This is a genomic window from Cypionkella sp., from assembly GCF_034376685.1.
In the GTDB taxonomy this organism is placed as follows: Bacteria; Pseudomonadota; Alphaproteobacteria; order Rhodobacterales; family Rhodobacteraceae; genus Cypionkella.
Genome location: NZ_JAXMJJ010000076.1, coordinates 1 through 41909 on the forward strand (window position 1 = coordinate 1; position 41909 = coordinate 41909).

Below are 41909 nucleotides of genomic sequence, written 5' to 3' on the forward strand. Positions count from 1 at the left end.
GCTCTTTTTGAAATACTCCCGCCGGTGGCTCCCGGCGTTCAGCAACGCGCCTTCTCAAACCCCTCCCTCGGCAGCGCCGCCGAGCGGCCCCTCGATGGGGCCCGAGGTGGCCCCACTTTCCAGGTCAAACCGGCGGAATAACCTTGCCCGGATTCATCCGCCCCTCTGGGTCCAGCGCCGCCTTCAAGCTGCGCATCACATCCAGCGCCAGCGGGTCTTTGCGCCGCCGCATCGAGGCCAGTTTCGACAGTCCCACGCCATGCTCAGCCGAGAAACTGCCGCCCAAGGCCTGCACCTCATCCTCCACTGCCTCGACCACTGTGTCATACAGCGCCGCAGAATCGTCCGAGCCGAACACGGTGAAATGGATATTGCCATCGCCCAGATGCGCCACCGAAAGCGTCTCCGCCCCCGGATCAAGGCTGGGAAGGCGCGCATGGATACGCTCAAAGAACACAGCCACCGCATCGACGGGCAGGCAAATATCGGTGTCAATCGCGGGCTGCCGCGCCACGGTGATCTCTGCCGCCAACTCACGCCGCTGCCACATCGCGCGGCGCTGCGCCTCGGATGCTGCAATCTCGGCGTCCAGAACCATCCCCTCGGCCAGCATCTCGCCCAACGTCGTTTCCAGCATCGCGGCCAGCGGCAAAACCCCCTCCGCATCGACCAAAGCATCGGCAGGCCGGGTGCTGCCCAACTCCACCAGAATGTTTACCTCCTGCCGGGGCGCAAACGGCTGGCGAATGTCAGGTCGCGCCTCAGCCAAGCGCCGCATATAGGTTTCTGGCATATATTCAAAGGCTTCCACCAAGCCACCCGACACCACCTGCAAACGGTTCAGCAGCACCAAAGCATCCGGCAACGACCGCGCTGACAAGGTAGCCGTGGCATAGGCGCGGGGCCGTGGCACCAGCTTCATCACCGCCGCCGTGATCACCCCCAACGTCCCCTCCGCGCCGATGAACAGGTTCTTCAGATCATAGCCGGAGTTATCCTTGTGCAACTGGCTCATCAGATTGAGCACGCGGCCATCCGGCAAAACCACCTCCAACCCCAGACACAAAGCCCGGGTCGAGCCATAGCGCAGCACGTTCGAGCCACCCGCATTGGTCGACAGCACGCCGCCGATCATCGCCGACCCCCGCGCGCCGAACCACAGCGGGAAATACAGCCCCTCGGCCTCGGCGGCTTCATGCAGACGGTCCAGCACCACACCCGCCTCAACCACTGCAATCCGCGCGCCAGCCTTGATCTCGCGGATCCGGTTCAACCGCTCCACCGACAGCATCAGCCCACCGGTGGTCATCGCCCCGCCGACCAGCCCGGTGCGCCCCGACACCGGCACCACGGACACGCCATGCTTGGCGGCAATTTGCATCACCAAAGCCACTTCGGCCGTTGATCCGGGACGCACCGCAGCCACCGGATCGGCGGTGTAATGCGTGGTCCAATCGGCGCGATAACGCTCCAGATCGGTGCCAGTGATCACATGGCTTGCTCCAAGGGCGGCGGTCAGGTCGGTCAGAAGGCTCATGCGCGGCTCCGGTATTTTCAGCGCAGTTTCACCGAAGCGAGACCGGGCGCAAGGGGGTTAGGAAGCCACCCGTGCCAGCAGTTCCTGCACCTTCGGCCCCACCGCCTCCAAAATCTTCGCCACCCCCTTGGCATTGGGATGAATACCATCCGCCTGCATATACGCCGGGTCGAGCAGGCGGGTTTGCTGGTTGATCACCGGAAAGAAGAAGTTATCTGCCAACACCGCGCCATATTTCGCCGCCAGATCGGGATACATCGCGTCAAACGCCGTCTTGAAATCCGCGCCATAATTCCCCGGCGCGCGCAACGACACCAACATCACCGGCAGCCCCCGCGCCTTTACCTTGGCCAAAATTGCATCCAGATTGGCGCGACTTGTCCCCGGATCAATGCCGCGCAGCATGTCATTGCCGCCCAGATTGACGATCACCGCATCGACATCAGGGCTCAGCGACCAATCGGTGCGCGACAGCCCGCCCGCCGTGGTATCCCCCGACACCCCGGCGTTCACAATCTTGACGTCAGACCCCTTCGCCGCCAGCCATGCCTGTAATTGAGGCACAAACCCCTGATCGCTGGGCAAACCATAGCCCGCCGTCAGGCTATCCCCCAGCGCCAACACCGTGGTTTCGGCGTAAGCGGGCGAAATCAGCAGAAAAATCGCCGCCGTGACATTGCGAAACGCCGCAAGCGGCGCATATGTCAAGCGAGGCAGCAGGAAGTGAAACATGACTGAACCCGTTCTGGCGTTGCAAGACGCGTGGCTGACCTTGGCCGGCAATGCAGGCAGCGTCGATATCCTCAAGGGCATAACCCTCAGCGTTGCGCGTGGCGAGAGCTTAGGTCTGGTTGGCCCCTCCGGTTCAGGCAAATCTTCGTTACTGATGCTGATGGGGGGGCTGGAGCGGGTCTCCAAAGGCAGTGTTCAGGCTCTGGGGCAGGACATCACGGGCCTTGATGAGGACGGTCTGGCCAAGTTTCGCCGTGGTCGCATGGGGGTGGTGTTTCAATCCTTTCACCTGATCCCCACCATGACCGCGCTGGAAAACGTCGCCCTGCCGATGGAGATTGCCGGGGTCAAAGACGCCTTCCCCCGCGCGAAGGATGAACTCGATGCCGTGGGGCTTGGCGCGCGGATGCAGCATTACCCCGCCCAGCTTTCCGGCGGCGAACAGCAACGCGTCGCCTTGGCGCGTGCCGCCGCCCCGCGTCCGGCGATCCTGCTGGCGGATGAGCCGACCGGCAATCTCGACAGCGTCAACGGTGCCGCGATCATGGAGCTGATCTTCGGTCTGCGCGACCGCCACGGCGCGACTTTGGTGCTGGTCACCCATGCGCCGGAACTGGCCGAGCGGTGCAGCCGCATCGTGCGTTTGGTTGATGGCCGCATTGATGGGGCAGGGGCATGAGGGGCGGTGCGTGTAAACACCCACCCTGCACTCGGCATCTTGGGGAACCGGCATGAGCTTGGCGTGGCGCATCGCGCGGGCTGAACTGCGCGGCGGCTTGCGCGGCTTTTGGGTGTTCCTCGCCTGTCTTGCCTTGGGCGTGGCGGCCATCGCGGGCGTTGGCATGGTGCGATCAGCGATTGAGGCAGGCTTGCAGGATCAGGGCGCAGTCTTGCTTGGCGGCGATGCGCAGGTCGAATTCACCTATCGCTTCGCCACCCCGGAAGAACGCGCGTTTCTGGATCAGATCGCGGTCAAAACCTCCGAGATTGTCGACTTCCGCTCGATGGTGGTGGCGGGTGACGCGCATGTGCTGACGCAAGTGAAAGCGGTGGATGACAACTACCCGCTGCTCGGCGCGGTGCAGCTGGAATCCGGCGATCTGGCCACCGCATTGACGCCCACCGACACCCCCGGCGCGGTGATGGACGGCGTTCTTGCCGACCAGATTGGCCTGCGTATCGGCGACCGTTTCAAGCTCGGATCGCAAGACTTTACCCTGCAAGGTCGGATCCTGCGCGAACCCGACTCTGCCACCGGCGGTTTCGCCCTCGCTCCCCGCACTATCGTAAAAACCCAAGCCTTGGCGCAATCTGGCCTGCTGGAACCCGGCACATTGTTCGATTCCTCCTACCGTCTGCTGCTACCGCTCAACGCCGACCTCGCCGCCCTGCAAGTAGAAGCTGAGGCAAAGTTCCGCGACAGCGGCCTGCGGTGGAGTGATCGCCGCCAAGCCGCCCCCGGCGTGGCGCGCTTTGTCGAACGTATCAGCGCGTTCCTGATCCTCGTCGGTCTCGCGGGCCTCGCCGTCGGCGGTGTCGGCGTCGCCGCCGCCGTGCGATCCTATCTCGAGGTCAAAATCGCCACCATCGCCACCCTGCGCACCTTGGGTGCCACCGGGGGCCTGATCTTCCAGACCTACCTGATCCAGATCGCCGTCCTCGTCGGCTTCGGCGTCGCCCTTGGCCTGATATTGGGCATCGCCGTCCCGCTCGCCCTCGCTGGCCCGATCCAATCCGCCCTGCCTTTCCCCGCTCAAATCGCCCTCTACCCCCGCCCAATCATCGAGGCCGCCTTCTACGGCACCACCTCGGCCTTCCTGTTCGCGCTCTGGCCGCTTGCCCGCAGCGAACAAATCCGCGCGGCGGCGCTTTATCGTGGTGGCCTTGCTGGCGGCTGGCCGCGTGCCCGCTACGCCCTCGCCATGCTGGCATTGGCCGCGCTTCTGGTCGGTGGCGCGGTCTGGCTGTCTGGCACCGCCAATCTGGCCCTCGGCACAGCGGGCGGCGTCATCGGCGCGTTGATCGTGCTGGCGCTGGCGGCTTGGGGCCTTGCGCGTCTCGCCCGCCGCCTCGCGCGCGGCAGCAGATCAGTGGCGATGCGCCTTGCCCTCGCCTCGATTGGTGCGCCCCGCGCTGAAACCATGCAAGTCGTGCTCGCCCTCGGCCTTGGTCTGACCGTTCTGGCGGCGGTCGGCCAGATCGACAGCAACCTGCGCGCCGCGATCAGCCGCGATCTGCCCACCCGCGCGCCCTCGTTCTTCTTCGTCGACATTCAACCCGACCAGATCGACGGCTTCCGTGCCAAACTTGCCGCCAATCCTGCCGTCACCAAAGTCGAATCCGCCCCGATGCTGCGGGGCATCGTCACCAAGATCAACGGTCAGGATGCGCGCAAGGTTGCCGGTGAACACTGGGTGCTCGCAGGCGACCGCGGCATCACCTACGCCGCAACCCAGCCCGCCAACACCAAACTGACCGCAGGCGCGTGGTGGCCCGCCGATTATCAAGGCCCGCCGCAAGTCGCCTTCGCGGCAGAGGAAGCCGAGGAGCTCGGCCTGAAACTTGGCGACCAACTCACCATCAACATCCTTGGCCGCGACATCACCGCGACGATCGCCAGCCTGCGCGTGGTCGATTTCTCCAACGCCGGGATGGGCTTTGTGATGACGCTGGACCCCGCCGCCGTTGCAGGGGCCCCGCATACCGAAATCGCCACGGTTTACGCCGATCCGGGGGCCGAGGCCGCCATCCTGCGCGAAATCGCCACCGCCTATCCCAATATCACCGCGATCAGCGTCAAAGCCGCGATTGGCCGCGTGACCGAAGCGCTCACCGCCATCGCCCAAGCCACCACCATCGCCGCAATGGCCACCCTGCTGACCGGCTTTGTCGTGCTGATCGGGGCCGCTGCCTCGGGCGAACGCGCCCGTGTCTACGAGGCCGCCGTGCTGAAAGTCCTCGGTGCCTCCCGCGCCCGCATCCTGCTCAGCTTTGCCCTACGCGCCGCATTGATGGGGGCCGCCGCTGGCATCGTCGCAATCATCGCGGGTGGCATCGCCGGATGGGCGGTGATGTATTTCGTCATGGACAGCCCCTACAGCTTCGAGCCCGCCTCAGCGCTCAGCATCGTTCTAGGTGGAATCGGTGCGACCCTGCTCGCCAGCCTGATCTTCGTGCTGCGCCCGCTTGCCACCCGCCCGGCACAGGTGTTGCGCGCGCAGGAATGATCCGTGTGGAATATATGTTCCATAGCACGCGCCATTTCCTGCCGAATTCTGCCGAGATTTGCTGCTGCTTGCTGGCTTATCGGCAAAATCAGATTGATCTTGGCTGCGAATGGAATATCAGTTCCGCAAACGCAAACCCGCCGGACCACCCGTAGCTGGGGCTGCCGCATGAGGAGGACGACATGACAGTGAAATTCGGGCTTTTGGGCGCTGGCCGCATCGGCAAAGTCCACGCCAAAGCCGTCACCGGCGATGCAGGCGCGCAGCTCGTCGCGGTGGCAGATGCCTTCCCGGCTGCGGCGCAGGCGATTGCCGATCAATATGGCTGCGAAGTCCGCTCCATCGACGCGATTCTGACGTCAAAAGACATCGACGCCGTGGTGATCTGCACGCCCACCGACACCCATGCCGACCTGATCGAGCAATTCGTCAAAGCCGGCAAAGCGGTGTTCTGCGAAAAGCCGATTGACCTGTCGCTCGCCCGCGTCAAAGCCTGCCTTGAGGTGGTGCGCGCCCATAAAGGCACGCTGATGGTCGGCTTCAACCGCCGGTTTGACCCGCATTTCAAAGCTGTGCGCGCCGAGATCGACAAAGGCACCATTGGCACCCCGGAAATGGTGGTGATCACCTCGCGCGATCCCGGTGCACCGCCAGTTGACTATATCAAACGCTCGGGCGGTATCTTCCGCGATATGACGATCCATGATTTCGACATGGCGCGCTTCCTGTTGGGTGAAGAAATCACCGAAATCGTCGCCACCGCCGCCGTTCTGGTTGATCCGGCGATTGGCGTGGCTGGCGATTTTGACTCTGTTCAGGTGATGCTGAAAACCAAATCTGGCCGTCAGGCGATGATCTCGAATTCGCGCCGGGCCACCTATGGCTATGACCAGCGCATCGAAGTGCATGGCTCACTCGGAGCCGTCAGCGCTGAAAACCAGCGCCCGGTCTCAATCGAAGTCGCCACCGCCGCAGGCTACACCCGCCCGCCGCTGCACGATTTCTTCATGACCCGCTACACCGAAGCCTATGCCGCCGAAATCGCGACCTTCATCGCGGCGCTGGCGGGCAAGGGCAAGGCTGAACCCTCAGGCGAAGATGGTCTGATCGCTCTGGCCTTGGCCGATGCCGCCGTGAAATCCGTGGCCGAGGGCCGCGTGGTGAAAATGTCGGAAATTCTGTAACCTCCACCAATCAAAACAATGCGCGGCAGGGGAAACTCTGCCGCGCTTTGCATTTCACATTGGCCCAAATACTCCCGCCAACCCCGTGCGCAGTTCCAACGCGATCATCCCCGGCGCCGGGCCTTCGGTATCATCCTCCAGCGCCGTCGCACTCCGGGTGGTCTGACCGAACCCGGCCTCGCTCAATGCCACCGAAAGGCTTGAGCCACCAAGGCTGCGGGTGGTGTCCAGCGCGTCTTGCGCGAGGAAACTCAGATCCTCGACAGGCGATTGCGGCAGGGCAGGGGTCATCACCACGATCATCCGCTCATCGCCCAACACATCCGCACCGATCTTGAACAGGCCTTTCTTCAGCACATCCCCCGGCTGCAAGCGGCCCGAGAACCAATGGCTGATCGCATAGTCGGCGGCGATATAAAGCACATTGATGTCAACAGGTTGATCCATATTGTTGCGTGCCAGAATATGCACCTGATCATCCGGCACCAAGCGCGGCACTTCCGCCGCCTTTGCCACCTGCAGGCTGCTCTTGTCCTTGCCGGTTAGCAGCTCGACCTCCACATTCAGACTGCCCGATCCCACCGCCGCGCCCAGTTTTTGCAGGTTGATCGCGCGGGCCATCGTGGTCAGCGTATCGGCCAAAACCTCCCCCAACTCTGCCGCATCCTTGTCAGCGGTCGATACCGAAGGCGTGGTGGCAAAATCCGCCAGCAGCCCCGTGCTGGGCAGTACCCAGATCGCATCCGGCCTTGGGCTGTCCATGATCACCGCCAACCGCAGATCAGCTTCCTCGCCCGCCGCGACATAGGCTAGCCGAGGGCCAGAGGCCGCCTGCAACGCCGTCAATGCCGCCTCCAGCGCGGGCGCGGTTCCAGCCTTCGGCAGCGCCACCGTCAACGTGAAATCCACATCAGTGCCGATCTTGCGCAGCAAAAATCCTTTCGGCAATTCTGCGGGCAGCACTTTGTCAACCGCCACGCCCTTCGCCGAAAATGTCTCGACAGCCGTAAGTTTCAAAAACCCCAAGGCCGCCGCATCCGCATCGGTCGCCTTAGCCATCACCGCCAACACCGCGCCCTCGGCCAGCCCATGTAAAGACCCAGCGGGAATCGAAAACCCTGTGCCTTCAACCACCCCCGTCCACTGCGCCACCCGGTCTTGCGCCTGCCCAGAAAACGCCACCCGGTCCAGATCGCCCTCAAACATCGGCGTGGTCGTGGCCAGCCTTTTGGTGGCGTAAGACCGCAGCACCTCTTGCCCGATCTGGCCGTAACTCGCCCCCGGATTCTGCGCCAGCACCTCGAACAACGTGTAGGTGAACACCCCCTGCGGCACCCGCCCCGGTTTGCCCTTCGGCAGGTTCTTTTCGGGTGTCACCTCGTTGGTTTGCGCTGCAAAAAACGCCACGAAACTGCCCATGCCGGGCTGTGATCCTTCATCGAACGGCGCTTCCGCCGCAGGCAAAGCCCGCGTTGACACCTGCATCAACTCCGCCGGAATCCCCAAAGCATCGGGCGACAATTCGCGCAGCCGCACGTCGTCTTCCTCCACCCCGCGCGTCACCGTGCCGGAATGGCAGCTGTCAAACACCGCCCAGACATCCGCCCCTTTGGCGCGCAGCCCGTCGATCATGCTGCCTATCTCATCATCGACCAACGCGTTCTGCACCGTGCCAATCTCATCCTGCCACGGGCCGATATCCGAGGGCAGGAAGGTCTCATCCAGCCCGTCCAACTCGGTCTCGGGGTTCAGCGCGGGCGATTGCGAGCCGTGGCCCGAGAAATGCAGATAGACGAAATCCCCCGGTTGCACCCGCGCCGTCAGATCCGCCACCGCGGCTCGGATCGCGGCCAAAGTCGGGGCCTGCGCGCCGTCGATGCCATCGGCCAGCACGATCACGCCGCTGGGCTTGAACGGCACCGGGCTGGCGGTGGTAAGGTAAGTCTGCACCAGCCGCACATCATTGGCAGGCCCCCGCAGCCAGTATTTGGGGTTAAGGTTCTGATACTCCGCCGCCCCGATCAGCAGCGCGTAATTCTCGCGGGCCAGTGCCGGAAATGCCGCCAGCCCCAGACCGATTGCCACAATCCCCGCGCGCAGTTTTGCTTTCAATGTCATGGCATCAGTTCGTCATCAGCGCATAGCCCGTGTCTTGCGGGCCCGCGTTTTCTATCTGCATCACCACATCTCCCCCACCCGCTGCCATCCAGCCGCAATAAGCAATCGGGCTGGGATCGGTATCAGCACAAACCAACCGACCATCGCCGTCAAATACTTGCAGATTCATATCGGTCTCAGCCTGCGCTTCGACATAAACCTCGGCATAATCCCCCGCCGCAAAGCCGATGCCGGTGAATTTATCCCCCCCACCACTGGCCAGCGCGCCAATCCGGTACATCGGCCCTGCGGCGACGCCCTTGCGCGTCTCCGCCCGCACATCGCCGATCAGCCCCAGCAGCGCATCGTCGCCTGCAGCCATCTCTTCCGCCCGCGCCAGCATCGCCTCCCAGCCGAGCGGCGCTTGCCCCTCACCGCGAAACGCCAGCGGCTTGCGCAGCTTCGCCGCCGCAATCAACAACAGCGGATCACCCGCCTCCAGCCCCGCCGCATAAAGCTGCGCCGAAAGCTCAGCGGTTTTCACCCCTGAAAGCGGGGCTGCCAGCGCAGGCAGCGCGCAACACATCAGCAAAAGCGACAGGCGCAGCATGGCAAAACCTTGGGCTAAGCACGGCGCAAGCGGGCCGTCTCACGCAAAGATGCGGTGCGGCGTAGCCCCTGTAAAGTTGAGAAATCGTGGTGACAGCATTTGTCATCCGGGCTCAAGTCACCCGCACTTCCGTCATCATCCCCGTCGCCATATGGTAAAGATGGTGGCAATGCAGGAACCAACTGCCGGGCTTGTCCAGATCCACCGCCACCGTCACCATGCCGCCCGGCGGCACCACCACCACATCGCGACGCGGCCCGCTAAACCGCCCCATCCCGACATCCACCACCTGAAAATGATGCCCGTGCAGATGCATCGGATGCATCATCATGCCGGTGTTCATGAACATCAGCTCCAACCGCTCGCCCAATTTGGCTGCAATCGGCGTATCCTCACCATGCACGCGGCCGTTGATGGTAAAGCGATAGCCCGCCTCTTCGCCCAACATCAGATGCGCCATCTGGCCCGCACGCTCTGGTAGCGCCTCTACCGCCCGCAGCCCGGCGTCAAACTCCGTGTCCAGATGCGGGGCCTCGATCTCGGCCATATCGCTCAGCCGCGCCACCTGTGCCCCCGCCGTCGCCAGCACAATCCCGGTGCGCATCCGCGCCGCCTCGACCTGCGCAAAGATCGGAAACGCCCCGCCCTCCGCCGGGATCGTCACCACCAGATCCAGCCGTTGCCCCTGCGCCATCGGATAGGCTTTGGCGGCCAAGGGCGCGCAAGCGCTGCCATCCACCGCAATCGCCACCGACTGCAACACCCCCGGATCAATCCAGAACGCCGTCGCCGTGCCGCCGTTGATCACCCGCAACCGCACCCGAGCACCCGCCTCGACCTGCACCACCTCGGGATCGGCCAGCGTGCGGTCATTGGCAAGGAACGCATCATATTTCACGTCATTGGCATGGACCATGCCGGCCATATCCATCCCCGCCATAGCGCCGCCCGCGTGATCCATGCCCGCCATGTCGCCCGCCGCAGCGCCATGCGCATGCATGTCCGATCCGCCCAAACCCGCCAAAATCTCCTCCGGCGCGGTAAAGCTGAAATCATGCAGCATGATCACATGCTCTTGAATATCCTCAGCATCTGCCTCTCGGCAGATCATCGGCGCTGCCATCAGCAGCTGTTCGCTTAATTGATGGGAATGCATCCAATGCGTGCCGGGGGTCAGTTCAAAATCCACCTGATCCACCGCGCCCGCAGCCAGCTCCCCGCCCCCGGTATAAGACCGATCCTGCCCCTCCGCCGCCATCACCTGACCATGCCAATGCGTGATGATTCCGGTGTCGGTGTCATTCTGCACCCCCAGGCGAAACCGCTCCCCGGCGCGACCATGAAAGCCCGAGCGCCCGTCAGGCCCGGTCATGCCGTAAACCGTCGCCGCCCGCCCCAGCACCTCGATCTGCCGGGTGGCGATGCGCATCTCCGCCGCCTGCGCCCAAGCCGGAACGGCCATCCCAGCCAAGGGCAAGGCTGCGGCAGAGGCCAGAAAACGGCGACGTGTCGGGCGGATCAGCATCGGCAAAACTCCTTTATTTGCCCAAAGCATAGCCCGGAACCCAGCCACGCGCCTTGTGGAAAATGTCGCAGCCCCAGTCACAACTTCGCGCGTCACATCTTCGCGCGCGGCATCTTCACCGGCCCCCAACCGCGCGGGAGGCCCTCATTCGATCCGCAGGCAATGCCGAAGCGTCTCTTGCGCCCATAAGCCGCCTTGCCCCATCGCAGGATGCCCAAAATACCCCTCCATGCCGCGCGCGCCCACCCATCCAGCGCTCCTCCCCTCTTAACCCATCCTCTGCGCCCAAATATCCCGGGGGTGAGTCCGCAAGGGCGAGGGGGCTGGCCCCCTTCATCGCCCCCCCCCCGCCCAATGACAGCCTTTGTCACGGGCACCGCATCCCCAGTCACGCTAACCTCACCCCAAGACATAACCCGAGGATATCCATGCCCGTTTCCCTCCCCAGCCTCAGCCGCGCCCTCGTCGCAGCCCTCCTGCTCGTCACCCCCGCCCAAGCCACCCAAACACACTCCGCCGATGCCCCGATGTTGGAAACCGCGATGGCATCGGTGTTCACCGTCCACAGCGCCGATGCCGAAGACCGCTTCCTCGGTTCAGCCTTCCTGTGGGGCGATGGCGCGGTCGCCGTCAGCAACGCCCATGTTGTGGGCCAAGCCGGCGAAGTCCGCCTGACCGACGCCGCGGGCCACCAACAAATCGGCCAGATCATCGCCTCTGACGCCAGCCGCGATGTGGCGGTGATCGCGGTGAAGCCGGGGCAGGGCGGTCTGGTCCCCGCTGCAACCCCACCGCAACTCGGGGCAGAGGTCTGGGCGCTGGGTGCCCCGCTCGACATCGAATTCACCGTCACAGCAGGCCGCATCTCGGCGTTGGACCGCCAAACCGATCCCGCCACCCCGATCCGAATGATCCAGCACGACGCCGCCCTCAACCCCGGCTCCTCTGGCGGTCCGCTGATCGACAGCACAGGCGCGCTGGTCGGCATGAACGCCCAGATCGCCGACGGCAGCCGCATGTTCGTCGGCATCGCCTACGCCATCCCGGCCACCGACCTCAGCCGCATCGTGCAAGGCCTGATCGACGAAACCCTACAGCCGATCCCGAAACTCGGCCTCACCGCCCGCCCCGTCAGCCGCCAACTGGCCGAGACGCTGAACATCGCCGCCACCGGCCTGCTGGTCGATGCCGTAACCCCCGCCAGCCTTGCCGAACGGGCGGGTCTGCACCCCGGCGATGTCATCCTTGCCGTCAACGCCGCTCCCCTCACCACCCCCGGCGACCTCGCCTTCGCACTCGAGTCCTCTCAAAGCCAAAACCGCTTCGACCTCACCATCCTGCGCGCAGGCTCCGTGCTGATCCTGATGGCCGATCTTGCCGCCGCCGACTCCCCCCTCACCCTGCGCGACCTCGCATCCCCGCAACGCCGCACCGAATACACCCTGCAAGACCTCGGCCTGACCCTGACCGACACCGAAATCACCGCCATCACCCCGAACTCCCCCGCCCTCGCCGCAGGCCTCACCGCCACCGAGATTCTCCTGCAAATCGACGGCCAACCTGCCGCCAGCCACCTCAGCCAAAGCTTCACCCGCCCCATCCTCCTGCTGATCCAAGGCACAACTGGCACCCGCCACGTCCTGATCGACCCTTGGGCCACCACCAAGACGCTGCATCCCGTCGGCGGCGCGAATGTGCTTGACCGCGACGTGGTGGTGTTCTGACATCTGCCAAAGCGAAGGAACCGCCATGCCCACCGCAACCGACCGCATCCTGATCATCGAGGATGATCCCGAAACCGCAGCAGCCATCGCCGCAGAGGTCCGCGCCCTCGGCTGCACCGCCACCATCGCGGCCACCTTGCCCGAGGGCATCGCCCTCTCCGCCGAAGACTTCCGCGTCATCGTGCTGGATCGGATGCTGCCCGGCGGCGACGGGGTCGAGGCCATCGCCAAAATGCGCAGCAGTGGCGCGCAAGCGATGATCCTCGTGCTCTCTGCCTTGGGTCGCGCCGCCAACCGCGTCGAGGGGCTGGAGAAAGGTGCCGACGATTACCTCCCGAAACCCTTCGAGCCGGAAGAACTCCGCGCCCGTCTGCGCGCCCTGTTGCGCCGCGCCACCATGCAGGGCCAAGACAATGACCTGCTGGTGTTTGGCGAATTGGAAATCCGCATGAAAGCCCGCACCGTCCACATCAACCGCGCGCATGTGGCTGTTTCGCCAAAGGAATTTGAACTGATCACCTATTTTGCCCAGAACGCGGGTCAAATCGTCACCCGGATGCAGCTACTGGAAAACGTCTGGCACCTGCATTTCGACCCCGGCACCAATGTGGTCGATGTCCACGTCGGCCGCCTGCGCCGCAAGCTGGAGGAAGCCGGATCGCAAGCCATCCAGACCGCCCGCGGCGAAGGCTATATCTTCGCCCCGCTTCCGTCCCCATGATCGCCCGTTCCACCCTGAAACTGGCCGCCACCATGGCCCTTGCGATCAGCATCCTGTCGCTGCTGGCGATGGGCCTGCAATACCGCCTTGTAGAATCCCGACTGACCGAGGCCACAAAGGCCGCCCTCAGCGCCGATCTCGCGGGCTATTCTGCACTTTACCAACAACGCCGCATCATCGCGCTGCGCCAAGCCATCGACTTTCGCAGCGCCAGTGCCACCGACGAGTTGCTGCTGCTGCAAGACCGTAACCAAAAGCGTTTGGCGGGCACTGAAACCGTCTGGCCGCAGGCGATCACCCCGCGCGACCCCACCGCCAGCTATGCCGATTTCTCCAGCGATGCCGCGCAACGCTTCACCCATCAGGGCCGCGACTGGCTGGGCGTCGCGCGCATCCTGCCGGGTGATTTTTCGCTGCTGGTCGCACGCTCCCTGACCCCGGTGGACGCTACCCTTGCCAGCTTGCGCAAAGGCATGGCCGCGCTCAGCCTGATCCTTCTCGCCGCAGGCGCGCTGATCGGCACCTTGGCGGCCAAATCCGTGATGACCCGCATCACCCGCCTCAACGGCCTTGCCGATCAGGTCGCCACAGGCGATCTCACCGCCCGCCTCCCCGGTCCACGCAGCCCGGATGAATTTGGCCTGCTCGAAACCCATGTCCACGCCATGCTCGACCGCATCGAAAACCTCAACCGCGCCACGCACCGCCTGTCCGACACCATCGCGCATGAGTTGCGCACCCCGCTCAACCGCATGATGCAAAAACTGGCGCAGATCGAAGGCCAACCCGCCCTCGCCGCCGATCTGCGGGCCGAGATGCGCAACGCCATCCGCGTCTTCGACTCGCTCCTCGATATCTCCCGCGCCGAGGCCGATCAGGGCAGCGGCGGCGGCCTGCTTCCGGTCGATCTGTCCGCCGTGATAGCCGAGGTTTGGGATCTTTACGAACCCCTCGCCGAAGACAAAGGCCTGCGCTGCACCCTGCAAACCACGCCCGATCTGCACATCCTGGGCGACCGCAACCTGATCGCGCAAATGCTCGCCAACCTGATCGACAACGCCATCAAATACTGCGCCCCCGGTGACAGCCTCAGCCTCACCCTGCAAACCACCCCAGACCACCACCGTCTAACCCTCACCGACACCGGCCCCGGCCTCCCCCCCGACCTGCGCGACGCCGCATTCGAGCGCTTCACCCGCGCCCCCCGCGACAAGGATCGCGGCATCCAAGGTCACGGATTGGGCCTCGCCCTCGTCCGCGCCATCGCCGCACGGCACGGTGCGAAACTGACGCTGCCAGAGGTCGCGCAGGGGCTGACAGTGGAGCTGCTGTGGCCAAAGCTGACCACCTAACCCCTTAACGCGGAACGAAATGTTCCAGCCCTAAACTCACCTCACCCGGCGCATTACCCGCCCATTGCAACAAGGCATCCAGCGCCGGGCACAACGATTGCCCCCACGCCGTCAGGCCATATTCCACCTTCGGCGGCACCTGATGATGCACCAACCGGGTGACAATGCCGTCCGTCTCCATCTGTCGCAACTGCTGGATCAGCATCTTCTGCGAGATCGACGGGATCGCCCGCTCCAGCTCGGAAAACCGCAGCAGCTTGCCGCCGAACAACTGGAACAGGATCACCAGCTTCCAGCGGCCTTCCAACATCCGAATAACGCTTTCGACCCCCACCGCCGCCGACAGCGCGTCAGGCGATTTGGTCGTGCTATCCGATAGCTTACCTTCAGGTAAGTACCCTACTTTTTCGTGTGTTCTTTCCATAATCGACAGCTAATGCGATAACGCTTTCATTGCAACAACCGCGTCACCTGTGACGCAAAGGATGCCAAAATGATCGCACTCCCCCCCGCCCTTGTCACCTATTTTGCCGCCCTCTCCGACACCACGCGGCACTCGTTTGACACCTGCTTTGCCCCCAATGCCATCGTGCAGGATGAGGCCAAAACCCATCGCGGCCTTGCCGAAATCAAGGCTTGGCACATCGCCGCAAATGCGCCCGTGAACGAAACCCTCCCGTTGTCTTTGCGCGAAGACGCAGGCCGCACCATCGTCACAGCCAAGGTCTCCGGCGGCTTCAAAGGCAGCCCGCTGACGCTCGATTTCAGCTTTGCGATGAACGCTGGCCTGATCACAGAATTGGAGATCAACTGATGTCGGGATGGATTGATCTGACAGGCCAAAGGGCCTTGGTGACGGGCGGCAGCAAAGGCGTAGGCCAAGCGGTTGTTGCCGCCTTGCGCGCAGCCGGGGCCAAAGTGATGACCAGCGCGCGTACCCGGCCCGATGATTTGCCCGCAGATGTGGCGTTCTGCGCCGCCGATCTGATCACCGCCGAGGGCTGCGCGCACCTGGCCAAAACCGCGCTGCAAACCTTGGGCGGCGTCGATATTCTGGTGAACGTGGTGGGTGGCTCTGCCGCACCGGGCGGCGGTTTTGGCGTGCTGACCGATGATCTATGGTCGCGCGAAATCAACCAGAACCTGATGGCGGCGGTGCGGTTGGACCGGGCTTTGGTCCCCGGCATGGTCGAACGCGGCGCGGGCGTGGTGATCCACGTTACCTCGATCCAACACCAACTGCCGCTGCCCGAATCGACCATCGCCTATGCCGCAGCCAAAGGCGCGCTGGCGACCTACAGCAAGGCGCTGTCGAAAGAGGTCACCCCCAAAGGCGTCCGCGTCGTCCGCGTCTCACCCGGTTGGGTCGAAACCGAAGCCTCGGTGGCACTGGCCGAGCGTTTGGCCGATCAGGCGGGCACCGATTATGCGGGCGGCAAGAAGATCATCATGGACAGTCTGGGGGGCATTCCGCTGGGTCGCCCTGCCAAGCCGCAGGAGGTCGCCGATCTGATCGCCTTTCTGGTGTCGCCCCGCGCGGCGTCGATCACCGGCACGGAATACGTTATTGATGGCGGCACCGTGCCCACGGTCTGACACTCCTAAGGTTTCGCCCGAAGCCTAGAGCGCCGACGAGTAAAATCGTGGTTAATCAAAGTTTAAAAAATTTCCAAGATCCAGATAACAAACAACTTTCGCGCGGTCCCAACTCGGGACCGCGCGAATGCCACGGATTGACCGATCACCCCACCCGCACCGCCATCACCACGCCAAAAGCCTGCTTCAACCCGATATGCCCCTTCTGGGTGATCTCCAGCGCCCGACTGTCAGCCCTGCGCCGCACCCATCCCTGATCCAGCGCATGGCTGCAAATCGCCGCCCCCAACACCCCAGCCAGATGCGGGCGCCGCTCGCTCCAATCCAGACAGGGCCTACACACCGCACGGGTCAGCCGCGTGCCCTGCTGCGGCGCATAGATCCCCAAGGCCTGCATCCGAAGCCGCCCGCTTTCGGTCAGCACGCCCGCCTCACCCTCGATTTCGATAAACCCGCCCGCCTGCAAAGCCGTCGTGATCCCGACCCCCAACTGCCCCGCCAGATGATCATAGCACGTCCGCGCCGCCCGCAACGCCGCATCCTTCGGCCCGATCCGCCGCAGCGGCCGCGCCAGCACCACCCCACCCGCGACCTGCATGATGCTTTCAATCATCCGCGCCACCTCGGGGCTGGCAACCCGGTGATAGCGGTGCCGCCCCTGCTTTTCCGCGACGATCAGCCCCACCTCGGCCAGCCGCGCCAGATGCCCGCTGGCGGTCTGTGGGCTGATCGCGGCCACTCCGGCCAGTTCCGTCGCGGTCAGCGCCCGGCCATCCATCAAGGCCGAAAGCATCGCCGCGCGGGCAGGTTCCCCCACCGCCGCTGCAACTTCGGCAATCCTGTTTGATGTCGCCATGTGACCCTCCTGCTTGGCCCAAGCTTAGCCGATCGCGCCGCGGAATACTTCGGTCCATCCCGAAGCATCCCACCCGGCTTTGCCGCCATAAGCAAGCCAGATCCCTTGGAAAGTTCCCACATGCCCCTCACATCTTCGCCCGCCACATCTTCCTCCGCGCAGCCGCGATTCTTTGGCTGGAATGTCGTCGCCGCGACCTTCATCCTGGCCAGCTTTGGCTGGGGTGTGGGCTTCTATGGCCCGCCGATTTTCCTCTATGCCGTGGTCGCCCGCACGGGTTGGCCAGTGGAAATGGTCTCGGCGGCGGTGACGCTGCATTTCTTGACGGGCGCGGTGGTGGTGGCCAATCTGCCCAGGCTTTACCGCCGCTTGGGTGTGCCACAAGTCACCTTTCTCGGCGCGGTTTTACTGGCCATAGGCACCTTCGGTTGGGCGGTTGTTGCGCAGCCTTGGCAAGTGTTTGCCGCCGCCTGCGCCAGTGGCGCGGGCTGGGTAGCGATGGGGGCCGCAGCCGTCAACGCCTTGATTGCACCGTGGTTTGTGCAGCGCCGCCCCGCAGCCCTTGGCATGGCCTATAATGGCGCGAGCCTTGGCGGCGTGATTTTTTCACCGCTCTGGATCACCCTGATCGCTGCGGTCGGCTTTGCGGGTGCTGCATTGGCCGTGGGCAGCGTCATGCTGGTGGTGGTGGGCGCACTCTCGCTGCTGGTCTTCGCGCGCACGCCTCACAGCATGGGCCAATCGCCGGACGGACATACCAGCCTCGCCGTCGCGCGCAAGATCAGCCCCGCCGCCCCACTGGGTGCGCAGTCGCTGTGGCGGAACCGGCGGTTTCTTACCCTCGCCGCCGGGATGATGCTGGGCCTTTTCGCGCAGATCGGCTTGCTGGCGCATCTGTTTTCGCTGCTGGTCCCGGTGATGGGAGAAGCTGCGGCAGGCCTTGCGATGGGGGCAGCCACATTGGCCGCGATTGCCGGACGCTCGGCTGTGGGCTGGCTGATGCCTGCCACGGCAGACCGCCGCCTTGTCGCTTGCCTCAGCTATGGCGTGCAACTGCTGGGCTCGCTGTTGTTCATCCTTGCAGCGGGGCAAACTGGCCCGTGGCTCGTGTTGGGGATCGCGCTGTTCGGCCTGGGGATCGGCAATGCAACCTCGCTGCCGCCGCTGATTGCGCAGACCGAGTTTGCGCCCGAAGACACCGCACGGGTGGTGCCGCTGATCGTGGCGATCGGTCAGGCGGGCTATGCCTTTGCCCCGGTAAGCTTCGGTCTGCTGCGCAGCGAAAGCGTCGCGGATTTCCTCGGCGCGACGGCGGGCAGCGCCGCCTTGTTCGGCTTGGCCGCTGTCATCCAACTGGCGGCAATCATCTGCTTTCTTGCAGGACGGCGGCAAGCTTTGCCCACCTGAAGCGGGTTCAAATCGGTACACAGCGCAGGCTGCATGGTTAACCAATCGTGAATGGCTGGGGTCTAACCCATTGATAAGGCGTCTTGCAGCCCTCTGTCCACACGCGGACAGAGGACATGCTCACGGATTGGAGCTGATCACCTGATCCAGCCAAGGCACAAATTTCGCTGTCTTCGTATAGGCCGAAAACAGCGCCTTCTCCTCACAACCCTCGCCCGATTTCGCCGTCAGACCCCAGCTGACAATCCCGGCCTGAATATAGCTTCCATCAGTCAACGGCACCACCAACGGCCCGCCGCTGTCGCCCGAACAGGCGGTCTTGCCACCCTCGAACGTGCCCGAACACAGCATATTCTCGCTCATCGGCGGCGGGGCGCGGCCGACCAACTCATCCCAGATCTGATAGGCATCCTCATCGCGCAAACTCAGCACCCCCGCCGCATATCCAAACCCCTCCGCCGCCGCCTCGGTCCGCGCGGCCATCAGGGATTGATTGCACAGCCCGCGGTCCAGCATCTGAATCTCGGTCTCATGCAGCGCCTCGGGATGCCCGCCACCCTCGACCAGCCCCCAGCCCGTCACCACCGTCACCACGCCGGGCTGATCCAATTCATCGCCAAACGCGGCGTCAGGCACCTGAATAAGCTGGTGCGGCAAGCGCGGCGCACGGGCGAGTTTCAACAGCGCGATGTCAAAATCAAATCCGGTGCCGACGTAATCGGGATGCCGGAACACCGCCTCCACCGCGATCACCTCGCCCTTGCCCGCCGCAATGATATTGCTGCCCAGCATCACCGAGAAATCCCGCGGGTTCAAATCCCCCCAGTTGCCCTGCGCGTCCTGCATGTGCACGCAATGGGCCGCCGTCAGCACCCATTCCTTCATCACCAAAGAGCCGCCACAAAACTGCGCGTCTGGCCCAACGGGGGCACCACCGACCAGCAGGGCCACCTGCCACGGCCAAGCCCCATTGGCTGAGATCTTGCCGCCCAGCACCTTGCCGCCCGTCGCGGCTTTTGCACCGTAAGCGGCCTTCTCACCACTTTTCGCCCACTCAAAGGCCGACGGCGGGGTTTGTTTGAAATCGGGTTTCACCTCGGCCAGCGCCGGGGTGGCGAGGGCCAGCAAGGCGAGTGCGGCTGCTTTCATCATTCGTCTCCCTGAGGTGCGGGGCGGATCCGCACGGTTCGGCGGATCATCATCAATGGCGCGGGTTTGGCGGAAAAACTGCGGGTGGTGTTGTCGGGGTTGAGGCGGTTGGAAAACCAATCGCCCGCGCCGCGTGTTGTGGTGGGATCGGCAAGGGTTGTCAGATCGACCCGTGCGGCACCCGGTTCGACGGGGACGGCGAGCACGAGGATATCTTCGTCGACGGGCGGTGAGTTTGCGTCAATCTGTAAGCCCGCTTTGCCGCTTTCTCCGGTGGCGAGGCGGTTGGACAGGGCTTGGCTGGGCCAAAGCGGCGTGATGCTGAAATCAGCGTTGAAATAGAGGATTGAGACGTCAAGATCGCGACCGGATTGGTTTTGAAAGCTGAGCCAAAGCTGATCGCAGGGTTGCACGGTATTGGCTGGATCGATGGGCTCGGCGGGGCCGGGGGTGGTGCAATCGGGCGCGGGCTTACGCTGCCAGTCAAGTTGCAGCGCGGCCTGCACGGTCAAACTGCGTCCGGCGACGGAGGCGAACAGGCGGCGCAGGCGCAGGCTGTGGGCGGCCTGAGCCAAGGCGCGATCAACGGCGTCGGTGGGAGTCTCGCCGTCATGCAGGGGGATCCGCGGGGTGGAGCCGGGGCCTGTGGGGTCAAGCTGACCGTCGGGGCCCGCGAGGGCGATGCGACCTTCGGTCAGAATCGGGGTCAGGTCGGGGGCGGTTTGGGTTGTGTAGGGGGCGAGGGCGGCGATCCACGGGGCGTAGTCGACGGGATCGTCAGGGTCGGCAAGCTGGGGGGTGGCGAGGCGCAGGGGAAGCGGGGCTGCGGGTTGGTCAAGCTCGGCCCAAGCCGAGGCGGGGGCGTCTGGGGGCAGGGTGCTGCTGCGGGGCGCAACTTTGGTCAGGGTCAGTTGCATCAGGGCCGCACCACCTTCGGGGGTGGCATATACCGAGAGTTCATCGCCGGGGTTCAGGCCTTGCAGCAGTCCTGCCTTGAGGCTGCGATCCTGCACCAGAAAGCGGTGCGGGGCAGCGGTACCGAACAGGTTCTGGTCGAGCATCGGGCCTTCGCCAGCGGGCATCTGTGCGGTGGTGCCTTGCTGCATAGTGGCGGCGGTCGCGGCGAGCACTTGGGACCATGGGGCTTCGGGGCTGCTGCGCAGAACTTCGGTAAGTTGGCGGGTGAAGGCGCCTTGCCAGAGGCCGCTGTCTCCGACGGGGTATTCAAACGAGCGTTGGTCGGATTGCGAGGAGTAGAGGAACACGAAATCACCGCTGAGCGGTGGGGCTGGTGAGGCGGGAGCCGAGGCGGTGCTGTCGGGGATATCAAGATCCTGCGGACTGAGGCCTCGGGCCACGCCCGCGCTGTTTGGCAGGTTGCGAAAGCCGGTGTCGGAATGGCAGGCGTCGATCAGGCCCACCAGCTTGACGCCACGCGAAAGCAGCGGCTGCGCCCAAGCCTGGAGTTCATCATCAAGCAGGGCGTTTTCAACTGCGCCCACCGCACCTTTCCAGCCTGTGGCATCGGCGGGCAGTAGCATCTCATCATAGCCGCCGCCCTCGTCGCCGCTAGTGTCGGGGGCCTGCGCGCCGTGGCCGGAGAAATAGAACACCAATGTGTCGCCGGGTTGGGCGCGCTGCGCCATGCCGGCCAGCGCCTTGAGGATTTCGGCTTTGGTTGGGGCGGCGGTGGTCACGCCTGCGGGCAGGTCGGTGGGAGCAGAGGTGAGAACCGTGATTTCCTGTGCGGGAATGCCGCGGGCGACCAATACCTCTGCCATCAGGCGCACGTCATTGGCGGGGCCTTTCAGGTCTGCATCCAGCGTCAGATAATCGCTGACCCCGGCCAGAACGGCGCGCAATTCGGCTTGGGCTGGGAGCGACAGCGCGGCCAGCAGGACGGCAAAAATGGCTGATCGAAATATCTGCAACATGGCGGCAGAATAGCCGGGTTGCGGCATCCGGCAAGCGATCTTGCGCGGGTGACGGGGGGTGTCATTTTTCGGATGGGGCTTTGAGGGCAAGGCGGGCCGTGCTTTGGTGTGGACAAACGGGAGGGTTTGATGCGGGTTTTGATCACGGGGGCAGCGGGGATGATTGGCCGCAAGCTGGCGGCGGCTTTGCTGGCACGCGGAGCGCTGCAAGGTCAGCAGATCAGCCAGCTGATTTTGCACGATATTGTGGCAGCAGAGGTGGAGGCGCCGCATATCGCGCTGGAGGGGGATTTGTCGGGGCCGGGGGTGGCGGCTGGGCTGATCGCACACAGGCCGGAGGTGATTTTTCATCTGGCGGGCGTGGTGTCGGGCGAGGCAGAGGCGAATTTCGATCTGGGCTACCGGGTGAATGTCGACGGCACACGGGCGTTGTTTGAGGCGATCCGGGCGGCGGGTTATGCGCCTCGGGTGGTTTATGCCTCGACCACCGCTGTTTTTGGCGGGCCGTTCCCAGAGGAGATTCCCGATGATTTTGCGCCGACGCCACACTCGTCTTACGGCGTGCAAAAGCTGATTGGCGAGGCGCTGTTGTCGGATTATGCGCGACGCGGGTTCTTTGACGGTATTGGTCTGCGGCTGCCGACAATTTGCGTGCGGCCCGGAAAGGCCAATCGGGCGGCGTCGAGTTTCTTTTCGGGCATCATCCGCGAGCCGCTGAATGGCTTGCCCGCCGATCTGCCTGTGGCGCGGGATTGGCTGCACACAATGGCGAGCCCACGTGCGGCGGTGGGGTTCTTCCTGCATGCCGCAGAGTTGGATCTGGCGGCGGTGGGGCCGAGGCGAAATCTGACGCTGCCGGGGGTGGCGGTGACGGTGGGAGAGCAGATTGAGGCTTTGACGCGGGCGGCGGGGGCGGAGGTGGCGGGCTTGATCCGCGATGTGCCGGACCCTGCGGTGTGGGCGATTGTGCAAAGTTGGCCACGTCGGTTTGCGGCGACGCGCGCGCGGGCTTTGGGGTTTCAGGCGGAGGAGAGTTTTGATCAGATATTGCAGGCGTATGTCGAGGAGGATTTGCATCGGGTTTGAGGGGTAAACCGCCGGGGGTTTCACCCCCCCGGACCCCCGTGGGATATTTGCGCCAATGTGAAAGCAAATTTTAGGCAAATTGTTTGGAGTTTCGACATAAAAAAGCCCGCCGCGCGGGAATGCGGGCGGGCTTTTGTCGCTGGCAGGGAAGTTAGTCCTGCACGCGACCGTAGTAGGAGTAATCCTCGGTATTGATCACAATTTTCGCGCCGGGGCCGATATGCGGCGGAACCATCACGCGCACGCCATTGGTGCAGATCGCGGGTTTGTAGGACGACGAGGCGGTTTGGCCTTTGACCACCGGTTCGGTCTCGGCGATTTCGACATTGACGCGCTGCGGCAGTTCCAGCGCGATGGCAACGCCGTCGTAGGTTTTGAGATAGACTTTGAGACCGTCTGTCAGGAACGGCTTGTCGTCGCCGACCACGTCGGGATGCACGGCAAACTGCTCGTAGGTGGTGGGTTCCATGAAGTGAAAGCCTTCGGCGTCTTCATAGAGAAAGTCATATTCGCGGTCATCGACATTGGCCTTTTCCACCATCTCGGTGGTGCGCCAGCGTTCGGCCACCTTCACACCATCCGAGATGCGGCGCATGTCGACAGAGGTGGTGGGTGTGCCTTTGCCGGGGTGGAAATTTTCGGCTTTCAGCACGGCGTAAAGTTTGCCGTCCATCTCGACGACATTGCCTTTGCGCAAAGAGGAGGCGATGACTTTCACGGGGTGGTTCCTTGTTCTTGGGTGGCCCCAAGGGTAAGGGGGGCCGCATATCGGGCTGGCTTTAGCCTATTGGCAAGGAAATCTCCAGATGAAAGCCGAAAATATGGATCAGCCGTGGTGGAGCCCTGCGCGACATGCGGATCGGCGGGGGGGTTTGCTGGCGCGCAACCGGATTCAAGCTGCGCTGCGGCAGTGGTTGGCGGAGCGGGAGTTTGTTGAGGTCGATCCCTCGGCACTGGCCTATTCGCCCGGCAACGAGGCACATCTGCACGGGTTCATGACCGAGGCCATTGGCAATGACGGCGTGGGGCGGGCGATGTATCTGCACACCTCGCCTGAATTCGCGATGAAGAAGTTGCTGGCTGCGGGGGAGCGGCGGATTGCGGCTTTCGCGCATGTTTGGCGCAACCGCGAGCGGGGGGCCTTACACAGCCCCGAGTTTACCATGTTGGAGTGGTATCGGGTCGGTGAGGGCTACGAGGTGCTGATGGCGGATGTCGTGGCCTTCTGTCGGATTGCGGCGGGGATTGGCGGCGGGGTCTTGCGGTTTCGCGACCGGCTTTGCGATCCATTTGCCGAGCCGAAGCGATTGTCGGTGGCTGAGGCGTTTCAGCGCTATGCGGGGGTGGATCTGTTGGCCTCGATCGGGCCAGATGGTGAGCCTGTGGCGGACGTGCTGGCCGCCGAATTGGCGCGGGTGGGGCTGCGGGTGGCGGCGGATGACACTTGGTCGGATATGCTTTCCCGCGTGTTGGGCGAATTGGTCGAGCCACATCTGGGCATCGGGCGGATCACGATTCTGGACGAATACCCCAGCGCCGAGGCGGCTTTGGCGCGCAAACATCCGGGGGATGCGCGGGTGGCCGAGCGGTTTGAGGTGTATGCCTGCGGGGTTGAACTGGCCAATGGCTTTGGCGAATTGACCAACCCGGAGGAGCAGCGCCGCCGCTTTGGGTTGGAGATGGATGAGAAGGCGCGGGTTTACGGGGAACGCTATCCTGTGGACGAGGATTTTCTGGCCGCCCTTGCCATCATGCCTGCGGCCTCAGGCATCGCGATGGGGTTTGACCGGGTGGTGATGCTGGCAACCGGGGCTTCGCGCATTGACGATGTGATCTGGGCTCCGGTTCCAGAGTAATCCCGCACCGAAGCGCGTGACACATTATTCGGCGGATTGGCGCTTTCGCATTAGCATCCTGTCGGATTTGCCGCTTCCCACCGGGGGCCGATTTGGTCTACCACTTCGGCTATGAAATGGTCCATTCCAAACACCCTCACCGTTCTGCGCTTGCTGGCTGCTCCGGGCGTGGCGCTGATGTTCCTGTATTTCCAGCGGCCTTGGGCGGACTGGTTTGCGCTGACACTTTTTGTCGGGGCAGCGATAACCGACTGGTTTGATGGCTATCTTGCCCGGTTGTGGAAGCAGGAAAGCAAGTTCGGCACCATGCTGGACCCGATTGCCGACAAGGCGATGGTGGTGATCGCGATCATGGTTTTGACGGGCTATTCCGGGATGAACCCTTGGCTGATCCTACCCGCCACGGTGATCTTGTTTCGCGAAGTCTTCGTCTCGGGCCTGCGCGAGTTTCTGGGGGCCAAGGCGGGCTTGCTGAAGGTCACGAAGTTGGCAAAGTGGAAAACCACGGCGCAGATGGTGGCGATTGCTGTTCTGTTTCTGGGCACCGGCTTGGAATACCTCAATGGCGTGGCGATGCACGGCATGACCCCTGAGCAATATACCGATGCTGTCGGGCAGGGGCTGGCGGACCCGATCCGCGCCTGCGGCAAACGCGATTGTGCCTCGGTGGCGGGCGATGTCGGGCTGGTGCTGATGTGGATTGCGGCTGTGCTGACGGCGATCACCGGGCTGGACTATTTCCGAAAAGCGCTACCGTTCCTGCGGGAAGATAAATGATTGACCTGCTGTATTTCGCTTGGGTGCGCGAGCGCGTGGGTGCCCCCCGCGAACGGCTTGAGACACAGGCTGCCACGGTGATGGAGTTGATTGCCGAGTTGAAGCAGCGCGAGGAACGCTATGCGTGGGCGTTTGGCGATCTGACCTCGCTGCGGGTGGCGGTGGATCAGGAATTGGCTTCCTTTGAGGCACCGCTGGCTGGCGTGCGCGAAGTTGCGTTCTTTCCGCCGATGACGGGCGGCTGAGATGCAGGTTTCGGTTCAATCCGAGCCGTTTGATCTGGGCGTTTTGACAAGCGCCTTTGCGGCGCGAGTTGCGGGAGCCGGCGCGGTGGTGACCTTTACCGGATTGGTGCGCGACAATGACGGCCAGCTTGCCGCGATGGAGATCGAGCATTATCCGGGCATGACCGAAAAGGCGATCACTGCGATGGTCGATCAGGCGACGGCCCGCTGGTCTCTGGCTGACGCTTTGGTGGTGCATCGCTATGGGCGGCTGGCGGGCGGTGAGGCTATCATGATGGTCGCGACCGCCTCGCGCCATCGGGCCGATGCGTTTGCGGCAGCCGAGTTCCTGATGGATTATCTGAAATCCCGCGCACCGTTCTGGAAGAAAGAACTGTCAGCGGACGGGTCCGCATGGGTTGCGGCACGGGAAGAGGACGAGACTGCGCTGAAGCGGTGGTAATCTGACGGGGCGGTATTTTCCCGCCTTGCCCAGCCAATGCGCCGAGTGTCGGGCGGTGTCTCAGGGCGGTGTAAGCTTAGTCCCTTAGCCGCCGTGGCGCTGGCGGTAGCAGGGCTGCAAATCGCCCGGCATCGGGTTTGCCTCATAAATCGCGCGGGCGATGGCGCGGGCAACGCAGATCGCCGCGGCATGGCCGATCTGGAATGTGTCGGTCAGCGGATCAGTCAACGGTTTTTCCCCTGTGGCGGCGGCAAAGATCAGATCACCGTCCAGCGGCGTATGCGAGGGGACGATGGCGCGCGCCATGCCGTCATGTGCGGCAGTGGCCATGCGCTGCGCCTGCGCTTGGGTCAGCGCGGCATCGGTCGCGACGATGGCGATGGTGGTGGCCTCTCCCATCCGTTTGCGCGGCAGCGGAGCATCCGTTGTCGCGCGCTGTGGGCTGACGCCAAGGCCACCGAATTCGCGGTCATGCTCCCACGCGGCGGCCCAGAAATGCGCGCTATCATTCACCGTCACTGAACCCAGCGCGTTCACCGCCACCAAGGCCCCGACCGTCAGACCCGAAGGCAAGATCAGCGAAGCCGAGCCAAGACCGCCTTTCCAATAGCCCGTCGCGGCACCAAACCCTGCGCCTGTGCTGCCCAAGGCGAAACCTTCGCTTGTGGCCAGATAGGCCTGTTGGCCCAGATCGTAATAGGGGTTTCGTGCCCAGATCTTGTCACCACCGTTCAACAGATCAAACAGGATCGCCCCCGGAACGATTGGCACGCGCTGATCGCCCACCGCAAAGCCGCGGCCCTGCGCGCGCAAAGCATCCGCCACGCCAGAGCAAGCATCCAGCCCGAAGGCAGATCCCCCCGAAAGCACAAGCGCATCAACCTCTTGCACCAGTTTGTCGGGGGCAAGCAGATCGGTTTCCCGCGTGCCGGGTGCACCGCCCATGATGTGCAGGGCCGCTGTAAACGGGCGATCTGCCGTCAGCACCGTACACCCAGAGCGCAGGCGTGCATCCTGCGCCTGTCCCACGCGCAGGCCCGACACATCGGTGATCAGGTTCTTCGGTCCAGCGTGCATTTGAAATCCGGGTGGTGTTTGGCATGGGGGCGTGTCAGCTTCCAGCAAAGCACAGATGGAGGCAGAAATGCAAAAGGTTGCGGTGATCACGGCAGGCGGCTCTGGTATGGGGGCAGCGGCTGCGCGGCGGTTGGCAGCGGACGGATTTGCGGTGGCGATCCTGTCCTCGTCCGGTAAGGGCGAGGCTTTGGCGACCGAATTGGGCGGCGTTGGTGTGACCGGGTCGAACCAGAACAATGACGATGTGCAGCGCGTGGTGGATGCGGCGATGGCGAAGTTTGGCCGGATTGACGTGCTGGTGAATTCGGCGGGGCACGGGCCGCGTGCCGCGTTGCTGGACATCACGGATGAGGGCTGGCATCAGGGGATCGACATCTACTTCCTGTCGGCTATTCGCCCGATCCGCGCCGTGACACCGATTTTTGAAGCCCAAGGCACGGGTGGGTCGATCATCAACATCACCACCTTTGCCACGTTTGAACCCGATCCGGCCTTTCCGACTTCGGGGGTGGCACGGGCAGGTTTAGCAGCGTTTACAAAGCTTTATGCCGACAAATACGCAGCTCAAGGCATTCGCATCAACAACCTCTTACCCGGGTTCATCAACTCATTGCCCGAGAAAGAAGAGTTCCGCGCGCGGATTCCGATGGGGCGCTATGGCCGGGTTGAGGAAATCGCCGGAACCGTCAGTTTTTTGGCATCGGATGCGGCGGGCTATATCACTGGGCAGAATTTGCGGGTGGATGGCGGGATCACGCGCTCGGTTTAATGGCGGTAACGCCCTGTTAACCTGTGGCGTGGCAGGCTGTGACGATGTCATATCCGATTCCCATCCGTCCTCTTGCCAGCCGCGCCCATTATTTCACCGTTGCGCTGAACCGCGCCGGGGATGATCTGTTGGTGCTTGAAATCGAACGCCTGCGCCAAGCGGTGCGGGTTACGCGGGCTGATGCCCCGTTTGATATCCTGGCTTGGGTGGTGTTGCCTGATCATCTGCACACGATCTGGAAGCTGCCCACCGGCGACGACGATGCGCAGGGCCGCTGGCGGCGGATCAAGGCGCGGTTTTCAGCCAGCCTGCCGCGCAGCGCATACCGGCCCCAGTTTCGCAATTCAGGGCAGGGTGTCTGGCAGCGCGGCATCTGGCATCATCCCATCACCGACGCCGATGATATGGCTCTGCATCTGCGCAGTTGCCAGATGGACCCAGTGCGGCATGGTTTGGTCGATGTACCAGAAGCTTGGCCATACTCATCGTTCAGCAAGTCAACTGCCCGTCAGCGCGCGGGTTAGGTAATGGCACGCGATGGACGGCCCCGCCGCCCCGACGTGGGGCCAAAGCGGCAGAGCCTGACGTGGTCAGAAATCAAACAGATCGCCCAGAAAGCTTTCGCGGCGGCGTTTCTTGCCGTGATAGCGATCATCGTCGTCATCATAGCGGCGGCGCGGCTCGTCGCGTTGCGCTTGGCGGCTGGGTTCGGGCTGATAAACCGGGGCTGCCTCACGCGGGGCGGCGGCAGGGGCAGCGGCGGCGCGCTCGATAATCTTGTCCAACTCACCTCGATCCAGCCAAACGCCGCGACATTTCGGGCAATAATCAATCTCGACGCCGCTGCGGTCGGCCATCACCAAAGTCTCACCATCGACAGGGCACTGCATGCCATTCTCCTTAATTGTGCGCTTATGAGATGGGGGCTGTGGGTTCTTAAACAAGCACATGCGCTTGTCCCGTGGCGGAATTATGCTTACCTCTGGCATCTGTGGGTAAGCCGCCCGAAAAGGATTTGCCGATGTCGACCACACCATATGTTCCGCCGAAAGTCTGGACCTGGGATGCCGCCAATGGTGGCCAGTTCGCCAATATCAATCGCCCCATCGCGGGGCCTACGCACGAAAAAGAGCTGCCGCGCGGCAAGCATGGGTTCCAGCTTTATTCGCTGGCCACGCCAAACGGTCAGAAAGTCTCGATCATGTTCGAAGAGCTTTTGGCCGCAGGCCATGCCGCTGAATATGACGCCTGGCTGATCAACATCGGCAAGGGCGATCAGTTTGGCTCGGGCTTTGTCGGGGTGAACCCGAACTCGAAGATCCCGGCCCTTTTGGATCTGACCGGCCCGGAGCCTTTGCGCTTGTTTGAGTCCGGTTCAATGCTGGTGCATCTGGCCGATAAGTTCGGTGCCTTCCTGCCCGCCAGTGGCCCTGAGCGGGTTGAAACGTTGAACTGGCTGTTCTGGCAGATGGGATCGGCCCCCTTCGTCGGCGGGGGCTTTGGCCACTTCTTCGCCTATGCGCCGGAAAAGTTTGAATATCCGATCAACCGCTATGCGATGGAGACCAAACGGCAGCTCGACGTTCTGGATCGCCGTTTGGCTGAGGTGCCCTACATCGCAGGGGCAGAGTATTCTATTGCCGATATGGCGATTTGGCCGTGGTATGGCAGCATGGTTTTGGGGCGCAGCTACGCTAATTCTGCAGAGTTTCTGGACGTCGGGATCTACAAAAATCTCAAGCGCTGGGCGGATATGATCGAAGCTCGGCCTGCGGTCAAACGTGGGCGGATCGTCAACAAGAATTGGGGCGACGAGGCGGAGCAGGTGCCAGAGCGGCACGGTCCCGAGGATTTTGCAGGCAAAGCTGTCTGACCGGAAATCGTGCACGGAATTCGCGCGAATTCCGCAGGCTTGCCAAGCGGGCCTGCGGCATTTACTCTGAAATCAAGCCGTGGCGATGGCGTCGCCACAGGGGAATCCCCCATAGCTTGCAGGGCAACCTGCTTTCGTCCTGCACGCCGGGACCTTTCGGGGTTCCGGGGCGCATGAGGCTCGGACCCCAAGCATGAGGTCTGATGATGACGACACGTCCAGAACAGTATCGTTTCCACCAAGGCGACCGGATTCTTCCCTTCGCCGCCGATGAATATGACGCGCGCCTTGCCGGTCTGCGCGACTTGATGGAGGTGCATGGGGTAGAGGCCTGCGTGTTCACCTCAATGCACAACATCGCTTACTACTCGGGCTTTCTGTATTGCTCATTCGGGCGGCCTTATGGCTTGGTGGTGACGCCCAGCCAAAGCGTGACGATCTCGGCGGGCATCGACGCGGGCCAGCCGTGGCGGCGCAGTCATGGCGACAACATCACCTACACCGATTGGCAGCGGGACAATTACTGGCGCGCGATTCTATCGGTGACGGGTGAGGGCCGGGTGATTGGCTGCGAAGCTGATCATTTGACGCTGCTGCAATCGGATAAGTTGAACCATTTCCTGAAGCCGAAGCGTGGCGTTGATATCGCGCGCGGCACGATGGAGCAGCGGATGATGAAATCCCAAGCCGAGCTGGATCTGATCCGGCATGGCGCGGGCGTGGCCGATGTCGGTGGTTTTGCAATTCGCGAAGCTGTGAAAGAAGGCGCGCGTGAGATCGACATTGCGATGGCGGGCCGAGACGCGATGGAGCTGGAAATCGCCAAGCGCTTCCCTAACGCCGAATACCGCGACACCTGGGTGTGGTTTCAGTCGGGGATCAACACCGATGGCGCGCACAACCCGGTGACCAGTCGCAAGTTGGGGCGCGGCGATATTCTTAGCCTGAACACCTTTCCGATGATCTCGGGCTACTACACCGCGCTTGAGCGCACCATGTTCGTCAAAGAAGTTGATGCTGCCAGCCTGCGGATATGGGAAATTAACGTGGCGGCGCATGAATTGGGTATGAGCCTGCTGAAACCCGGCGCTTCTTGCGCGGAGGTGACGGCCAAGCTGAACACCTTCTTTGAGGAGCATCAGGTGCTGCAATACCGCACCTTTGGCTACGGCCATTCGTTCGGCGTGCTCAGTCATTACTATGGCCGTGAGGCCGGGCTGGAGTTGCGCGAGGATATCGACACGGTGCTGGAGCCGGGCATGGTGATCAGCATGGAACCGATGCTCACGATTCCCGATGGCCAACCCGGCGCGGGCGGCTACCGCGAGCATGACATCTTGTTCATCACCGAAGACGGCAACGAGGATATCACCAAATATCCCTATGGCCCGGCGTTCAACGTGGTGGGGTGAAGCAAAGGGCCGGGGGAAAACCCCGGCCCTGTTTCCTCAATGCGCCAAAGCTCAGGCGCGTTTGACCAGCTTGATCAGGAACAACAAGATCACAGCACCAATGGTCGCGTGTACGATTGCGGCAAGAATGCCGCCGCCAAAGCCAAGACCGATGCGGGGCAGGATTGCCCCGGCGATGAAAGCGCCGACAATGCCGATCACGATATTGCCCAGCAGGCCGTATCCAAAGCCAGAAACGATCTGCCCTGCAAGCCAACCAGCGATCGCACCGATCAGCAGGATGATCAGAATACTTTCAATTCCCATGTTTTTTCCCTCGTTTTTGCGCCGCAAAACGCGACGTTGCGTTGAAGATAACGCAGAGCTCACAAAAACGTTCCCGAATTCTTGCGCGTTTTTGGCACGCCGGACAGAGGCGCAAAATCGGAATCCAGATGCATGGCACAAAGAATCACCCTGTATCGGCGGAATCCACACCTTTTCGATTTCCAAGCATTTTGCAGGGCTTGACGGAACGCAAACCGCAGGTTCTAGGTGAAAGGATAATTGTCCTCACAGCCGAGTCTCTGCCCCGTGAACAGCTCCATTCTTCGCCTGCTTGGCGTGTTGTCCCTCACTGTCCTTGCCGCTTGCGGTACTCCGACAACCCAGAACACGACGCCCAAGGTCGTGCCGGGCTATGAAGGGGTTGAGGATGAAGGTTTCTATATAGAGCCTGTGGACGCCGAACTTCTGTCGGCAGATCGCGCCCGTGCTGAGGTGGATTATACCGCCGATGATGCTCCGGGCACGATTGTCGTCGATACCTTCGCGCGCAAGCTGTATCTGGTGCAAGAGAACGGTCGGGCGATGCGTTATGCCATCGCGGTTGGGCGTGAGGGCCTGACGTTCCGTGGTTCGGGCGTGATCGGGCGCAAGGCAAAATGGCCATCCTGGCAGCCTACGGCGAATATGATCCGTACGCGGCCTGATCTTTATGCTGAATATGCGGGCGGCCGGGCTGGTGGCTTGGACAATCCGCTCGGCGCGCGGGCGCTTTATCTGTATCGCGGCGGTCGTGACTCGATGTTCCGTATTCACGGCACGATCCAGAACGAGACCATTGGTCACGCTACCTCGGCAGGTTGCATCCGCTTGTTCAACCAGGATGCGATGGACCTGTATGAGCGTGTCGACCTCGGCACGCGGGTGAAAGTGCGCTCGCTGGAAGAAAGCCTCGCGATTGAGGGTCCCTATATGGATGATGCCTGGGGACGTGCTGTGCCGGAAACGCCGGAGAACATCGCGAGAAAACCGCAGGATGAGCAGATGATGGTTGAACAGGAAGCCGCGAAAGCCGCAGCCGAAGCCAAGCAAGCCGAACTTGATGCGAAAGACGCGGCGAAGGCAGAGAAGAAGCGTCTGTCGGCGTGCAAGCGCAAGGGCATTGATGAAGCAGATTGCCCGCCGCTGCCTGAGTTTGCGTCGGCGGATGGCGCGACAAGCAACGGCTAAGCGTCAATCACATGAAGAACAAACAGGCCCTGCGGAAACGCGGGGCCTGTTTGTTTTAGCCTTTGATCACATAATCTTTCAGCGTCGTTTCGACCACTTGCCAGGTGCCGGAAAAGCCGGGGCGGATGATGTAGCTGTCGCCCCCCTTCAACACGGTCGTGGCACCATCGGCATCGGTCAGCACGGAGTGGCCGGAATGGATATAGACATATTCCCATTCGACATAGTTGATCCGCCAAGTGCCGGGGGTGGATTGCCACAGCCCGCAGTAAAGACCGTCGCGGTCTTCGATATTCCAGGTGGTATGGACCGGATCACCCGCGACAATGCGGGATGGATCTGGGCGGCTGATTTCTGGCTGAATGCCCTCACGGGTGACGCGTGCGATGTTTGACATAGGTGCCTCGAAGTTTCTGCCCGCGCATAGCGCCTGCGGATCGCGGCAAGGTCAAGCGGGTTTGCCGCTGCAATGCAGCGTAATAATCTTGCTGTCGCCCGTGGCTTGTGCCCATATGTTTGGCACAACGTCATCGCGGAGCCGATCAGATGAGTGCAACCTCCCCCATCCGCGCGGTGCTGCCGCCCGATATTCGCGCCCGCAAAGGCCAGTCGCCCTTGGTTGTGCTGACGGCTTACACCACGCCCGTGGCGCGATTGGTCGATGCGCATTGTGATATGGCGTTGATTGGCGATTCCGTCGGAATGGTGCTGCATGGCATGCCAAGCACCATTGGCGTCACCATGGAGATGATGATTCTGCATGGTCGCTCGGTTGTGCGCGGGTTGCAAAAGGCGATGGCGGTGATTGATATGCCGTTTGGCAGCTATGAGGAAAGCCCGCAGCAAGCCTATCGCAATGCCGCCCGACTGATGGCGGAAACTGGTGCGCCCTGCGTCAAGCTTGAGGGAGGCGCGCATATGGCAGAGACTATCGCCTTCTTGACCAAGCGCGGCGTCCCGGTGATGGCACATATTGGTCTGACGCCGCAGTCGGTGAACACCTTGGGCGGCTACAAGGTCGTGGGTCGCGACGGCGAAGCCAATCTGGTGATGGAGGACGCGCAGGCGGTTGAAGCCGCGGGCGCATTCTCGGTGGTGTTGGAAAAGGTGCCGATGGGGCTTGCGGCGCGGATCACCCAGCGGCTGAGCATCCCGACGATTGGCATTGGTGCCGGGGCTGCCTGCGACGGGCAAGTGCTGGTGGTCGATGATATGCTGGGGTTCTTCACCGAGTTCCGCCCGAAATTTGTCAAACGCTACGCCGATCTCGGGGCTTTGGCGTCCGATGCGATTGCCGACTATGCTGCTGAAGTACGGGCGCGGACCTTCCCCAGCGATGAACACTCCTTTGTCGATGTGTTGAAGGGTAAGCAGCCTTGACGCAGATCATACGGACGGTCTCTGATCTGCGCATCTTGGTGCGGGCGTGGAAAGCCGCCGGGCAGGTGGTGGGTGTCGTGCCGACAATGGGCGCTTTGCACGAGGGGCATCTTAGTCTCGCCCGTGCGGCGAAAGCGGAATGCGAGCGGGTGATCGTGACGATTTTCGTCAATCCCAAGCAGTTCAATAACCCTGATGATCTGGCAAAATATCCCCGTACCGAAGAAGCGGATGCCGCGCTGTTGCGGACGGTTGGAGCGGATGTGATCTTTGCGCCGGACCCAGAAGAGGTTTATCCCGACGGCTTCACTTCAACAGTTTCGGTTGGTGGTGTGTCCGAACCTTTGGAGGGCCGGATGCGTCCGGGGCATTTTGACGGCGTCGCGACCGTGGTCACAAAACTTTTCGGCATGACAATGGCCGATAGGGGCTATTTCGGCCAGAAGGATTGGCAGCAGTTACAGGTCGTGCTGCGGCTGGTGCGCGACTTGAACTTGCCCATCACTATCGTCGGTTGCGAGACCATTCGTGAGGCGGATGGGCTTGCCATGTCATCGCGCAATAACCGCCTGACGCCGCAGGGCCGAGCGATTGCGGGCGTGCTATTTGCCGCGATCTCTGCCGCAGCAGAGGATATCCGTGCTGGGCAGTCTGACCGTATGGCGATCCGCGAAGCGGCGGAAAAGCTGAGGGATGCCGGGTTTGAGCGGGTCGAATATATCGAACTGCGCGATGCTCAGACTTTGATGCCGTCGGATGACATGCGACGATCCCGTCGCATGTTGGCCGCCGCTTGGCTGGACGGCGTGCGGCTGATTGATAACATTCCGGTTTAGCGGCAAGCGCGGGATGGTTGTGGCAATGTCGAACTAAGCCGGGAGCAGCGCCAAGGCATCCCCTTGGCGCTGTCTTCCCTGTCCTGCATGCCGATCCATGCCGGGCGCGCCTTACCGCCTCCAACCCCTGCCTCCAGATGTTGCAGATCCAGCGATATTGCTGCCCCGGCGGATTCAGGGTCGGAATACGGATCAGATCTTGCGTCAGGCTAATAACCTCTTGGCGACGGGCCGTGACTGCGGCAAGGATGGCATGATCGGTCATCGGGGCAGAGTGTCGCGCACCTTGCGCGGAGCAATGCGAATTTTCCCGGCCGAAGTGATGTAACTAGACTTAACATGCCTATATCATGGCACGACATTCATAACGGAGGGTTCGATGGCCAATTTCGACGCGCAGATCAAGGAAAGCCAAGCACAGGTTGCTGCGGCGCAGGCGAAGATTTCCGCGATCACCGGGCGGATCGAAGAGGCCCGCGCTGAGCTGGATGCAGGCACCTCGATTGATATCGAAAACGCCTCGCTGGAGGATGTGCACAAACACACCGACCTGATGAACGCCAACATCGCCGAGCTGATCATGGGTCTGGATGACGTCACGGCAGGTTTCTCCAAAGACTTCAACGAGATGCGCTCGAAAACCGGGATGGAAAGCTTCATTGGCATGTTTTCCAGCGCCAAATCGGAGTCGATGCGGCAAGAGCGGATGCGGACGGCCTCGATTGACAGCAAGTTGCAGGATTTGATCTCGAAGTCGGATATCATCGTGCGGCTGTTGCAGGGTCAGTTGGATATGCTGAACGCGCAAAAGGCCACAGTTGAAACCAACCTTGGCGGCACGTTGACCGAGCGGGAAGCGACCGTTGCGGCGCTGGAAGCCGTGCGCGCGGAAGTGGCCGGGATGGATCCGAAGATCATCGAGCTGGAGAATAAAATCTCGGTCGAACAAGACGCCAGCGCACGCACCAAGTTGGAGACCGAGCTTGCCACCCTGAACGGGCGCTACAACGCCTTGGTACAGGACGAGCAGGTGCAACTGGCAAAAAGCCAGACGTTGGAGCGGTATATCGAGAAAGGTAAAACCTGGGTCGATAGTTTGACCAATCAGGCCGCCACACAGTTGGTTTTGATCAACAAGCTGCAAACGGATACCAAGCAGCGCGTGGTTCTGTACGATGCTTTGACCGCCAGCCTGAAGACCGCGCAGCAGCAAGATGTTGCCCACCGCATCAACGAAATCGGCGTGAAAACCGACCAGGAAGCGCAGGTGGCGATGGCCGCAATTGGTGCCGCCACCAATCAGAAAATGGCCGACATGCTGGAAGCCCACGAGGGCCATATGGTCTTTGCGCGCGAAGTGCTGGAGCAGAAGGCCAAAGCCGATGAACGCTTTGCCCGCCGCTTTGCCAAGATCGTCGAGAAGCACGACAAGAACGCGTATGGGGAATAACCTGTGGCCGACACGGTCAAAGATCAGCTCACCAACGACCACCAAGAGCTTTACGACACGCTCACCGCGCGGCGCTATTTTGCCAAGTTTGAGCGGATCACCCGCCACCTGATCCGTGTGGCGGGCGAGGTTGAGGCCGAAGGGCGTCTGACCCGCACCGAGGCACGCATTTTGGGGCGCTATCTCGCGGCGCTGACCGGCACTTTCGAGGCGCTGAACTACAAATACTTGATGACCGGGCGGGCTGACGGCTCGGCGCGGCTGACTTTTGATCGCCACGACTCGGGCTTTCCGGTGGCGCAAGAGCTGATGATGATGGCGCTGGATGCTGCGCAGGTGCAAAAACACTTGGGCGGCATGGCTTCGGAAACCGAGCTGAAAGACCGCATGGTGCGGCAGATCGTGCGTGATCTGACCGTGCCGATCCAGTTGCAGTTCGCGCTTTCGCAACGGCTTTATTACGAGGCCCTCGCCACCGGCGGCGTCTTCTGGCCGCGCAACGATCCTGATTGTCAGTGGATCGAGGATGTCCGGCGCAATGGGGCCGAGCGGAAGCACTTTCTGCTGCATTGGGCGGTCTATGACACCCAAGCCAATCTGCCCGTCGTCTACCTGATGGATGTGGAAGACAGTGGTAAAAAACCGCTGCCAAATGATGATCGCCGTTGGCCGATGGCGCAGGCGCATCTGATGGCGCAATCTGGCTTGGGGCTGAAATTGGTAACCATCGCACAGGGCTTCGATAAGGACTTCAGCGGCTTGCACCCGAAACGCCTGCGTCGCATTACGCTGGGCCCGATGCACAGCCATGATTTCACTCTGCAATCTGGCCCGATTGCGCAGGTGCTGGCCGATGCTAACGCGCCCGACGGCGACGATTGGGCCCTGGTCTGGACGGTGGAAGACCTGATTTCCGACCGCGAGGAAGAGGTCAAGGACGGCTGGTTCTCCAGCGCCGAGCGGCAGGTGTTCAAGCTGGACCCGATTGCCAGTGACAGCGGTGCAAGCAAGATCGACCGCATGGTGATCCTGCCCGAGCGCCCCTATCAGGTGCTGGCCGATCTCAACCCGCCAGGCTTTCGCGATCTGCGCAAATTCGTGGTGGGCGCGGGCGACCGTATTCTGCCGGTGCGGTAGGCATGGGTAAGTGTTTGATTGAACAAGGATTGGAGACAACATGACCGGCGCGCGCGATACGATGGAACTGCGGGAAGAAACGATCCGCGCACAGTATGATCCCGCACTGGCCATGCTGACCGGTTTCGATCACGCGCCCCGTCTTGCGAAAGCGGCGGTGGCTGAGACCAGGCCCGAACGATCCCCCGGCATCGGCACCCGGCCGATGTTCCGCTCCACCACTCCTGGGATGGTGACCCGCAGCACCGCCCGCCCGGGTGGTGTGCGGCTGATGGAACGTGTCGAGACGCTGGGCGATGGTTTGGTCTCACCGGTGCAGGCGCAGGCACTGCACAGCCTGCGACGCGGCCTGGCTATTGCACTGGCGATGGCAGAAACCTTTGCCGCGCAATCTGGGTTGGCCGAGTTGAAGAAGGCCAATCTTGAGGGCCGTCTGCCGGAAGGTAAGCGCACCGAGTTCACCGAATTGCTGGCCGCCGAAGCGCTGGCCACGCTTTATACATTTGCCAACGCTACGGCATTTTTACTCGCCCCCTCAATGGGTTCGACGACGGTTGAAGTTGGCGCGGTGGAAGAGATCCTGACCGACAATGCTCCATTGGCCCTGCAGGGTGCTCTGTGGGAGTTGGATCAGGACATTGCGCTTCTCGCCAGCGATGAACCACGACTGATCGCTGTGATCGGCGCGTTTTGCGAGGCCCTCATGCAACGCGTGGCGCTGCGGGCCGAGGCGGCCCCGCGTTTACAGTCCTTCATTTCGGGGTCCTGGCGGGTCGAAGCCGATGGTTTGTCTATTGCCGGATTCAAGCCCGCGCGCGCGGCCAAAGGTGGCGCGTTGACCATGCAATTCAAGAAGCCATCCGAGGTGGTCGGCAACCACATTGCAAAATACCAAAGCCTGCGCTTGGCGAAAATGCTGATGGCCTATGACTTTGAGCGTAAACTCAATCCCTTTGCAGAATTGGGTGGCTTTATCTTTACCTTTATGGGCGATGGCAAACCCGGCACCGGTAAAACCACACTGATCCAGATGATGGCCGGACTTTTGAACGATTACTGCAAAGTGGCGGGCTATCCGTTTCGCTATCAAAACTTCTCGATTGACCAGATCGACTCGTATCAAGGAAAGTCCGGGCAGAATGCCAAAGCTTTCATTGATAATGTGCTCGATCCCGGCGCAATTGGCTTTGGCACCATTGACGATATTGACCAAGTGGCGGGAAAACGCGGCGATCGGCAATCTTCAGCGGGCCAGCAAGAGGTGACGGCGGTGTTTATGGGCGCCTTTGCCGGGGCCAATACGGTGGTGCGCGGCAATTGCACGTTTGGCATGTTCTCCAACTATCCTGAAAACGTCGACGATGCCCTGCGCCAGCGGGCGGGTGCGCGCTTTTTGGTCGATGGCCCGCAAAGCCGTGAGGATTACATTGATATCCTCTCCCTGCTTTTGGGCAAAAACCACGCGATTCCAGTCGGCTCGCATGATCTGTTTGCCGCTCAAGAGATCAAGCGTGCCGTGGCCGCCAGTTTCGAGGGCCATTCAAAACCGCATGAAGATGGCCTGCTGAAAGTGTGGGAGAAGGTTCAGGCTGATCTGGGCGCTCTGGATACGCTTGCAAAGCTTGGCGCCTATCTGAAGGCAATTCAGCAAGCAGATGAGCGCTTTACCGGGCGCGCGATCAAGAACATCACCGATGCCGTCAAGGTGCGGGCGATGGATTTTGAATTGCCGGATGCGTGGATGGAGAACCCCGACCTGTTCCTATTCAAACCCTATGACGAAAAACTGGCGATGATTAAGGGGCTGACGACCCCGATCACTGTCGAGATGGTGATTCAGGAAATCAACCGCTATGCCGATAGCGAATTCCGCTATGCCGATAAATCCGATGAAGTGGCAATTGACGGCATGGTGCGCGATTTCAAACGACAAGAAGAAGCAAAACGACGGTATTTGGAGGGAAAGGCGTAAACTATGAAGCGCCTTATCGAAAAAGGTCTGATGTTTGGCAACCTGATTGAAGTTTCTTCGCCGCAGCTGGTCGAACGCTATAATCGTGCGCTGAAACATCTGACAGGCAAGCAAACAACTCTGACAGATTTTCACATTGATATTTCGGGCTATTCCCCCGAGATTGGCGATGAGTTGGACGATGATTTTTATCTGAATCCCAACGGCTGCAATCGGCAATTCATCTTGCTGACCACCAGTCAAAAATCCGCCCCGCTGCTGCATATGAAATTCTCCACCTCGCGCGGGATTTTGCAGCAGTTCATCGAGACCAACGAGTCACAGCTTTTCGCGCTTACGGCACGGGATGCGGTGGCAGGAGAATTGCAGAACTCGGTCTATGAGGTCGCGAACCCGGCGAAACTGTTGGAAATCCGTCAGATCACTGTCGAAGCTGATACGATTGGTGGCCATGTGGCGGATGCCAACAAACTCGCCAAACTGATCGACCGTTTCCGGCAAGAACCCGATGGTTGGCGCGATGATGTGCTGATGGCCGAGATGATCGAACTGGCGAAAAAGACCGGCGATGTGACACGGGTGCCGATCAACCTGCCTGCGATGACCTTCCAGCAGCCAAGCTTCTGGACCAGCCATTTCGGGGGGCTCTATGTGTTTCGCGGGGTGAAATTTCCCGGCGTGATCAGCACGCTGCCACGGCAAAGCCTTGGAAACATGTCAATTTCTCCGATCTTTGATCTGAGCCAGCGCAATGAGATCGCGGAGTGGCTGGAGCGCAACGGCCTTGTCGAACCCATCGTGCAGGCGCGTGGAATGGATGCGGCTGGCGTGCTGCGACAGAAGATGGACTTCGTTTTGGTCGATGCCGCCGAGGCACTTAACCTTGAAATCGGCGATGCGCGGCGCACGGATTTGCGCAAGATTGCCTATCGGCTAGGTGATGCTTTGCCCGAAGAATTCCTAGGCCTCGCACAACTTTTGCGCTGGGTGGAAGGTGCCGGGGACTGGCCGCGCATTACGTCCGAGCATCGAGCGTATTTCTATACCCTGCGCGCCTCAGCCGGGCCGGAGCGAGACTTGGTTAACATGCTGCTGTCGGAACTGGCCCCGATGGATGTGCGGCAGATGTTCATTGTGCACAAGGAACTGTTCTACGGCCAATATGCGAAGTGGTCAGAGCGCAAGCGCCAGTATGTCGCTGACTTTCTGGAACGCGAGTATAAAGTCGATGCGCAGGGTGCGCGTGAGGCTCTGTTTGGGCCAGAACCATCGATGGACAATCGGCACCGCCCCGAACCCAAGCCCGCCCGCGATCTGGCGGCGGCTGTTGGGCCTTGGGGGGCGGTCACACGGGGTGCAAGTTTGGGAGAGCGGCGATGATTGGCATTCTGCGGGCGGCTGTGCTGGGATTCGTCCTGTTATCCGTGGTTTACGTGATCGTTTCGATCTATTCCCGCTCGGTGCGCCGCGAGAAACTGGAAAAGAAATTCGACGCTGGGGGTATCGAGGGCACCCGCGATGCCTATATCGAGTCAGGGATGCAGGCCTATAACAAGAGCCTGCGGCGTCGGCTGATCTGGTTGGTGTATATCATTCCGGCGGTGGGCGTCAGCGCTACTGTCTATTTTGTTAACTATCAGTAAGGGGCGATCAGAATGTGGACCTATGTGAAATGGAGCTTCCGGATTCTGGTTGTGCTTCTGGTTGGCGGCTTTCTGCACTACACGCTGCCGCAGCATGATATCGTCAGGATTACAAACACTTACAACCGTCTGACCACGGTGGGAGCGGAAAATTCCTGGGCCTATGCGTCGCCCGATGTCGGCACCGGCGAGAACACGGTGACACGGGATATTCGTTTCATTGAGGCGGCTTTCCCGGATGGCGATGTGATTGTTTACCGCAATGAGGATACAGGTTGGATCTGGCCGCCCTATTTCAAATACGACAGCTCCAACCTGCAAGCCGAGTCCGGCAACCTGAAATCGGCGGCAGCCACGCCGCAGTGGGTATCGGTGACGCATTACGGTTGGCGGTTGGCGTGGCTGTCGATCTATCCGAACGCGGTTGCGGTGAAAGAAGTCGCGGGGCCAGATACACAAATTATCCCCTATGTGAACATCATCGTGCTGCTGGCGCTGGCATTCGGTGTGTTCATGCTGCGCCGGATGTGGTTGCAGTTTTGGGAGCGGATGGTGGAGCCTGCCGTAGCCGAAGTCGGTGAGACTTGGGACGGAGTCGAGGCGCAAGCGGGTGCCGCGAAGGCGCGGGCAAGCGGCTTTTTGGGACGGATTGGCGCGTGGTTTGCGACCTGGCGCAAGAAGCGCTAGAAATCTGGGTAATGCGCTGATTTTGTAGGGAAAAGACCGTAGAAAGGCATGCTTTTCCGTACACGTCTCTGGAAACAGAGGTGCTCAGGCGGGGCGATGAACGCCCCGCCTGACTGAGTTTA

General features: G+C 61.9%; 41 protein-coding genes. 27 read left to right on the top strand and 14 right to left on the bottom strand.

The annotated features are described in order from the left end of the window. Positions 1-124: 124 nt before the first annotated feature. Positions 125-1537 carry an FAD-binding oxidoreductase gene (locus U1A24_RS14225; RefSeq protein ID WP_322322633.1) on the bottom strand — a complete coding sequence of 471 codons (1413 nt, stop codon included), beginning with the start codon at positions 1535-1537 and terminating at the stop codon, positions 125-127. 57 nt (positions 1538-1594) lie between these two features. Further along, positions 1595-2269, bottom strand: a complete 675-nt coding sequence (locus U1A24_RS14230; RefSeq protein WP_322322634.1) for an arylesterase — start codon at positions 2267-2269, stop codon at positions 1595-1597. Here U1A24_RS14230 and U1A24_RS14235 point away from each other — a divergent pair. The 3 genes from U1A24_RS14235 (at position 2268) to iolG (ending at position 6680) form a co-directional block, all read left to right on the top strand. Then, positions 2268-2948 (top strand): ABC transporter ATP-binding protein, encoded by a 681-nt coding sequence (locus U1A24_RS14235; RefSeq protein ID WP_322322635.1) that lies wholly within the window; start codon positions 2268-2270, stop codon positions 2946-2948. The genes U1A24_RS14230 and U1A24_RS14235 overlap by 2 nt on opposite strands. Before the next feature lie 52 nt (positions 2949-3000). Continuing rightward, a complete protein-coding gene (locus tag U1A24_RS14240; RefSeq protein ID WP_322322636.1) occupies positions 3001-5496 on the top strand; it encodes an ABC transporter permease in 2496 nt (831 codons plus the stop codon). 182 nt (positions 5497-5678) lie between these two features. After that, the gene (iolG, locus tag U1A24_RS14245) at positions 5679-6680 is read left to right on the top strand and encodes an inositol 2-dehydrogenase (protein WP_322322637.1); all 1002 of its coding nucleotides are present in this window, start codon (positions 5679-5681) and stop codon (positions 6678-6680) included. Positions 6681-6734: 54 nt separating this feature from the next. Here iolG and U1A24_RS14250 read toward each other — a convergent pair whose 3' ends face one another. From U1A24_RS14250 to U1A24_RS14260, 3 genes are all read right to left on the bottom strand, one after another. After that, the gene (locus U1A24_RS14250) at positions 6735-8798 is read right to left on the bottom strand and encodes a caspase family protein (RefSeq protein WP_322322638.1); all 2064 of its coding nucleotides are present in this window, start codon (positions 8796-8798) and stop codon (positions 6735-6737) included. Positions 8799-8802: 4 nt separating this feature from the next. Then, positions 8803-9387, bottom strand: a complete 585-nt coding sequence (locus U1A24_RS14255) for a hypothetical protein (RefSeq protein WP_322322639.1) — start codon at positions 9385-9387, stop codon at positions 8803-8805. Positions 9388-9499: 112 nt separating this feature from the next. Further along, complete coding sequence (locus U1A24_RS14260; protein ID WP_322322640.1) at positions 9500-10912, bottom strand: multicopper oxidase family protein; 1413 nt, start codon at positions 10910-10912, stop codon at positions 9500-9502. Between the two features lie 428 nt (positions 10913-11340). On the opposite strand from U1A24_RS14260, the gene U1A24_RS14265 reads away from it, so the two are divergent. Genes U1A24_RS14265 through U1A24_RS14275 form a run of 3 tightly spaced genes read left to right on the top strand, consistent with a single transcriptional unit; the run spans position 11341 to position 14709 of the window. Beyond that, positions 11341-12636, top strand: coding sequence for a trypsin-like peptidase domain-containing protein (locus U1A24_RS14265; RefSeq protein WP_322322641.1), 1296 nt, complete (start codon positions 11341-11343; stop codon positions 12634-12636). A gap of 25 nt (positions 12637-12661) precedes the next feature. After that, positions 12662-13357: a response regulator transcription factor gene (locus U1A24_RS14270; protein WP_322322642.1), complete on the top strand. Its 696-nt coding sequence runs from the start codon at positions 12662-12664 to the stop codon at positions 13355-13357. After that, positions 13354-14709, top strand: a complete 1356-nt coding sequence (locus tag U1A24_RS14275; protein WP_322322643.1) for a sensor histidine kinase — start codon at positions 13354-13356, stop codon at positions 14707-14709. The genes U1A24_RS14270 and U1A24_RS14275 overlap by 4 nt, the downstream gene beginning before the upstream one ends. A 4-nt stretch (positions 14710-14713) precedes the next feature. Here the strand turns inward: U1A24_RS14275 and U1A24_RS14280 are convergent, their stop codons facing one another. Continuing rightward, positions 14714-15133: a helix-turn-helix domain-containing protein gene (locus tag U1A24_RS14280; RefSeq protein WP_322322644.1), complete on the bottom strand. Its 420-nt coding sequence runs from the start codon at positions 15131-15133 to the stop codon at positions 14714-14716. 69 nt (positions 15134-15202) lie between these two features. Here U1A24_RS14280 and U1A24_RS14285 point away from each other — a divergent pair, with 69 nt between their 5' ends. Together U1A24_RS14285 and U1A24_RS14290 are read left to right on the top strand one after the other, a co-directional pair. After that, positions 15203-15523 (top strand): nuclear transport factor 2 family protein, encoded by a 321-nt coding sequence (locus U1A24_RS14285; protein ID WP_322322645.1) that lies wholly within the window; start codon positions 15203-15205, stop codon positions 15521-15523. Next, positions 15523-16305, top strand: a complete 783-nt coding sequence (locus U1A24_RS14290) for an SDR family oxidoreductase (RefSeq protein ID WP_322322646.1) — start codon at positions 15523-15525, stop codon at positions 16303-16305. The genes U1A24_RS14285 and U1A24_RS14290 overlap by 1 nt, the downstream gene beginning before the upstream one ends. 145 nt (positions 16306-16450) lie before the next feature. Here U1A24_RS14290 and U1A24_RS14295 read toward each other — a convergent pair whose 3' ends face one another. After that, positions 16451-17161: a helix-turn-helix transcriptional regulator gene (locus U1A24_RS14295; RefSeq protein WP_322322647.1), complete on the bottom strand. Its 711-nt coding sequence runs from the start codon at positions 17159-17161 to the stop codon at positions 16451-16453. A gap of 120 nt (positions 17162-17281) precedes the next feature. On the opposite strand from U1A24_RS14295, the gene U1A24_RS14300 reads away from it, so the two are divergent. Beyond that, a complete protein-coding gene (locus U1A24_RS14300; RefSeq protein WP_322322648.1) occupies positions 17282-18568 on the top strand; it encodes an MFS transporter in 1287 nt (428 codons plus the stop codon). 120 nt (positions 18569-18688) lie between these two features. Here U1A24_RS14300 and U1A24_RS14305 read toward each other — a convergent pair whose 3' ends face one another. Together U1A24_RS14305 and U1A24_RS14310 are read right to left on the bottom strand one after the other, a co-directional pair. Then, the gene (locus U1A24_RS14305; protein WP_322322649.1) at positions 18689-19717 is read right to left on the bottom strand and encodes a serine protease; all 1029 of its coding nucleotides are present in this window, start codon (positions 19715-19717) and stop codon (positions 18689-18691) included. After that, positions 19717-21651 (bottom strand): caspase family protein, encoded by a 1935-nt coding sequence (locus tag U1A24_RS14310; protein WP_322322650.1) that lies wholly within the window; start codon positions 21649-21651, stop codon positions 19717-19719. The genes U1A24_RS14305 and U1A24_RS14310 overlap by 1 nt, the downstream gene beginning before the upstream one ends. Positions 21652-21780: 129 nt before the next feature. Between U1A24_RS14310 and denD the strand changes: the two genes are divergently transcribed. Next, positions 21781-22737 (top strand): D-erythronate dehydrogenase, encoded by a 957-nt coding sequence (gene denD, locus U1A24_RS14315; RefSeq protein ID WP_322322651.1) that lies wholly within the window; start codon positions 21781-21783, stop codon positions 22735-22737. Positions 22738-22888: 151 nt separating this feature from the next. Here denD and efp read toward each other — a convergent pair whose 3' ends face one another. Beyond that, entirely contained in the window at positions 22889-23455 is a 567-nt protein-coding gene (gene efp / locus U1A24_RS14320) for an elongation factor P (RefSeq protein ID WP_322322652.1), read from the bottom strand. Between the two features lie 88 nt (positions 23456-23543). Between efp and epmA the strand changes: the two genes are divergently transcribed. From epmA to U1A24_RS14340, 4 genes are all read left to right on the top strand, one after another. Continuing rightward, complete coding sequence (gene epmA, locus U1A24_RS14325) at positions 23544-24593, top strand: EF-P lysine aminoacylase EpmA (protein ID WP_322322653.1); 1050 nt, start codon at positions 23544-23546, stop codon at positions 24591-24593. A gap of 111 nt (positions 24594-24704) precedes the next feature. Further along, positions 24705-25370: a CDP-diacylglycerol--glycerol-3-phosphate 3-phosphatidyltransferase gene (gene pgsA / locus U1A24_RS14330; RefSeq protein ID WP_322322654.1), complete on the top strand. Its 666-nt coding sequence runs from the start codon at positions 24705-24707 to the stop codon at positions 25368-25370. Next, positions 25367-25615, top strand: a complete 249-nt coding sequence (gene moaD, locus U1A24_RS14335; protein WP_322322655.1) for a molybdopterin converting factor subunit 1 — start codon at positions 25367-25369, stop codon at positions 25613-25615. Before pgsA ends, moaD begins: the two co-directional genes overlap by 4 nt. A 1-nt stretch (position 25616) precedes the next feature. Next, complete coding sequence (locus U1A24_RS14340; protein WP_322322656.1) at positions 25617-26057, top strand: molybdenum cofactor biosynthesis protein MoaE; 441 nt, start codon at positions 25617-25619, stop codon at positions 26055-26057. An 84-nt stretch (positions 26058-26141) separates the two neighbouring features. On the opposite strand, the gene U1A24_RS14345 is transcribed toward U1A24_RS14340, so the two are convergent. Next, on the bottom strand, positions 26142-27134 hold the full coding sequence (locus U1A24_RS14345; protein ID WP_322322657.1) for a P1 family peptidase: 993 nt from the start codon (positions 27132-27134) through the stop codon (positions 26142-26144). Between the two features lie 67 nt (positions 27135-27201). Between U1A24_RS14345 and U1A24_RS14350 the strand changes: the two genes are divergently transcribed. After that, a complete protein-coding gene (locus tag U1A24_RS14350) occupies positions 27202-27903 on the top strand; it encodes an SDR family oxidoreductase (protein WP_322322658.1) in 702 nt (233 codons plus the stop codon). 44 nt (positions 27904-27947) lie between these two features. Then, positions 27948-28427: an REP-associated tyrosine transposase gene (locus tag U1A24_RS14355; RefSeq protein ID WP_322322659.1), complete on the top strand. Its 480-nt coding sequence runs from the start codon at positions 27948-27950 to the stop codon at positions 28425-28427. A 66-nt stretch (positions 28428-28493) separates the two neighbouring features. On the opposite strand, the gene U1A24_RS14360 is transcribed toward U1A24_RS14355, so the two are convergent. Then, on the bottom strand, positions 28494-28793 hold the full coding sequence (locus U1A24_RS14360; RefSeq protein WP_322322660.1) for a zf-TFIIB domain-containing protein: 300 nt from the start codon (positions 28791-28793) through the stop codon (positions 28494-28496). Positions 28794-28924: 131 nt separating this feature from the next. Between U1A24_RS14360 and yghU the strand changes: the two genes are divergently transcribed. Together yghU and U1A24_RS14370 are read left to right on the top strand one after the other, a co-directional pair. Next, on the top strand, positions 28925-29776 hold the full coding sequence (gene yghU, locus U1A24_RS14365) for a glutathione-dependent disulfide-bond oxidoreductase (protein WP_322322661.1): 852 nt from the start codon (positions 28925-28927) through the stop codon (positions 29774-29776). A 206-nt stretch (positions 29777-29982) separates the two neighbouring features. Beyond that, positions 29983-31188 (top strand): M24 family metallopeptidase, encoded by a 1206-nt coding sequence (locus tag U1A24_RS14370; RefSeq protein ID WP_322322672.1) that lies wholly within the window; start codon positions 29983-29985, stop codon positions 31186-31188. A 51-nt stretch (positions 31189-31239) separates the two neighbouring features. Here U1A24_RS14370 and U1A24_RS14375 read toward each other — a convergent pair whose 3' ends face one another. Further along, entirely contained in the window at positions 31240-31680 is a 441-nt protein-coding gene (locus tag U1A24_RS14375; protein ID WP_322322662.1) for a GlsB/YeaQ/YmgE family stress response membrane protein, read from the bottom strand. Between the two features lie 81 nt (positions 31681-31761). On the opposite strand from U1A24_RS14375, the gene U1A24_RS14380 reads away from it, so the two are divergent. Next, a complete protein-coding gene (locus U1A24_RS14380) occupies positions 31762-32682 on the top strand; it encodes a L,D-transpeptidase (protein WP_416136319.1) in 921 nt (306 codons plus the stop codon). A gap of 55 nt (positions 32683-32737) precedes the next feature. On the opposite strand, the gene U1A24_RS14385 is transcribed toward U1A24_RS14380, so the two are convergent. After that, positions 32738-33079 carry a cupin domain-containing protein gene (locus U1A24_RS14385; RefSeq protein WP_322322663.1) on the bottom strand — a complete coding sequence of 114 codons (342 nt, stop codon included), beginning with the start codon at positions 33077-33079 and terminating at the stop codon, positions 32738-32740. 149 nt (positions 33080-33228) lie between these two features. Between U1A24_RS14385 and panB the strand changes: the two genes are divergently transcribed. The 8 genes from panB (at position 33229) to U1A24_RS14425 (ending at position 41787) form a co-directional block, all read left to right on the top strand. After that, positions 33229-34062 (top strand): 3-methyl-2-oxobutanoate hydroxymethyltransferase, encoded by an 834-nt coding sequence (gene panB / locus U1A24_RS14390; protein ID WP_322322664.1) that lies wholly within the window; start codon positions 33229-33231, stop codon positions 34060-34062. Next, positions 34059-34898, top strand: coding sequence for a pantoate--beta-alanine ligase (gene panC, locus U1A24_RS14395; RefSeq protein WP_322322665.1), 840 nt, complete (start codon positions 34059-34061; stop codon positions 34896-34898). The genes panB and panC overlap by 4 nt, the downstream gene beginning before the upstream one ends. 379 nt (positions 34899-35277) lie before the next feature. After that, positions 35278-36348, top strand: coding sequence for a hypothetical protein (locus tag U1A24_RS14400; protein ID WP_322322666.1), 1071 nt, complete (start codon positions 35278-35280; stop codon positions 36346-36348). Between the two features lie 3 nt (positions 36349-36351). After that, positions 36352-37485, top strand: a complete 1134-nt coding sequence (locus tag U1A24_RS14405; protein ID WP_322322667.1) for a hypothetical protein — start codon at positions 36352-36354, stop codon at positions 37483-37485. A gap of 40 nt (positions 37486-37525) precedes the next feature. Continuing rightward, positions 37526-39457 carry an ATP-binding protein gene (locus tag U1A24_RS14410; protein WP_322322668.1) on the top strand — a complete coding sequence of 644 codons (1932 nt, stop codon included), beginning with the start codon at positions 37526-37528 and terminating at the stop codon, positions 39455-39457. A 3-nt stretch (positions 39458-39460) separates the two neighbouring features. Continuing rightward, complete coding sequence (locus U1A24_RS14415; protein ID WP_322322669.1) at positions 39461-40837, top strand: DUF6638 family protein; 1377 nt, start codon at positions 39461-39463, stop codon at positions 40835-40837. Next, a complete protein-coding gene (locus U1A24_RS14420; RefSeq protein WP_322322670.1) occupies positions 40834-41100 on the top strand; it encodes a hypothetical protein in 267 nt (88 codons plus the stop codon). The genes U1A24_RS14415 and U1A24_RS14420 overlap by 4 nt, the downstream gene beginning before the upstream one ends. 12 nt (positions 41101-41112) lie before the next feature. After that, positions 41113-41787: a DUF1523 family protein gene (locus tag U1A24_RS14425; protein WP_322322671.1), complete on the top strand. Its 675-nt coding sequence runs from the start codon at positions 41113-41115 to the stop codon at positions 41785-41787. Positions 41788-41909 lie beyond the last annotated feature (122 nt).

Excerpts from the sequence above, each read along its gene's own strand:
- U1A24_RS14305 (WP_322322649.1), bottom strand. The coding sequence starts at position 19,717 with ATGAAAGCAGCCGCACTCGCCTTGCTGGCCCTCGCCACCCCGGCGCTG.
- U1A24_RS14265 (WP_322322641.1), top strand. The coding sequence starts at position 11,341 with ATGCCCGTTTCCCTCCCCAGCCTCAGCCGCGCCCTCGTCGCAGCCCTC.
- pgsA (WP_322322654.1), top strand. The coding sequence starts at position 24,705 with ATGAAATGGTCCATTCCAAACACCCTCACCGTTCTGCGCTTGCTGGCT.
- yghU (WP_322322661.1), top strand. The coding sequence starts at position 28,925 with ATGTCGACCACACCATATGTTCCGCCGAAAGTCTGGACCTGGGATGCC.
- U1A24_RS14410 (WP_322322668.1), top strand. The coding sequence starts at position 37,526 with ATGACCGGCGCGCGCGATACGATGGAACTGCGGGAAGAAACGATCCGC.
- U1A24_RS14385 (WP_322322663.1), bottom strand. The coding sequence starts at position 33,079 with ATGTCAAACATCGCACGCGTCACCCGTGAGGGCATTCAGCCAGAAATC.
- U1A24_RS14355 (WP_322322659.1), top strand. The coding sequence starts at position 27,948 with ATGTCATATCCGATTCCCATCCGTCCTCTTGCCAGCCGCGCCCATTAT.
- epmA (WP_322322653.1), top strand. The coding sequence starts at position 23,544 with ATGAAAGCCGAAAATATGGATCAGCCGTGGTGGAGCCCTGCGCGACAT.
- U1A24_RS14285 (WP_322322645.1), top strand. The coding sequence starts at position 15,203 with ATGATCGCACTCCCCCCCGCCCTTGTCACCTATTTTGCCGCCCTCTCC.
- U1A24_RS14235 (WP_322322635.1), top strand. The coding sequence starts at position 2,268 with ATGACTGAACCCGTTCTGGCGTTGCAAGACGCGTGGCTGACCTTGGCC.
- U1A24_RS14225 (WP_322322633.1), bottom strand. The coding sequence starts at position 1,537 with ATGAGCCTTCTGACCGACCTGACCGCCGCCCTTGGAGCAAGCCATGTG.
- U1A24_RS14300 (WP_322322648.1), top strand. The coding sequence starts at position 17,282 with ATGCCCCTCACATCTTCGCCCGCCACATCTTCCTCCGCGCAGCCGCGA.
- moaD (WP_322322655.1), top strand. The coding sequence starts at position 25,367 with ATGATTGACCTGCTGTATTTCGCTTGGGTGCGCGAGCGCGTGGGTGCC.
- U1A24_RS14290 (WP_322322646.1), top strand. The coding sequence starts at position 15,523 with ATGTCGGGATGGATTGATCTGACAGGCCAAAGGGCCTTGGTGACGGGC.
- denD (WP_322322651.1), top strand. The coding sequence starts at position 21,781 with ATGCGGGTTTTGATCACGGGGGCAGCGGGGATGATTGGCCGCAAGCTG.
- U1A24_RS14340 (WP_322322656.1), top strand. The coding sequence starts at position 25,617 with ATGCAGGTTTCGGTTCAATCCGAGCCGTTTGATCTGGGCGTTTTGACA.
- U1A24_RS14250 (WP_322322638.1), bottom strand. The coding sequence starts at position 8,798 with ATGACATTGAAAGCAAAACTGCGCGCGGGGATTGTGGCAATCGGTCTG.
- U1A24_RS14345 (WP_322322657.1), bottom strand. The coding sequence starts at position 27,134 with ATGCACGCTGGACCGAAGAACCTGATCACCGATGTGTCGGGCCTGCGC.
- U1A24_RS14230 (WP_322322634.1), bottom strand. The coding sequence starts at position 2,269 with ATGTTTCACTTCCTGCTGCCTCGCTTGACATATGCGCCGCTTGCGGCG.
- U1A24_RS14295 (WP_322322647.1), bottom strand. The coding sequence starts at position 17,161 with ATGGCGACATCAAACAGGATTGCCGAAGTTGCAGCGGCGGTGGGGGAA.
- iolG (WP_322322637.1), top strand. The coding sequence starts at position 5,679 with ATGACAGTGAAATTCGGGCTTTTGGGCGCTGGCCGCATCGGCAAAGTC.
- U1A24_RS14370 (WP_322322672.1), top strand. The coding sequence starts at position 29,983 with ATGACGACACGTCCAGAACAGTATCGTTTCCACCAAGGCGACCGGATT.
- U1A24_RS14270 (WP_322322642.1), top strand. The coding sequence starts at position 12,662 with ATGCCCACCGCAACCGACCGCATCCTGATCATCGAGGATGATCCCGAA.
- panB (WP_322322664.1), top strand. The coding sequence starts at position 33,229 with ATGAGTGCAACCTCCCCCATCCGCGCGGTGCTGCCGCCCGATATTCGC.
- U1A24_RS14280 (WP_322322644.1), bottom strand. The coding sequence starts at position 15,133 with ATGGAAAGAACACACGAAAAAGTAGGGTACTTACCTGAAGGTAAGCTA.
- U1A24_RS14415 (WP_322322669.1), top strand. The coding sequence starts at position 39,461 with ATGAAGCGCCTTATCGAAAAAGGTCTGATGTTTGGCAACCTGATTGAA.
- U1A24_RS14310 (WP_322322650.1), bottom strand. The coding sequence starts at position 21,651 with ATGTTGCAGATATTTCGATCAGCCATTTTTGCCGTCCTGCTGGCCGCG.
- U1A24_RS14425 (WP_322322671.1), top strand. The coding sequence starts at position 41,113 with ATGTGGACCTATGTGAAATGGAGCTTCCGGATTCTGGTTGTGCTTCTG.
- U1A24_RS14240 (WP_322322636.1), top strand. The coding sequence starts at position 3,001 with ATGAGCTTGGCGTGGCGCATCGCGCGGGCTGAACTGCGCGGCGGCTTG.
- U1A24_RS14360 (WP_322322660.1), bottom strand. The coding sequence starts at position 28,793 with ATGCAGTGCCCTGTCGATGGTGAGACTTTGGTGATGGCCGACCGCAGC.
- U1A24_RS14420 (WP_322322670.1), top strand. The coding sequence starts at position 40,834 with ATGATTGGCATTCTGCGGGCGGCTGTGCTGGGATTCGTCCTGTTATCC.
- U1A24_RS14255 (WP_322322639.1), bottom strand. The coding sequence starts at position 9,387 with ATGCTGCGCCTGTCGCTTTTGCTGATGTGTTGCGCGCTGCCTGCGCTG.
- U1A24_RS14275 (WP_322322643.1), top strand. The coding sequence starts at position 13,354 with ATGATCGCCCGTTCCACCCTGAAACTGGCCGCCACCATGGCCCTTGCG.
- U1A24_RS14260 (WP_322322640.1), bottom strand. The coding sequence starts at position 10,912 with ATGCTGATCCGCCCGACACGTCGCCGTTTTCTGGCCTCTGCCGCAGCC.
- U1A24_RS14350 (WP_322322658.1), top strand. The coding sequence starts at position 27,202 with ATGCAAAAGGTTGCGGTGATCACGGCAGGCGGCTCTGGTATGGGGGCA.
- U1A24_RS14400 (WP_322322666.1), top strand. The coding sequence starts at position 35,278 with ATGGCCAATTTCGACGCGCAGATCAAGGAAAGCCAAGCACAGGTTGCT.